Here is a 57,671-nt window from a genome sequence, read left to right as displayed (position 1 = left end):
ACTCGGATGGTCGTCGCACGGGAACCAGGAGGCCGCGCCATTGGGCTGGCTGGCCACGAGCGACCCCTCCGACAGTTCCTCCCAGCCGACCTCGCCCCACGGTCCGCGCACCGGTTTCGGCGCGCCGCCGTATTGCACGACCAGCGCGAGCACGCCGCCCGCCGGAATCCGCTGCTGCGGGGTGACGACGAGTTTGCCGCGCTGATGGGTGTACTTGGCGGCCTTGACGCCGTTGACGAAAACCTTGGACACCGAAAGCGATTGGGACAGGTCGAGCGCGTAGCGCGGGCGCACCTCGGTGGTGACCGCGGTGATCTCGGCGCGGCCGGTGAGCCGGTTGCCCGCCACCTTGTAGACCAGCGTCAATTCGTACCGCGACACCCGGTAGCCCCGGTTGCCGTTCTGCGGAAGGTATTCGTCTATCGGTTTGTCGTAGAACTTGTTCGGCATCAACGGGGCGCTTCCGCCGGACTCGTTCTCGAACCGGCCTCCGATTCCGCGCCTTTCGACAGAGTTCCGGCGCCCTTCGCGGGAGCACCGGCATCTTTCGCTGCCGTATCCGCCCCGTTCCCGGTTCTCGCGACCGTCTCCGCGGTGTCGTCGTTGTCCGTGGTCGCCGCGACCATGGTGGCAGCCGAGATCTTTTCGTTCCACGGCGCGATCGGGTTGCCCCACCAGCGCGTCGACGGCGGCACCACATCGCCGCGCATCACCAGCGAGGCCGGTCCGATGGTCGCGCCGGGGCCGATCACGGCGGCGGGCAGCGCGACGCAATGCGGGCCGAGCGTCGCACCCGCGCCGAGGGTGACGGTATCCATCGCCATGATCCGATCGTGGAAGAGATGGGTCTGCACAACGCATCCGCGTTCCACGGTCGCACCGTCACCGAGCGTCACCAGGTCTGCCTCCGGAAGCCAATAGGACTCGCACCATACCCCGCGCCCGATCCGTGCGCCGAGTCCGCGCAGCCACAGATTCAGTACCGGTGTACCCGTCGCGGCGCGCGCGAACCAAGGCGCGGCGACGGTCTCGACGAAGGTGTCGGCGACCTCGTTGCGCCACACGAACGAACTCCACAGCGGATGTTCGTCGGTCCCGATCCGCCCGACCAGCAACCATTTCGCCGCTACCGCGCTGCCGCAGGCGACCGCGCCCGCGGCGAGCAGCACCACGCCGCTGAGCAGCGCGGCGGGCAGGTGCCCGAGCCGCTGCGCCAGCCAGGCCAGCGTGAACAGCACGCCGAGTCCGATGGCGAAGGTCACAAGGACGGGGATGAGTCGGCAGGTCTCCACGATGCCGCGGGCGATCCGCAGCCGCAGCGGCGGATCGAAGGTGCGCGCGGTGTCGGCGTTCTCCGAGGCGCGCCGCAGCCGCACCGGCGGGCTGCCGAGCCACGACGACCCGGCCTTGGCCTTCGACGGCGCGGCCGACAGCACCGCGACCAGACCGTTCTTGGGCACCCTTCGGCCCGGCGCGGTCATCCCGGAATTGCCGAGGAAGGCGCGTTTGCCGACCTTCGCCTCACCGATGTGCAGCCAGCCGCCGCCGAGTTCGTAACTGGCGACCATGGTGTCGTCGGCCAGGAACGCGCCGTCGGCGACGGTGGTGAACTTGGGCAGCAGCAGCACCGTCGACGCTTCCACCGAACGGCCGACCTTCGCGCCGAGCAGCCGCAGCCAGATCGGGGTGAGCAGGCTCGCGTAGAGGGGGAACAGGAAGGTGCGCGCCCCGTCGAGGAGTCGTTCGGTCGACCAGGCCTGCCAGCCGATCCGGCTGCGGACCGGGTGGTAGCCCTCGCGCAGTCCGATGCTGAACAGCCGGACCGCGATGATCGTGATCGCCGCGTACACGCCGAGGCTGAGCAGGGTCGCGATGGGCAGGACGGTGAACGCGCGGCCGATGCCCTCGGTGAGGGTCGCGGTGTCGCGGATCCGCCAGGCGATGTAGCCGCCGCCCGCCGCGAGCCCCATGATCGGGACCGCCGCGAGCACCATGGAGGTGATGCCGAAGATCAGCACCCAGTGCGCGGCGCGCGCAGGCGTCTCGTCGGGCCAGCGGTGTCTGGCCTTGCCGACCTTCACCGCGGGCGAACCGGCCCACTCCTGATCGCCCTTGATCTTGCCCGAAACGGCCGAACCGGGCGCGATCTCGGCGTTCTTGCCGATCTTGGTGCCGGGCAGCAGGATCGAACGCGACCCGACCACGGCGCCGGACCCGACCACGATGGGGCCGATGTGCACGAGGTCGCCGTCGATCCAATATCCGGACAGGTCGACCTCGGGTTCCACACTGCACCGGTCGCCGAGTTCGAGCATGCCGGTGACCGGCGGCAGCGTGTGCAGGTCGACCCCGCGCCCGATCCGCGCGCCGAGCGCCCGCGCGAACGGCACCATCCACGGTGCGCCCGAGAGGTTCTCGGCGCCGCTGGCCTCCGACAGCCGCACCGCCGTCCACAGCCGCAGGTGCACGTGGCCGCCGCGCGGATAACTGCCCGGCCGCACGTCGTCGAGCAGCAGTCGCGCGCCGAACGCGCACAGCGCCATTCGGCCGGGCGGGCTGATGAACAGCGCGAACGCGATCAGCGCCCACCACCAGGACAGGTGCGGCAGCCACGGCAGCGAGCCGGACCACGCGGCGATATTGCCGACGATGGCGAGCCAGGTCAGCCACTGCAAGCCGGTGAGGGTGGTCAGCGGGATGGTGGCGAGGACCTGGAACAGCTGGGCGGGCAGGGGAGTCGGTCGCACCGTGCGTTCCTCGACGGCCGCGGCGGGCGCGCTCTCGTCGAGGTGGTCGGCGAGCGCGCCGAGTCGAGGATGGTCGTACAGGTCGGCGACCGCGACCCTCGGATAGCGTTCCCGCAGGGCCGCGACGAGTTGCGCGGCGGCGAGCGAACCGCCGCCCACATCGAAGAAGTCGGTGTCGGGACTGGTGACCTCGGCGCCGAGGATCGAATCCCACAGCACAGCGACCCACTGCGCGGTCGGCGTGAGCCCGGCCTCGGCCTCGGCGTCCTTGCGTTTGGGTAGCGGCCACGGCAGGGCGTCGCGGTCGACCTTGCCCGAGGTGCGGGTCGGCAGTTCGGCGACCACCGCGAGGCGCGGCACCATCGGCGCCGGAAGTTGTTCGGCGAGTGTGTCTCTGGCGGCTTTGAGGTCGTAGTCGGGGTCGGGTCCGGTCAAGTAGCCGACAAGGATCTTGTTGCCCGCCTTGGTGGTTCGGATCGCGGTGGCCGCGCCGGTGACGCCGGGCAGGTGTTGCAGCGCGTTGTCGATCTCGCCGAGTTCGATCCGGCGGCCGCCGATCTTGATCTGGTCGTCGGCGCGGCCGAGGAACACCAGGCCCGCTCGGTCGTTGCGCACCAGGTCGCCGCTGCGGTAAGCGCGCTCCCAGCCCAGCGTCGGCAGGGGGGCGTACTTCTCGGCATCCTTGTCCGGGTCGAGGTAGCGGGCCAGCCCGACGCCGCCGATCACCAGCTCACCGGATTCGCCCTCGGCGACCGGGTTGCCCGACGGGTCGACCACCGTCAGATCCCAGCCGTTGAGCGGCAGGCCGATGCGGACCGGGCCGGAACCGTCGAGCAGCGCCGCGCAGGCGACCACGGTGGCCTCGGTGGGCCCATAGGTGTTCCACACCTCGCGATCCGCCGCGCCCGCCAGGCGTTCGGCCAGCTCCGGCGGCACCGCTTCGCCGCCGAAGATGAGCAGGCGGACCGGGTCGAGGGCTTCGGCGGGCCAGGTCGCGGCCAGGGTCGGCACCGTCGACACGACGCTGATCTCCCGCCGGACCAGCCACGGGCCGAGGTCGGCGCCGGTGCGAACGAGGGCGCGTGGCGCGGGCACCAGGCACGCGCCGTGCCGCCACGCCAGCCACATCTCCTCGCAGGAGGCGTCGAAGGCCACCGAAAGGCCCGCGAGCACCCGGTCGCCGGGGCCGATCGGGGCGTCGCGGAGGAAGAGTTCGGCTTCGGCGTCCACGAAGGCGGCGGCATTGCGGTGCGTGACCGCTACGCCCTTCGGGGTGCCGGTGGAACCGGAGGTGAAGATGATCCAGGCGTCGTCGCCCGGTTCCGGGGTCGCGGTCACGCCCGTGGTCTCGGGCGCGGTGGCCGATATCTCGATGCCGTCGCCGGTGACGACCGCGCTGACCTTCGCCTCCCCGAACACCAAGCGGGCGCGCTCGTCGGGGTCGTCGGCGTCGACCGGAACGTAGGCCGCGCCCGCGTGCAGGACGGCGAGGATCGTCACGTAGAGCTCGTGACTGCCCGAGGGCATGCGCACGCCGACCCGGTCGCCTGCCCCGACTCCCGCCACCGCGAGCCGCTCGACCGCGATATCGATCTCGGCCAGCAGTTCGGCGTATCCGAGCACGACTTCGCCGTCATCGATGGCGGGTGCGTCGGGATGGGTCAGCGCCGTTTCGGCGAGGATGTCGACCAGGGTCCGTGGCGGAGCCGCGAGCGCACCGCTCAGCAAGGGGGAGTCGCCGGAGTCGGCGGCAGGCGCCGACGTGATGTCCGTGGACGGGCCTGCCGTGTAGTCGAGAGGCGTCGCGGAGGCCGGGGCGGGGTCGACCGCCGATTCGGTGGCGAGCGAGGCTTCGGTCTCTATCGCGGACGCGGAGTCGTGCTCGGGAGGCTCGGTGTCGGAATCGACGGATGATTCCGGGCCTGGGTGTGCCGCAGTGGCGTGCGCGGACCCGGAACTCGGAGGCGGCGCGTCCACGATGGGTTTCGATCCGGTCTGCGATTCGCCCTTGGACGCCGCGCCGGAGTCGGTGGACGGCGGGGCGGTCGAGGGCGACTCGGTTTCGCGCGGTGGTTCGGAGTCCGCGTCGGGGGACGAGCCGTTCGCGCGGATGCGGCTCGCGGTGGCGGACGGTGCGGACGCGGCTCGCTGTCCGGCATCGGTGGGGTTCCTGACCTGCGGGGATAGGGAGGGGGATGGTTCGGGGGCGGGCGGTGACTGTGTGGAGTCGGATCGCCCTGACGCGTCCGGATCATCGCCCGCCGCAGTGTCGACCTGCGGCTGCATGACGTCCTGCCCACCTCTCATTGACCCGTGTCCAGCCTTCGCATTCGTTGTTCCACATGATGGTTACCGGATGGCAAACACCGAGGTGACCGAGTGTCTACGGTACTCGGGGTATCGCCGAAGTTCCGCGCGTGATTCCCGTGTGGGGAGTGAGAAGGGCCGCAGTGGGGTGGTATGTCCGGATTTTCGCGTCAGTCGGCGAGTGATTCGTCCTCGCCGAGCGCCTTGAGGGCGAGGCGGTGCAGGGTGCGGCGTTCCGCGTCGTCGAGGCGGGCGAATACGCGTGCGGTGACGGCTTCGATGAGCTGATCGGTCCGGCGGCGCTGGGCCCGTCCGGCGCGCGTGATCGAGAGACAGTATTTGCGGCGGTCGTCCGCGTCGCGGGTGCGGACCACGTATCCGGCCTCTTCCAGGCCGTCGATCAGTCGAACCACCTCGCTGCGGTCGATGCCGAGCGCGGTCGAGACCTGTTGCTGGGACAGGTTGTCGAACTCTTCCAGGAATACCAGTACCCAGTGCTCACGCAGGGACGATCCGATCTCGGCGTGCGCGGCCTTGTGGAGTCTGCCGAGAGCGTAGGAGGGGAAGCGGAGCAGTCCCGAGGGGTTGACGGGATGGGTGGGCATGTGGCCCATCGTACCTATTGTTGATTCAACAGATTGTTGATAATCTCCGCAATCTAGGTTGTCCACAAATGGGGAGGAACTCATGTCGGAGACTCGAACCGTGTCAGCGCCACCCGCGATCGACCCCATACCGGCCTCGGTGTGGCGAGTCGCCGGTGTCGTCGTATTCGGCGCGATCATGAGCATGTTGGATACGTCGCTGGTCAATATCGGCCTCGACACCATCGCCGCCGATCTCGGCGCGGGCCTCGACGGCGCGCAGTGGATCGCCAGCGGATACCTGCTCGCCCTCGCGGTGACGCTGCCGCTGTGCGGATGGCTCGGCCGCCGGATCGGGCTGGATCGGGTGTGGGTCGGCGCGTTGATCGGGTTCACCGTCGCCTCCGCGCTGTGCGCGTTCGCCCCGACCATGGGCTGGCTCATCGCCCTCAGGATCGTCCAGGGGCTTGCCGCAGGTTTGCTGACACCGGCGGGTCAGGCCTTGATCGGACAGGTCGCAGGCCCGCATCGGCTCGGCCGGGTCATGAGCGTCACCGGCATCGCGGTGGTCGGCGCGCCCGCGATCGGGCCCACCGTCGGCGGGGTGATGCTGGAGCATCTGCACTGGTCGTGGTTGTTCCTGATCAACATCCCGTTCGGATTGGTCGCCTTCGTGCTCGCCGTGCGGTTCCTGCCGCGCGTGCCCGCGAGCGACACCGCGGCCCGACTCGACATCGTCGGATTCGTGCTCATCGCCGTCGGGCTGTCCGCGCTGGTCTACGGCCTCGGTGAGTTCGGCACCCGAGGCAGCGCCACCGCTCCGACGGTGTGGGTTTCGGTGCTCGTCGGCGTGCTGGCGCTCGGGGTGTTCCTGGTGCGTTCGATCCGCTCCCGCACGGCCACGCTGCTCGATGTCGGACTCTTCCGCAGTCCGGTGTTCGCGGCGGCCAATGTCGCCAACTTCTTCGTCGGCGTCGCACTGTTCGGGTCGATGTTGCTGCTGCCGTTGTACTTTCAGATCCTGCACGGTGAAGGGCTGATCGCCACCGGCTTGCTGCTGCTGTCGTTCGGGCTCGGCGGCGTGATCGCGCTGCCCATCGGCGGACTGCTCACCGACCGGTTCGGCGGCGGCGCGGTCGCGACGGTCGGCGGCGTCGTGCTCATCCTCACCACGCTTCCGTTCGTCTTCGGCGACGCCGACCTGAATCCGGTGCTGATCCAGGTGCTCCTGCTGCTGCGCGGCATGGCGACCGGATTCGCCGCCATGCCGATCGTGAGCTCCGCCTACGCGGCCGTGCGCCCGCACGAACTGCCCGACGCGGCCTCGTTCGTGAACATCGTGCAGCGCATGGGCGGCGCGATCGGGGCGGCGTTGCTCGCGGTGGTCGTCTACCGCGCGTCGGCGGCGGGACTGCCGGTCGAGGTCGGGTTCCAGCGGGCGTTCGGGTGGCTCACCGCCGCCGCCGTGGTGTCGCTCGGCACGTCGATCATCTTGTGGCGGAGGGAATCTCGTTCATCGATGGAGAAGTGAGTCTGCGTCGTCCCCGGCGCTCTCCGTACCGGAGGGCGCCGGCGGACCGCGCATCCGGGCCCGGCGGCGACACGGAATCGAAGCGGTTGACAGGGACGCGTGGCGTCTGCCAATCTCTGATCAGGTCATGAGTACCAGCGCTAAGCCCCGGCTTGCTGGTCGGCAACCCTCCTCCGCGGCGGGGTGCTCCGGGTGACGACCGGGCCGACGCCCGACCGGGCTCGGCAAGCGCGGACTCGACGAATTCATCCGACGAGTCCCTGAACCGACGGGATTACGTGATGACCGCTGTCGCCGACACCACCTGTGCCGCCCTCGCCCGCGTCTCGGGCGACGATCTGCTCGTGCCGCTCGTGCAGGGCGGAACCGCCGCCTACGCGAACTTCGACTACGCCGCGAGCGCGCCCGCGCTCGCCGCGGTCACCGAACGGGTTTCGCAACTGCTGCCGTACTACGCCAGCGTGCACCGCGGCGCGGGCTACGCGTCCCGCATCTCGACCGAATGCTACGAGGCCGCGCGCACCTCGGTGTCGCGCTTCGTCGACGCCGAGGACGACCAGGTCGTCGTCTTCACCCGCAACACCACCGATTCGCTGAATCTGCTCGCGAACTGCGTGCCGGGTGACACCGTCGTGCTCGACACCGAACATCACGCGAACTTCCTGCCGTGGGCCGCGCGGGGGCGTCGAGTGGTGCGGGCCGCCGACACCATCGAGGAGACCATCGGCAGGCTGGTCGCCGAACTGTGCGCCAAACCCGCCGCGCTGCTCGCGGTCACCGGCGCCTCAAATGTCACCGGCGAGGTGCTGCCGCTGGAACGGCTCGCCTACATCGCCCACCAGTGCGGCGCGCGCATTCTGGTCGACGCCGCGCAGCTGGCCCCGCACCGCCGCATCAGCCTGCGCGAATGCGGTATCGACTACCTGGCCTTCTCCGGGCACAAGCTGTACGCGCCGTTCGGCGCAGGCGTGCTGGTCGGGCGCCGCGACTGGCTCGACTCGGCGGACGCCTACCTCGCGGGCGGCGGCGCCGTCGTCGAGGTCGGCATCGACTCGACGCGGTGGGCGCCTGCCCCGCAGCGGCACGAGGCGGGTTCGCCGAACGTACTCGGTGTCGCCGCGCTCGCCGCGGCCTGCGACGCGCTCTCCGCCATCGACGCCGACACCAGGATCGCCCACGAACAGACCCTCGCGGAACGCCTGCGCACCGGCCTGTGCGCGATTCCGGGCGTCGAACTGCTGCGCATCTGGTCCGACAGCCCCGACTCGGTCGGCATCGTCGCTTTCACCCTCGCGGGCTTCGCCCCCGGCCACGTCGCCGCCTACCTCTCCGCCGAATGCGGTATCGGCGTACGCGACGGCCGCTTCTGCGCGCACCCGCTGCTCGCCCGCCTCGGCCTCGACGGCGCCCTGCGCGCCAGCATCGGCCTCGGCACCACATCCACCGACGTGGACCGCCTGGTAGAGGCCATCGCCACCCTGGTGAACAAGGGCCCGTCCTGGTCCTACGCCCCCACCGACGGCCACTGGAACCCCACCCCCGAAACCCGCCCCTTCGCCACCGACCCCACCGGCGCCTCCCCCTGCACCCTCGCCTGAGCCCCACGGTTACCGTGCACGGTAACCGCTACCTCGCCAGGTAAAATGCGGCGAATCGCCGACTAGATCCGAGGTGGGGCCGGATGACCATATTGCCCGCGTGGGCCGCAGATCCCGGTGCGCTCGTGATCACCGAGGCGGCCTACGACGCGCTCCCGGACGAGGTGCGCAGGCAGATAGAAGTGCTCGACGGTCACGTGCAGTTCTGCCGCAGCGGCAGCTTGCAGCACAACAATGTCGCGCGGCGCCTGGCCAACTCTCTCGAAGCCGCGCGCCCCGAGCACCCGTGCATGGGGGTCGTCACCCACTTCGAGATGCACTATGTGAACAGCCGCCCCGGAAGTCCTGGCTTCTCGTTCCGGCGACCCGACGTGGCGCTGCACCACTGCATCGATGATGATCGGAAACTCACGACCGAGGATGTCCTGCTCGTCGCGGAGGTGGTGTCGCCGGGTTCGGAGTACACCGACACTGTCGACAAGCGGGCCGAATACGCCCACGAAGGGATCCCGATCTACCTCGTGGTCCATCTCGATGCCGAGCGCCGGGTGAAGATCGTGCAGGAGTACCGGCTCGAGTGGGCCAGCCGCAGCTATCGGCTCGCCGAGACGCATCAGGGTGTGCTGCGGCTGACCGGGCCATTTCCGGTCGAGATCAAGTTCTCGGCGCTCGACCTGGGCTGACGGGTCGCCATCGCGTCTCAGTCGACGTCGATCGGGAGTCCGGCGGTGATCCGCACCAGCTCGCGAAAAGATGTGCGGAACACGGTGTTCGGGTGACCGCCCGCCGCCCACACCTCCCGGTGCCCGGACAGCGCGTTGTCGACCCAGGTGGGCAGGTTGGTGGGATGGCCGACCGGGGCGACGCCGCCGATCGGCTGCCCGGTGACCTCGCGCACCATGCGCGCGGGCGCGGGGGTCAGCACGCCTTCCATCCGGTCGCCGGTGCGATCCAGGTCGACCTGATGCGCGCCCGACACCAGCAGCAGCACCGGATCGTCGTCGAGCAGGAACACCAGTGATTCGGTGATCGCGCCGACGTCGACGCGCAGTGCGCGCGCCGCGTCCTCGGCGGTGGGGGTCGGCGCGGGCTGGCTGACGATGACGCCGTGATGTCCACGCGCGATCAACGTGTCCGATACCCGGCAGGCGACCGGGGGTAGCGAAGCCCTGCGCATGGCACCAGGGTAGAGCCCGCACCGGCGCCGCGCCGGGTGTTCAGTACTCCGGATATCCCTCGGCCGGGCCGAGCATCCGGTCGATGCGTTCGCGGGTGACCCGCGCCAGTTCGGTGATGGTGCGTCCGGATAGCTGTTCGGCGGGTACGGCGTCGAGGGCGCGGTCGAGGTCGGTCTGCGACAGCGCGAGCAGTTCGAGGTCGGCTTCGGCCAGGAGCTTGTCCCGGTCGGCGTAGGGGCGCGCGTCGACGAGGGTGACCGCCCAGGTGACGTTGCCGCAGCAGGCGAAGAGCGCGTGCACGGCACGCGCGCGCGGCAGTGTGTTGAACCGGTCGAGACCGATTCCGCGGTGGATCAGCATGTGTGCTCTCCGAACCCGGTGACGTAGGGTTTGCTGACTCGCCAATCATCAGGTCGGAGGCGCTGTCGGAGCTACTGCGCCACACCGATTTTGCATGATGTTTATCTGGCCGATTCAGGATTCGCCCGTGCCGGGTTCGCCGGGATCATGGCAGCGCGCGACGCCTTCTCGATACGCTGTACAAATGACTGACTGGCAGGCTTTCACCGTCGAGATCAAGGACCACGTCGCCGCGGTGACATTGATCGGTCCCGGCAAGGGCAATGCGATGGGACCGGATTTCTGGCGGGAGCTGCCGGAGATCTGCGCCGAACTCGACGCCGATCCCGAGGTGCGGGCGATCGTGCTCACGGGTTCCGGCAGGAATTTCTCCTACGGCCTCGATCTGCCCGCGATGTCGGCGACGTTCGGGTCGCTGCTGGCGGATCGGGCTTTCGCCGCGCCGCGCTCGGAGTTCCTGGCCGAGGTGCGCAAGATGCAGGCGTCGGTGACGGCGGTGGCCGATTGCCGCAAGCCGGTGATCGCGGCGGTGTCCGGGTGGTGCATCGGCGGCGGACTGGATCTGATCGCGGCCGCCGATATCCGCCTGGCCAGTGCGGACGCCAAGTTCAGTCTGCGGGAGGCGAAGGTGGCGATCGTGGCCGATATCGGTTCGCTGCACCGGCTGCCCGGCATCATCGGCGAGGGGCACCTGCGCGAGCTCGCGTATACGGGCAAGGATATCGATGCCGCGCGTGCGGAGAAGATCGGCCTGGTCAACGACGTCTACGCGGATCAGGACGCGGTGTTGGACGCGGCGCACGCGCTGGCGCGCGAGATCGCCGCGAATCCGCCGCTGGTGGTGCAGGGCATCAAGGACGTGGTGGAGCAGCGCACCAAGGACACCGTCGCGGCCGGGCTGCGGTATGTCTCGGCGTGGAACGCGGCGTTCCTGCCGTCGGAGGATCTGACGGAGGCCATCACGGCGGTCTTCGAGAAGCGGGAGCCGCGCTTCGAGGGGCGGTAGGGCCGCCATAATCGTTTGCATATCTCGTTAACGCCGCTACATACTTGCGTCACACAACTAATTGTTTGACGCAAGTAAAGGCGGAAGTGTGGAGGCGGAGGATCGGTCGATCGACACGATCGCGGTGCAACTGACCCGGTTGCAGCGGATTCGGGAGCGCACCGCGGCGCACATCCGCACCAAGGACGGTGTGGACCCGGCCGCCTTCGTCGTCCTGTTCCGGCTGGTCCAGGAAGGGCCGATGCGCTCCGGCGCGCTCGCCGAAGCCGTGCACAGCGACGCCTCCACCGTCAGCAGGCAGGTCGCCATGCTCGTCGAGCGCGACCTCGTCGAGCGCACGGCCGACCCCACCGACGGCAGGGCCTCCGTCCTCGCCGTCACCGACCTCGGCCGCGAGGTCGCCGAACGAATCCGGCGCCGCCGCCACGAGAACCTCGCGCGCGTCATGGCGTCGTGGACGCCGCGACAGCGGGCGACGTTCGCCGACCTGCTGCGCCGCTTCACAGACGACTTCGACAGCGCGCGCCCGGACATGGTCGCGTTGCTCCGTGACGACAGTCGCTCGGCCCCGGCAAATCAGGGTCGCTCGGCTCCGCAAAATCAGGGTCGCTCGGCTCCGCGCGATCAGTACGCGAAAACCAGTGAGACGGAGAACGATTCGTGACCACAGCACCGCCGGTGACCGAAGCTCCCGCGAGTTTCAGCCACAGACAGATCCTCACCATCCTCAGCGGCCTCATGCTCGGCATGTTGCTGGCCGCACTCGACCAGACCATCGTGGCGACGGCCATCCGCACCATCGCCGACGACCTCAACGGCTACTCCATGCAGGCGTGGGCAACCACCGCCTATCTGATCACCGCGACCCTCACCACCCCGCTCTACGGCAAGCTGTCGGACATGTACGGCCGCAAGCCGTTCTTCATGGTGGCGATCGTCATCTTCGTGGTCGGCTCGCTGCTGTGCACGCTGGCGCAGACCATGTATCAACTCGCCGCGTTCCGCGCCTTCCAGGGACTCGGCGCGGGCGGGCTCATGTCGTTGGCGCTGGCCATCCTCGGCGATATCGTCAGTCCCCGCGAACGGGCCCGCTACCAGGGGTATTTCCTCGCGGTGTTCGGCACGTCGAGTGTCATCGGGCCGGTGCTCGGCGGCGTGCTCGCCGGACAGGGTTCGCTGCTCGGCGTCAGCGGCTGGCGCTGGGTGTTCCTGGTGAACGTGCCGCTCGGGCTGGTCGCGCTCGCTGTGGTGTCGCGGGTGCTGCGACTGCCGAAGAAACCGCATTCCAGCGACCGGGTCGACTGGCTCGGCGTGCTCGTGCTCGCGGTCGGCATCGTGCCGCTGCTCGTGGTGGCCGAACAGGGCCACGCATGGGGTTGGGGCAGTGCGGCTTCGGTGTCCTGTTGTGTGCTCGGCGTGCTCGGCATCGTCGGATTCGTGCTGGTGGAACGGGGATTGAAGGATGCGGCGCTGATACCGCTGCGGATCTTCGGCAACCGGACCTTCGCGCTCGGCGTCGTCATCTCGTTCGTCTCGGGTGCGGCCATGTTCGGCGGTATCGCGCTGCTGCCGCAATACCTCCAGGTCATCAAGGGTGCGAGCCCGACCGTCGCGGGTCTGGAGATGCTGCCGATGGTGCTCGGCATGATGACCGGATCGGTGATCTCGGGCCAGCTGATCTCGCGCACCGGGCGTTACTGGCGCTACCCGTTCATCGGCGCGGCCACCCTCACCGTCGGCCTGTTCCTGCTGCACTTCCTCGACGCCGACAGCCCGCTGTGGGTGGCGATGCTCTTCATGGCCTGCACCGGATTCGGGCTCGGCAACCTGATGCAGCCGCTCACCCTGGCACTGCAGAACGCGTTGCCCGCCAAGGACATGGGCGTGTCGACGGCCGCCGCGACCTTCTTCCGGCAGATCGGCGGCACCTTCGGCGTCGCGGTCTTCCTCTCGATCCTTTTCGCCCGCATGACCCCGAACATCTCCGGTGAACTGCGTTCCGCGGCAAGCGATCCGGAATTCCAGCGGGCGCTGGCCGACGGCGCGCGCAGTGGCAACCCGGCCGACGTCGCCCTGTCCAACGGGCTACTGGCGCACGACACCTCGGCGGCGGGCAAGGTGCTCGAGGACAGTTCGATCATCCAGCAGTTGAGTCCCGCGCTGGCCCGCCCGTTCCAGGTCGGTTTCGCGAATTCGATGTCGACGGTGTTCCTCGCCGCCATGGCGGTGGCGCTGGTCGGATTCGTGCTCGTGCTGTTCTGGAAGGAACTGCCGCTGCGCATGGTCGCGGGCATGCAGGCGGCCAACGGCGAAGCCGCGGCGAAATCGGCGCTCGACGCCGAGGTGCGCATGGTCGAGCAGACCGGGCTGCCGCTCGCGGGCGGCGAATCGATCAACCCGCCCGACGCCGACGCCGACGGCGCGCAAGCACGGGGAAGCGGTTCCGTCTAGAGCGCAAATACCCTTGGTGAGGTGGGAAAACGCCCCACCAAGGGTGGGGAGGGTGAATCTCCCGAGGGAGGGGTTCGCCCAACCCTTGGGGTGGCTGTTTCGAGGGCTTCGCGTCTTTAACGTGATTCTCGTCGGAAACACAGCGCACTCCACAGGAGCAACGAACATGCGAATCAAATCCATCATCGCGGCCGGTCTTCTCGCCACCGCCGCCGTCGCCGGGGTGTCGACGGCAGCATCGGCCTCCGCCGCGCCGCACTACGACGCCGTCTCCACCGGCTACTACTACGGCACCTACGCCACCGCCGCGGCCTGCCGCGCCGACGGCGAATCGCCCGCCACCGGCGGCTGGTACTGGGAGTGCGTCGAGACCTACAGCGGTTGGGATCTCTACATCTACTACTGATGTGGTGCGAGAGAAGGGGCATCCTGACCACCGGATGCCCCTTCTCGTATGTCGCGGATCAGTGCCCGCCGTTCTCCTGCAGACGCTTCAGCGAAGCCTCGATCTCGGCCTCGGCCTCGGCCCGCCCGACCCACTCCGAACCCTTCACGAACTTGCCCGGCTCGAGGTCCTTGTACCGCTCGAAGAAGTGCTTGATCGCGGCCAGCTCGAATTCCGGAACATCCGCGAGATCCTGGATGTGGTTCCAGCGCGGATCGCCCGCGGGCACGCACAGCACCTTCGCGTCGCCGCCCGCCTCGTCCTCCATCTTGTACATCGCGACGGGACGAGCCTCGACGATCACCCCGGGAAACACCGAATCGGGAAGCAGGACAAGCGCGTCCAGCGGATCGCCGTCCTCGCCGAGGGTGTTCTCGATGAAGCCGTAATCGGCCGGGTAGACCATCGACGTGTAGAGGAAACGGTCGAGGCGAACCCGGCCCGTCTCGTGATCGACCTCGTACTTGTTGCGGGAACCCTTGGGGATCTCGATGGTGACGTCGAACTCCACGCCATCTCCTTCTGTGGTGCACTGATCGGCTACGCGGCGCGCACGCCGACTCGCCATGCTGTACGGGGGAACGGTTGCGGTACGAGGATAGTGTGGTCGGCGGGACCGATACTTTGAAGGGCACGGAAGCGTTCGCGGGTTCGCCCGCGCGCTCGAGCGCCGGGTCGGTGCACGCAGGCGGAGTCAGGGAGACGGCGAGCCAGTGGTTGGTAGTAAACGCAACATCGGTGATCTGGCCGCCAGACGGCGTCGCCGGATGTGGATCGGATTCGTCCTCGCGCTCGTCGTCGTGGTCGGCGCGGGGGCGGCGGGATTGATCGTGGTGAAACCGTGGACGCCGGAATTCCGGCACGGCGGACTCACCGTCGCCGAACCGCCCGCGCCGGTGCGCCCCGCCCCGAAACTCGTACCTGCCCCGCCCACCGCGCCCGCGCCAAGTTCGGCGGGCATCGCCGCGGCGCTCGCGCCCGTGGTCGCCAATCCCGATCTCGGCGCGTTCACCGGCGTGGTCACCGACGCCGACAGCGGCGTCACCCTGTGGGGCGCCGACCCGACCAGGCCGCAGATCCCGTCCTCCACCGCGAAGATTCTCACCACCGCCGCCGCGCTGCTCACCCTGCCCTCGGATCAGCGGGTGGTCACCAAGGTCGTGGCGGGCGCGTCGCCGAACGAGGCGGTCCTCGTCGGCGGCGGCGACCCGACGCTCACCGCGCAGCCCGACGGCGAAGGCTACTACCCGGGCGGTGCGCGGCTGTCCGACCTGGTGGACCAGATCAGGACCTCGGGCAAGCCGATCGACACCGTGGTCGTCGACGTCTCGGCCTTCGCGGGCGCGACCATGGCCAAGGGCTGGGATCCGATCGATATCCCGGAAGGCTCCATCGCGCCCATCGAAGCGGTGATGATCGACGGCGGGCGCCTCGATCCGCTGGTCGAATACTCGCCGCGCACCTCGACTCCCGCGCTGGACGCCGGTCGGCAACTCGCGCGTGCACTCGGACTCGACCCGGGTCGGGTGCGACTCGGGACCGCCGCGGCCGGTGCGGCCGAACTGGCATCGGTGCGTTCGGCGCCGCTGCGCGACCGGCTGCGCGACATGATGGTGCACTCCGACAATGTGCTCGCCGAGACCATCGGGCGCGAGGTCGCCGTCGTCACCGGGCACGAGCCGTCCTTCGAAGGCGCGGTCACCGCCGTCGGCGACACCCTGCGCAAAGCCGGATTCGACCTGACCGGCACGAGCATGTACGACAGCAGCGGCCTGTCGGTCGACGACCGGATACCCGCGCGCGTGCTCGACTCGATCCTCGCCACCGCCGCCCGCGCCGACGGTGACAGTGCGGCCGGGCGCGACGCCGTCGCCACCGCCGCCCGCCCCGAGACCGACCGCCTCACCGCCACCCTTGCGCCGCTACTCGACGATCTGCCGGTCGCGGGCGCCACCGGCTCGCTGACGAGCCGCTACGTGAACGCCAACCGGGGCGCGGCGGGCTGGGTGCGCGCCAAGACCGGAACTCTGACGGTCGCGAGCGCGTTGGTGGGATATGTGCTCGATCGAGACGGTCGGGTGCTGACCTTCGCGCTGATGTCCAACGATCGGCCGCCCGAGGTGAGCAGGCCCGCCTTGGACGCCGTCGCGGGCACGCTGCGCAACTGCGGATGTTCGTGACGGGTGGTTGATGACCATGTTCGAAGGCGCTGACAAATCAGGAGAGACCCTCGCCGCGCAACCCGACGGTGATCAGCGGAAGAGCTCCGGCTTGACCGGCGCGATCGACTGGCGGCTCGCGGCGCGCACCGGCGGCGCGCTCGTTCCGTCCGGTCCGCGCACCTCGCGGCAATCCGCCGAGCAGGCCGTCGAAGAGTTGGCGGCCGCGTCGCTGCGAGCCGAAGGGCCGGTGCGCGAGGTCAGCGGACTGCTCGACGACCGGCCGGTGCCCGCCGCCAGGATCGTCGACCGGCGCGGCTGGATCGAGGCCGCCGCCGACTCCATGGCCGCGCTCACCGGCACCGAGCCCGACGGGTCCGCGCGCGGGCGGCTCACCGGCAAGCCCGCCGGTGTGCAGGCGGGGGCGATGCTCGCGTTCCTTTCCACCGCCATCCTCGGCCAGTACGACCCGTTCACCCGGGGCGGCACGCTGCTGCTCGTCGCGCCGAACATCGTCGCCGTGGAACGGATACTCGGCGTGTCACCCAGCGATTTCCGCTTCTGGGTGTGCCTGCACGAGGTCACCCACCGCGTGCAGTTCTCCTCCGCGCCCTGGTTGGGCGACTACATGAAGGCCAATGTCGACATCCTCGGCGAGGTCGGCGAGGAATCGGCCACCGACATGCTGTCGCGCCTGGTCGAGGAGTTGCGCGAACGCAGGCGCGGCGGCGGCTCCGACGACCCGGCCAATCGCGGCATAGTCGGCCTCCTGCGCGCCACCCAGGCCCCCGCCCAGCGCGAGGCCCTCGACCGGATGCTCATGCTCGGCACCCTGCTCGAAGGCCACGCCGACCACGTCATGGACGCCGTCGGCCCGGCCGTCGTCCCCACCGTCGAACAGATCCGCGCCGCCTTCGACAAACGCCGCACCCGCCCCACCAATCCGCTGCAACGACTGCTGCGCGCGCTGCTCGGGGTCGACGCGAAAGTCGCGCAGTACGTGCGCGGCAAGGCATTCGTGGACCACGTGGTCGGGCGCGTCGGGATGGCGCAGTTCAACGCCATCTGGACCGATGCGGACACGCTGCCGAAGCCGGAGGAGATCGAAGACGGGGATCGCTGGATCGCGCGAGTCCTCGGCTGAGGAAGATCGTCCGCGATTTCGAGGCAGGGCGCGTTACCGCGAATTACGTTCGCGCTCATCGAATCCCGCCGGTGGCTGCTTGGTGACAGACAGGCGTTCTCGCGGTCGGACGCGCCGGTTCGATGGGTCGGCACGGACCGTGATCGCCGCCGGAGCGCGAGCATCGTTGCGGCCGTGGCCTCGGTATTCTCGCCGGTATGGGCCGTGTAGTTGGAGTTCCTCCTCCGATCGAGCCGCGTAGGTTGCCGGAGACGGCGGCGGTGCTCGAGGTGCGGTTGGCGGTGCGCCGGTGGTTGCGTGAGTTCGGTGCGGATGGCGCGGGTGCGGTGGCGGTGGCGTTGTCCGGTGGTGCGGATTCGTTGGCGCTCACGGCCGCGGCGGTGGTCGAGGCGCCGCAGGTGGATGCGCTGATCGTCGATCACGGTCTGCAAGAGGGTTCGGCGGAGGTGGCCGGGGAGGCGGCGCGGGTGGCGTCGGCGCTCGGGTGTCGGTCGGCGCGGGTGCTCGCGGTGTCGGTCGGGTCGGAGGGTGGGATGGAGGCCGCGGCGCGCCGGGCGAGGTATGCGGCGTTGGACGCGGCGCGCGCGGGTGCTCCGGTGTTGCTCGGTCACACTCTGGATGATCAAGCCGAGACGGTGTTGCTCGGGCTCGCGCGCGGGTCGGGTGGGCGGTCCATTCGCGGGATGGCGACCTACACCGAACCGTGGGGTCGCCCGCTGCTGGGCGTGCGCCGGGCGGTGACCAGGGCGTTGTGCGCGGATCTCGCACTGCGGCCGTACGAGGATCCGCACAACAGCGCGCCGGAGTTCACCAGGGTCAGGGTGCGGCACGAGGTGTTGCCGCTGCTCGAGGACGTGCTCGGCGGGGGAGTGGCCGAGGCGCTGGCGCGTACCGCGAGTCACCTGCGTGAGGACGGTGCGGTGCTCGACGCGCTGGCCGAGGAGTTGCTGGATCGTGCGATTCGGAACGGTGCCAGACCTGGCGCCTTCGAGGGCGCTGATTTCGGCGGCGGCGAGGGCGACGGTGATTTCGAGGCCGCCGATTCCGCCGGTCAGGGCGGCGGTGCTTTCGAGGGCGGTCTCCTTGAGAGCGGTGGCGGTGATGAGATCACGCTGTCGGTCGAGATCCTCGCCACCGCGCCCGACGCCCTGCGCCGCAGGGCGATCCGGCTGTGGCTGCTGCGCGGCGGTGCGAAAGCGCTGACCGACAAGCATTTGCGTGCCGTCGACGCCTTGGTGACGGCGTGGCGCGGGCAGGGTGGTGTCGCGGTGGGCGGCGGACCCTCGGGCCGAGCCCGATCCGGCACGAGGTTGGTTGCCGCGCGCGAACATGGCAGGCTGACACTGCGCGGACGCTAGCTCGGCGTCCACGTCGTGACTGATTGCCGGATCGGGTTCGGCCTGCGGGGCCGACGACCACGGAAGGACACCAACCTCGTGTACGAGGACGACATCGCGTCGGTGCTGATCACCCAGGACCAAATCGCCGCCAAAACCCAGGAACTGGCCGAGTTGATCGCCAAACGCTACCCGGTCGGCGCACCCGAGGGTGATCTGCTGCTGGTCGGTGTGCTCAAGGGCGCGATCTTCTTCATGACCGATCTGGCCAAGGCACTGCCGATCCCAACCCAGATGGAGTTCATGGCGGTGTCGTCCTACGGCTCGTCCACCTCGTCCTCGGGTGTGGTGCGCATCATGAAGGACCTGGACAAGGACATCGCGGGCCGCAACGTCCTGATCGTCGAGGACATCATCGACTCCGGCCTCACCCTGTCCTGGCTCAAGCGCAACCTCTCCACCCGCAACCCCGCCTCCCTCGAGGTCGTCACCCTGCTCCGCAAACCCGACGCCCTGCGCACCCCCGTCGAGGTCGCCCACGTCGGCTTCGACATCCCGAACGAATTCGTCGTCGGCTACGGCCTCGACTACGCCGAGCGCTACCGCGACCTCCCCTACATCGGCACCCTCGACCCCAAGGTCTACGGCGGCTGATTTCCCCCCACCACCGGCCTATGCTGAGGTCGGACAGTCGACTTTCCGCCCCGTACCTCGAATCGAGGTGCTGATGCTGGAACGCGGCCGGTATGTCGGGCACAGTGCCGTTATCGGTAACCAGATTCTGACCGTCACCGATCCTTTCGAGATCTCGGTGGCGCCCGCCGCGTTGTCCGAGCTGGGGCGTGGCGAGGTCGGTTAGGTGGGGGTTGGGGCTTGGACTCGTTCGAGGGCGCGTAGGTCGTTTTCCATGGCGAGGAACAGTAGGTAGACGCCTACGAAGGCGATGACACTGGCTATGGCGAGGACGCGGACTTCGATGATGATCTGTTCGAGGTCGGTGGGGGCGAGGAGGGTGGCGCCCGCTACGGCGGTGAGGGGGATGGAGGCGGCGGCTATGAGCCAGATGCCGCTGCGGCGGCGTAGTTTGCGCAGGCGTGCCGCGTCCTCGTCGCTGATCTCGCCGTGGGCGAGGAAGATCGGGTACAGGCAGCGCACCACGTAGAAGTTCACCAGGAAGAACGGGTAGACGAGGGCGATGGCGCCGCAGAGGGCATGCGCGGCCACGAAATGCGTGTAGTCGTAGGCGGTTATCGCGTCGCTGGTGCCGCGGATCACGATCGGGAACGAACTGCCCGCCAGCATCCACATGGCGAAGATCACGATACTGGCGCGGCCGCCGAAGCGGATGGTGTCGGTGCGGGCGCGGCGCAAGGTCTCGGCGGAGTAGGTTCCGCCCCTGCGTAATCCGTACGGAACGAAGATCAAGTGCCGGGCGAACCAGACGAGAACGACGGTGCCGAAACCGAATCCGACCGTGTTGACGACGGCGGTGCCGATTCTGAGTTGCTGCACGGCCTGTTCGGAGAGTTGGCTGCTGATGAGCTGTCGGGTGTAGTCGATGTTGTAGATCGAGGCGAGCATATTCGGTACGAGCACGGCCAGGGTGATCAGCGGAATCCGCCAGCGCCGCAACCGCAGTCGGAGACTGTCGGTCGGCGGGTCGACCAGATCGCGGGCGCGCGGGTCGAGACACAGATCCAACTGCTCGGCCAGGATCGCACCGCTCGACCAGCGCCTGCCCGGCTCGGATTCCAGGCAGGTCGACAGTACGCGGAGCAGCGCGGGCGGGCAGTCGGCGGGCAATCGCCGCAGCGAGTCGGGCGCGATCCCACCTCCCGACTCGAGTGTCACCGGGCGTTCGCCGGTGAGCAGTTCCCACAGCAGGACGCCGAGCGAGTACACGCAGGCCCGCTGATCAGGTGTGTTCGCGGCCCCTCGGTCCTCCGGCGCGCGGTAGGGCAGCCCCCGCACGCCGTCGTCGGCGAATTCGCCGAGTTTGGGTTCGCCCGCCGCGCTGAACAGCACATCGTCGGGGGTGACGACCCGGTAGCGCACCCCGTGCCGGTCCGCGTAGTCGACGGCCTCGGCGAGCCGCCTGCCCACCCGCGCCACGGTTTCCGGCCAGGTGAGCGCCGCGATTTCGGCGCGCACCCGCGAGTCGGCGGACCGGATCTCGCCGCGGCGTTCCATCTCGGCGTCGACCGCGCGCAACAGCAGTGCGCCGCCGTCGGATTCGGGTCCGGTGCGGCGTTGGTCGAGCAGGTCGCGCGCGGTGCCGCCCGGCACGTACTGGGAGTAGACGAGTCTGCCGAACCGCGTGCCCGCGCCCGCGGGCACGATCAGATTCCGCTGGTCGAACACCCGCGCGATATGCGGATGATCCAGCGGCGCGATCCGGTCGCCGCCGCGTCCGGTCGAGAAACGCACCGCGACCAGCCGCTGCATGGACAACTGCCTGGCCAGGAAGGTGCGGCCGAGGTGTCCCGCGCCGAGATCGGTGAGCAGATCGAAGTCGTCGATGCGCTGCCCCGGCGCGATGTCGTCGACGGGGCGGTCGAGGATCAGGGCGTTGTCGTCGGCGCGCTGCGCTTCGTCGGCGAGGCGTTCGCGCACCTCGGTCGCCACATCCGGATAGTCGGTGAGGAATTCCTCCAGCGTGAGCGGCGCGTGCCCGCTGCGCGCCGCGAACTCCTCGCACACCAGGTCGACCAGTACCGGCGGCGACGCGACCTCGGGATATTCCGCGCGGTAGGCGGACACCGGTCGACCGTCGCCCGCCCGTTCCCAGCGGTGCCGCAGATCGATGCGGATCAGGTCGGCGAGTACGGCGACTCGCGCCGCGCCGCCGTCGGGTATGTAGTCGGCGAGTTCCGGCGGTGTGCGGTCGTCGTGCAGCGAACGCCGCCAGTCCGCGGTGAACCGTGCGATGGTGTCGGACCAGTGCATGGTCACCGGGGCGGCTCCGCTCCCGCCCGCACCGCGCGTTCGTCGCTGCCGGGCGCGACCACACGTTCCAGCGCCCGCAGATCCGCTTCGAGCGCACGGAACAACAGATACGACCCGACGAAGGCGATGATGCCGCCCGCGCACAGCACCCGGACCGCGACGATCACCGCGGGGATGTCGCCCGGAGGCAGGAAGGTGACGCCCGCAACGGCGAGCAGCGGCACCGAGGCCGCGATGGCGAGGTAACCGTTGCAGCGCCGGTCCAGGTTGCGCAGCCACACCGCGTCCTCGGCGCTGATCTCGCCGTGCCGAAGGAAGATCGGGTAGATGCAGCGCACGATGTAGAAGGTCGCGAGGAAGAACGGGTACGAGGCCGCGATCGCGCCGCACACCAGCAGCGATGCCAGGAAATGCACGACCGAGCCCATGGTGATCTCACCGGTCGACAGTTGCAGCGCGATCGGGAAGGTGATGCCCGCCATGACCCACAGCGCGAACGGCACCGCCACCGCGCGTTCGCCGAGCAGCAGCGCGTCGGCTCGGGCGCGCCGCAAGGTGGCCGCGTCGTAGCGTCGCCCCTTGCGTAATCCGCGCGGCACCGAGAGCACGTATCTGGACATGTAGACGATGAGCAGCAGCCCGGCCGGGAAGAACACCGTGTTCACGACGCTGGTGATGATGAGGAAGGTGCGTTGCGCGTCCTCGGTCATCCGGTCGACGATCAACTGCTGATTGTGCTGGATGTTGTACAGCGAGGCCAGCACGTTCGGCACGCCGATCGCGAGCAGCAGGATGAGCACGATCCACCGGCGCAACCGCAGCCGCCAACTGCCCGGCTTGGGGTCGACCAGTTCCCGCGCGCGCGGATCGAGGCACAGTTCGAGCTGTTTGGCGAGGACTTCGCCGCTCGCCCACCGGTCGGCCCGGTCGGGTTCGAGGCAGGTCAGCAGGACGCGGCGCAGCGCGGCCGGGCAGTCCGGCGGCACCCGTTGCAGCGCGGGCTCCTCGACGCCCGCGCTGCGGCGCTCGAGCATCGCCTCGAGGGTGGTGTCGTCGCCGTGGGTGCTCGCGCCCGCGGTGGAGTCGTCGAAGGGTTTCGCGCCGGTCAGCAGTTCCCACAGCACCACGCCGAGTGAGTAGATGTCGGCGCGGGTGTCGAGGTCGGCGGCGCTGCGGTGCCTGCCGGGGTGGCATGCCTCCAACTGTTCCGGCGACATGTACGCCAGCGAGCCGCCGAAATAGGCGACCGGGCTCGTGCCTTCCACATTGCGGCTGAAACTGATGTTGAAGTCGGCGAGTTTCGGCACGCCCTCGGCGGTGAGCAGCACGTTGGCCGGTTTCACGTCGCGGTGCAGCACACCGTGGTCGGAGGCGTATTCGAGGGCTTCGGCGAGTCTGCGCCCGAGCCAGGCCACGGTTTCCGGCCAGCTCAGCGACGCGAGTTCGGCGCGCACGCTGGAATCGGTCGGGCGGATCTCGCCCTTCTCCTCCATGGCGGCGTCCACCGCGTCGAGCAACAGTTGCCCGCTGCGTTCGGCCTGCGGGGTGGCCCGTACCCAGCGCAGCACGCCGAGCAGGGTGCCGCCGGGCAGGAACTGCATGTAGAGCAGCCGTAGTCGCCGCGACTCGCCCGCGAGTTCGTCGCCGGTCTCGAGCAGCCGCTGGTCGAAGACGCGCACGATGTAGTCGTGGTCGAGTTGGGCGAGGGTCTGCGGTTCGGTGCCGTGGTCGGCGGAGATCTTCACCGCGACCAGCCGCTGCAGTGACCGCTGCCTGGCCAGGAACACCCGCGCGAACGCGCCGCTGCCGAGACCGGTCAGCAGGTCGAAGTCATCGATGCGCTGACCGATCTGGATGCGGTCGAGCACATGGAAAAGTCCCGGCTCCTGGCCCGCGGTCGTCGCGACAGCGGTGGCGGTTCCGCTGAGATCCGCCTGCGCGGTCGAATCCGCCGTGCCCGTCCGGTTCATGGCCGCCGTCGCGGTGGCCTCCGCCGTTCGATTCACATCGGTATCACGAGATGGGGTGTCGGTTCGGTTCAAATCCGGTGCGGGCACTCGCGCGGTGCGGGTGAGATCGTCGTCGGGCGCGACCGGAGCCGTCGGCGGGGCGGCGGCTCGGGTGGAGTCCTCGAATGCCGCCCTGCGGGTGCTCTGGTCGATGTCGTCGGTGTTCAGCAGGTCGCGCAGTTCGTCGGCTTGGCGCGGGTATTCGCGCAGGCATTCGCGCGGGTCGACCCGTTCGCCGCTGTGGCGCCGGACCACGAATTCCTCGTACACGAGTCCGGCGGGGATGGCGTCGCGGTCGAGTTCGGGGAATTCGGCGCAGTAGTCGTCGAGTCGTTTGCGTCGGGCGGCCTCGGGTGCGGGGCGGTTGTCGGGCGCGGGGCGGCGCAGCCAGCGGTGATACAGGTCGACGCGGATCAGTTCGACCAGCGCCTCCCTGCGCAAGGTCATGGCGTCGGGCAGGTACGCCGCGATCTCGGGCAGATCGGGCACGGGTTGACCGGCCGCGGCGGCGCGGGCCGCGGCGTCCCAGGCTGCGGCGAACGCGTCGACCGCGTTGGCTTCGGCTGTCGACGACGAACGTCGGCCACCGGCTCCTCCGTTGGAACCCGTGTCCTGACCGGGATATCTATCGGACTCGGCACTCATTCTGGGACCTAGTGGCTCGGGGGACGACGGCGCGTCCACGGCTGATCGGTCGGTAGTTGCGCCGGAGAAATTCCGCCACACCCGATGTCATCATCCCCCGAGCAGTATTCGGAATGATAACTTGCGGCTCAACAGCGGATCACCCGATTTCGACGACGACGCGACGGGGGCGAATCAGCATGTACGACATTGTGGCGCGCGCACAGGGCTCGGAGGCGGTAGCCGAGTCGATTCACGAAGGCGATGTACCCGGTCGTAGCCCCGGAAGCGATCCCGCGGCGACCGAAGTCCGATCGGTAGCGGATGGCGACTTCGCGGATGAGGGATCTCCCCGTCCGAGCGAGCCGCTCCCGGTCATCGAAGCACAAGTACCCGGTCAGGAGGAAATCGCCGAGGCGAGTCCGGCGGGCGACCGCACTCCCGGCGCCCCAACCTCGATGATTGCCGGAAATCAGCCGGAGTCGAGCGCAGCCTCGACGGACGGCCTCGACGGCGCGGTTCACGAGGAAATAGCCGAGATCGAGACCTCCGTGCCGCCGCCCGCGCCGGAGCCCGTCGGTGTGATCTACGCCGCGCCGAGACCGACATTCCCGGACACGCCGATGGCGCACCAGGCTGCCTCGGGGCATACCGCCGGCGAATTCTCGCCGGTCGTACCCGCGCCGGCAGACGGTGCACGCCCAGTGGCTGAGTCGGGTTCGGTGGGTGTGTCGGGTTCGGTGGGTGAGTCGGGTTCGGCGGTTGAGTCGGGCTCGGTGGATGTGTCGCGCTCGGTGGATGTTTCGGGCTCGGCGGATGGCTCGGTGGCGGTGGCGCGTCCGGCGGGCGGTGTGCCGGGCCCCGATGACCCGGCCCGAGCGGGTGCGCCGACCGTCGTTGCGACACGGGCGAATCGAGGCGGCGCCGTCGGTGAATCGCGGGGTTCCTTCGGCGGTCTCGTGCGCGATCGCACGGCGATCGCGACGGTCGCGGCGGTGCACGAGGGCCTGCGCACGCCGACCGAGATCGTGGCGGAAGCGTTGGTGCGGATGGTCGAGCGCGATCGGAAGATCAACGCGTTCACCGTTGTTCGCGAGGAACGCGCTCGTCGCGACGCGGTCGCGCTGGAGCAGCGGTCGGATCTGGATGTGCTGCCCATGGCCGGGGTTCCGGTGGCGGTCGAGCGCAGTCTGGCGGTGGCGGGTGAGGCGGTGCCGCGCGGGTCGGGGGTGGCGGAGTCGGATCATCCCGCGGTGACGCGGCTGCGCGCGGCGGGCGCGGTGGTGACCGGCTTGACCGGCACTTCCGAATTCGGGCTGTGGCCGCTGTCGGACGACACCGAACCGCTCACCCGCAATCCGTGGAACCGGGTGCGCGGCAGTGCCGCGGCGGCCGCGGCGGTGGCGGCGGGCGCGGTGCCGGTCGCCACCGCCGCGGACGGTGTGGGCGCGGTACGGGTCGGCGCGGCCTGTGCCGGTGTGTTCGGCATCAAACCGGGCAGGTATGTGGCGCCCGCGCTGATCGGGCTCGACAGTTGGGGCGGGCTGGCCGAGAACGGCGTGCTCGCGACGTCGGTCGCGGACGCGGCGCTCGCGCTCTCGGTACTGGCCGCGCGTCCTGATCTGGCCGATCTCGACCCGCCGGACCGACTACGGATCGGTGTGGCCGTCGACCCGCCGCACCGGATGTTCCGGGTGGACCGGCAGTGGACCGCCGCGGCGATGGAAGCCGCCGAGCTGGCGGCGGCCGATGGCCACACCGTCGAACCCGTCGTACTACCGCAAGGTCCCGCCGCACTGGCCGCGCTATTACGGTGGTACACCGCCGAACTACCCCGCGAAGACCTACCCGAGCAGCCCGAACGACTACAGCCGAGAACTCGCCGCCATCTCGCCGTCGGCAGAGCGATCCACCGACTAGGCCTGGTGCGACCCGCGCAGATCGACCGGATCGAATCACGATTACTGGAACTGTTCGAGCACTACGACGTCGTGATCACTCCGACGTTGGCCGCCCCGCCGCCCCGCGCCCGCAACAACGGCGCCAGAGGCAGGCTCGCGGATCTTCTCGCCCTCGCGCGATTCACGCCTTTCACCCCGATATGGAATCTGGTCGGTTGGCCCGCTGCGTCCGTTCCGATGGGGACCCACACTCGTTCGCGGACTCCGGTCGCGGCCCAGTTGGCCGGGCCGCCCGGCGCGGAATCCACGTTGCTGCGCTTGGCGGCGCGGTTGGAGGCGCGCAAACCGTGGCGACGCCTCGTTCGGTGAGCGCCGCCACGGACTCGCTCAGTTCGGCGAGGTGGCGCTGAATCCGCCGTCGACGGCGCGGCCCGCGAATTCGAGGATGGTCGGGCGGGAGTCGTCGGCCCGCCAGGCCACCGCGAGTTCGCAGGGCGGCAGCCCGGCGACCGGGCGCGCCGTCAGCCCGGGCCACCGGTACATCGGCACATTGTTCTCGGCGAGCAGGCAGACGCCGAGCCCGAGGCTGACGGCCTCCAGTTTGTCCTCGGGGGTGGCCGCTTCGGCGCCGATCCTGGGCGCGCGGCCGTTGCGTCCGTCATTGCCTAGCCAGAAGTCGCGCACCGCGCCCGCTTCCGAGGGCAGCGCGATGAACGGTTCGTCGAGCAGGTCGCCGAACTCGATGGCTTCCTGGTCGGCGAGCGCGTGGTTCTCCGGCAGCAGCACCCAACGCGGTTCGGTGCGTAAGACCTGCCATCGATAGCGGTTCGGATCGGGTAACGGTAACCAGACCAGGGCGAGGTCGGCTTGTCGACCGGCGAGTCCGCTTGACGGGTCGGTCCACGACGCCGCGTGCAGGGCGAGTCGGTGTCCGCTCGCGCTTTCCAGGTCGTTGAGCAGCCCTCGGCCGAGCGCGGATTGGATGCCGACGCGCAGCACCTCACCCGCTTCCTGGAGCGAGACGTTGGTGACTTCCCAGAGCTCCAGGATCTTGCGTGCGCCTTCGAGCAGTTCCTTACCGGCGACGGTCAGCGCGACACTGCGCTGGTTGCGGTCGAACAGGACCACGTCGAGCTGACGTTCCAGCTGGCGAATCTGACGCGACAGAGTCGGTTGTGCGATGTGCAGCCGCTGAGCGGCGTTGGTGAAATGCAGTTCCTCAGCGACGGCGACGAAATACCGCAGGTCGCGCAAATGCGGGTCCATAGCCTCTTGCTATCAGAATTGGTCGGGAATTTCCAGCCTTATCAAGCCGGAAAGTTCGGATACGGGTCCAGAAACCGTCATCGGGTTTGTTAGACACAGCATATTGCTTAGAACGGTCCAATGCACTGCGTACTGGGCTAATCTTCGGCAGTCGCGCGATCGTCCATAATGTCCGACCAGGAATGGACACTTGACCAGCTCAAACGGGTGAGGTTTCGGGTCGGCGTACCGCCGTTTCGGTGACGTCTCATGCGTCGGTGACCATCCAGGAAATCGGTCGAGTGTCCAGTAGGTGATCCTGAACACAAGATATGTGATTTCAGTCACAAAAAAGTTTGCGTGTCTGTGACGGCGGCGATTCAGCCGAGTTCGGCACCCGTCGGTATCGCCGATCGGGAAGACCGCGCGGCGTAGTCCTCAGGCCGATGACGCGCGCCCGCCACCGATGACGACAACCTCGTCGGGGCCGCGCTCATCCCCGGTGCCCGGTCGACTTCAGCAGCGCGGGCAGATCGACCCGGCGCAGTCCGCGCGCACCCGCGGCTCGCATCGCCCCGAGCGCGATCAACAGATTCGACGGCTTCACCGGATACCAGAACAGCTCCTTGCGCTGCGTCGGCAGAATCGGCTTGGTGATGGCCTGCTGGCGGCAGTATTTGCGGACACCGCTCGCGCCGCCCCAGCGCGCGCCGACCCCGGACTGACCCCAGCCACCCATGGGCAGCGCGTAGGAGAACAGGTTGGCGAACACGTCGTTGATATTGACCGCGCCCGCGTTCAACCGCCGCGCGATGCGCTCGCCGCGGTCCTTGTCCCCGGTCCACACCGACGCCGAGAGCCCGTAGACGGAATCGTTGGCCAACCGGACGGCCTCGTCCTCGTCGGCCACCCGCAGCACCGGCAGGGTCGGGCCGAAGGTCTCCTCGGCCACGCACGACATGCCTTGGTGCACGTCGACCAGCACGGTCGGTTCGAAGAAGGTGCCTTCTCCGGTGCGTTTGCCGCCGGTCAACACCCTGGCGCCCGCGGCGACGGCCTCGTCCACGTGCCGCTGCACGATTCGGACCTGGTTCTCGTTGGCGAGCGCGCCCACGTCGTGGTTCAGGCCGCGCCCGTCGATGCCTTGGCGCAGCGCCTTCACGTTCTCGGTCAACTTCGCGACGAACTCGTCGTAGACGGGAGCTTCCACGTAGACGCGCTCCACCGAGATGCACACCTGTCCGGCGTTGAACATGCCGCCGAAGGCGATGCCGTGCGCGGCGCGGTCGATGTCGGCGTCGGCGAGCACGATGGCCGGATCCTTGCCGCCGAGTTCGAGGCTGTACGGGACGAGTCGCTCGACGCAGGCCGCCGCGATCCGCCGACCCGTCGCGGTCGACCCGGTGAACTGGATGTAGTCGGCGTTGTCGACCACGGCCGCACCCGTGGCGCCGCCGCCGGTGAGCACCGCGAAGACCGGCGGCGCGCCGATCTCGGCCCAGCCGCGCGCGAGTTCGAGCGCCGAGAGCGGGGTCACCTCGGAGGGTTTGAGCACCACCGCGGCGCCCGCCGCGAGCGCCGGGATCACGTCCATGATCGGCATGGCGAGCGGGAAGTTCCACGGGGTGATCACGCCGACCACCGGATACGGTCGGTAGGCGGTGGTCAGTTTCTTGACCCTGGCCAGCGGGCTGTGCGGCGACGGGTGGTCGTCGGCGAGGAATTTCGCGGCGCGGCGGGCGTAGTAGCCGGTGACGTCGGCGCCGAAGGTCGGGTCGATGAGCGCGTCGGCGCGCGGTTTCGAGGTCTCGGACTGGAGTACGTCCGCCAGGTGTTCGGTGTTGTCGAGCAGCCAGTCCTGGAGTTTCAGCAGCCATTGCTTGCGGCCGTCGGCGCCGATGGCCTCCCATTCCGGTTGGAAGAGCCGCAATTCGCGCACGGCGGCCGCGACGTCGTCGGCGGTGTGGTCGGTCACGGCGCCGACGATCGCGCCGGTTCCGGGATTGCGCACCTCGATGACGGCCGCTTCGGCGGCGCGCACCCGCTCGGTATCGGTCACTGCTCGTTCTCCCACGTGTGAATCAGCTCACTATTCTATGATCGTGGCACAATCGTCGAGGAGTTTCTTGGCCCGTTATGTCAATGAAACTCGATGAATTTGTGTTCGGGATACAAAGCATGTCGCCGCGCGCGACCGGCAGGCGAGGGAAAGGGTTATCGGCGATGGCGGTGGCACCGGAGCGCGTCGGACCCGAAAGCGACGAGGTGCGGGACTGGCTCACCGACTACGCCTACGAGACCATGCGCGCCGAAACCCTCGACCGCGTCGTGGCCCGCATCGACGGCGCCATCGTGGCCCGCGTACCCGAACTCGCCGACCGCGACATGCGCCGCGACCTCGCCGCGAGCACCCGCTCACAGGGCCGCGCCATGCTCGGCGTCCTGACCTCGGACACATTCGAATTCGTCCTGCCCGAGGATGCGCACACCCTGGCGCGCACCATCGCGCGACGTGGCTACGAACTGCGGGTGCTGCTGCGGACCTACCACGCGGGCATGGACGCGGTCCTCGAGTACATGACCGACGCCGTGGACGAGCGCAGGCCGCCGCCGGAACTCGAGCGCGCGATCATGCTCCGGCTGTTCGATCGCGCCACCAAATGGGTGAGCATGTCGGTGGAGCGGCTCACCGACACCTACATGGCCGAGCGTGAACGCGTGCTGCGCGCCGCGCTGAACCGCCGCACCGAGACCGTGCACGCGATCCTCGCGGGCGACGACCTCGATATCGAGCAGGCGTCGACGCGCCTGGGCTACCGGCTGTCCCAACACCACCTGGCCTGCGTGCTGTGGGCCAACGAACCCGGCCAGGACGGGGAGATGCTCGGCCTGCTCGAACGCACCGCGACCAGGTTGGCCGGTGCGCTCGGCAGCGCGCGGGTGCTGACCCTGCCGTCGGGTTCCGGCGGCATGTGGGTATGGATCGGTTTCGACGACGCGGTGCTAGCCGCCGACCTGACCGCCGCGGCCGCGGTGCAACGGCTCGCGTTCGGCGCGGTCGAGGCGCCGGTGCGGGTCGCATTCGGGGTGCCCGCCGCGCAGGTCGCGGGGTTTCGGGACAGTCATCGGGAGGCGATGGCGGCGCGTCAGGTGGCCGAGCGCGGGCCTGCGCGGGAATCGAGGGTGACCGCGTACCGCGCGGTCGAGATCGCCTATCTGGCGGGTTCCGACGAGGCGGCCATGCGCGGACTCGTCACCAGGGAATTGCGCGCGCTCGCGGGCCGTGACGCCAATGCGGCGCGGCTGCGCGAGACGCTACACGCTTATCTGTCGGCACATCGCAGTCCCGAGGGCGCCGCGAAAATGCTCGGAGTTCACAAGAACACGGTGCGCTACCGGATTCAGCGCATCGAGGAGCTGCTCGGGCATTCGATCGAACAGCGCGGTCTGCCCCTGGAAATTGCGTTGGCCTGTGTGGATGCCTACGGACTCGACGCGCTGCCGTGAGAAAGTCGGCGCGGCGTCGGGAATGTCGCCCCGGAAAATCCGGGGTCCTGAATGCGCTGTCGGAATACCGCTAGTCGGAGCCGGTGCGCAGCGGGGAATCCGCGGCCGATGGCGTCGGGTGGCTCGGCAGGTCCGCGAGTAGTTGGGTTGTGGCCGCCGCGATCGCGGTGACCGCCTTGTCGACGGCGGCCTTGGTCGCGGTGCTCAGGCCGGAGACACCACCGACCGTCCGCACGTACTGTAGTGCGGCGGCGTAGATTTCCTGCTCGGTAGCGGCAGGTTCCAGACCACGCAGAAGGGTGATGTTGTCACGCATGGGTGCAGATTAGTCCTCGAATATGCGATACGGCAGGACAAGTTTGCGACTGTATGAAAATTCCGCGCCGAAATCGGCGCATCCGCGACAACCGTGACCCGGGACGGGTAGATGGGGAACAATCGATGCCATGCCAGCCCGCGGTGTACCCCCGTTGACCACCTTCCCCTACGAAGAGCTGGACAAGAGGGAAGAAGACCATTGGTCGGGAGCGGCGATATCCGACGACGAATTGCGCTCGCTCGCCCTCGGTGGTTTCTACTCCACTCGCTGGGACGCCTTCCACGACGCCCTGCTGCTCGGGCCCGAACGCGAACACCCGCTCGGCGACCGGCGTGAACTCGCCATCGATACCCTCACCGGCGCCTGGGGCATCACCGACGGCACCGAGGCGCAGGCTTCGATGGAACAGCTGCTCGAGGGCATGCACGCGCCCCTGTACGCGCTGGTGCATCCCCTGGTGATGGCCTCCATCAACGCCAGCGAACGCGACCGCTTCGGCGAGCGCGCCGACCGGCACCGCGCGTTCCTGCGGCAGGTCGGCTCCTTCCGCGGCATGGACAATCCCGAGGCGCTGGTCCGCGACTACGACATCTGGTCCCAAGCCATCAAGATCGGATTCACCGAACACCTGGCACGCCCGCTGCCCAGCGACATCCACGCCTGGGATCTGGCCCGTGTGGTCGCGGTGGCGCGGATGGCGTTCACCGCGGGCTACCTCGAATCCGACGCCGCGTGGAGCTACCTGATGCGGGCGCTGCCGCTCGCGCAGCGCAAGTACCGCAACTGGCGTCAGTTCGGCGACGCCTACCTGGCGGGCTGGACCTACTGGCAGGCGTGCGAGGACCTCGCCGAACTCAAGAACGGTGGCGTCGACCGCCGTATGGAGTTGCTGCGGCTGTGGCTGCGCCCGACGAGCCCGTGGAGGCGGGTCGCTCTCAACGACGCCTGAACGGGTCGCGGTGGCGGCGGTTCGTCCGCCGCCACCGGCTCATCCGCCGTCGGGCAGCGACCGCAGGATGCCGCGGCCGTAACGCTGGAACTGCGCGTCGTCGACCATGCCGAGCGAATGCCGCTCGACCAGCAGTTCCCACTCCGAATACAGTTGCGCCACACCGGGATCGGCCGGTCCGGCGGCGCCGTCGGCGGAATCGCGGCGCACCGCGAAATTCACCGCGCAGGTGACCCTGTCGATATCGGCGCGTTCGGCCCCCGAGAAATGCAGGGTGATGTTGCCGTCGTGCACGTCCATGCCGGATTGGCCACGCGCGCCGACCTCGCCCGGCGCCGACGGCGCACCCTCGGTGGTCCGCGCCCACAGCACCGCCGGGATCGGCAGTTCGTGGGCGAAGGGGTCGTCGGGGTCGAGGGAGATGAACAGCAGCCGCTCGGTGGTCGCGGCGAGCAGACCGAGTCCGCCGCCGACCGGCGAATGCGCGATGGCGACCGCGGTCTCCAGCACGTATTCCTCGGCGGTGACGTAGCGGTTCAGCGCGGTGACCGCGCCGCCGGTGTCACGCCGCTGCGACATCCGCTGCGCCGCACGCTCGACGTCGGCGCGGGTCGGCCCGGACTCGGCCCAGGTCGGTGCGGGCGGATTCAGGTCGGGAGCGGTCACGTCGATGCGCTGACCGGCCAGGATCTGGCTGTTGATCCGCTCGACGATCTCCGCTGCCGCAGGCACGTCGTGCTCGGCGATGAGCACAGGCAGCGGGGTGCGGTCGGCGGGCACGCCGGTCAGGACCGGGGTGGGGTAGCGCAGGTAGATCTCGATCACGACCGCGTCGTCGGCGCGCCTGCTCAACCTGACCTTCAGCAGATCGGTCACCGGCACATCGAGCACGCGCTCGCCTTCGCTGCCCGGACGCAGGACGATCAAACGCCCTCGGCCGTGCCGCACTATCGCTGTGGGTGTCCGTAGCTCGACTATGTCCATACCCCCTGCGCTCTTGTCTGATGCGGAGTTCGCCGGGTGTGCGATACCGCCTTGGTACCCGCGCGTGGCGGGATTACTCGCTACCTTGTCGTCGCCGCACTCGGACGCCCGTCCCGGTCCGTCATGGCCGTTTCGTGACCGCCGCGTGGGATACCGCTGACCTCCTCGTGGCCGCTGCCCGTCGTGTCGTGGCCGCTGCCTTTCGTGCCGCCGTCCGGGTTGTCACCCGCGGCGAGATGTTGTGTCGTCGCTCACGATAGGCCGAACATGCCATGATTGTGACGACTCGGGGTAAACCGGAGCGAGGATCTCGGGAACCACCGTCGTTCCCCGGCCGTTTACCTGTCGAACTGCACCAACTGCCGAACTGCGCGATGTATCGAGTAGACCGTACGCGGTAACGTGGCATGTCCGCATCCGAAACTCACCCGCACGCGGGGGAGCGAGGGTGTGGGAAAGCGCAGCGCTAGGCAGCACCGGAGACACCGGAAAGGACTGGCCACCCGGCCGACGCTCTATGAACCGCAAGACTGTGTTTCGCACCCTGGCCATAATCGCGGGCATCCTGCTCGTGGTCTATGCGTTCAGCTATTTCGGCAACGACACGCGCGGCTGGAAGAACGTCGACACGTCGGTGGCGCTGAGCCAGCTCGACGACAAGCAGAACGTCAAGAAGGTTCAGATCGACGACCGCGAGCAGCAGCTGCGGATCGAGCTGAACAACGGCAACGACGCCACCGGCGGCCAGACCAAGATCATCACGAAGTATCCGGGCGGCAGCGAGACCTCGAGCCAGATCTTCCAGGCCGTGCAGAAGTCCGGCGCGCCGTACGACACGGCCGTCAAGCAGGACAGCTGGTTCACCCAGATCCTGCTGCTCGTGCTGCCCATGGTGATCCTGCTCGGCCTGTTCATCTTCGTGATGGCCCGCATGCAGGGCGGTGGTCGCGGCGGCATGATGGGCTTCGGCAAGTCGAAGGCCAAACAGTTGTCCAAGGACATGCCGAAGACCACGTTCGCGGATGTGGCGGGCGCCGACGAGGCGGTCGAGGAGCTCTACGAGATCAAGGACTTCCTCCAGAATCCGGTGCGCTACCAGGCCCTCGGCGCGAAGATCCCTAAGGGCGTGCTGCTCTACGGCCCGCCGGGCACCGGTAAGACGCTGCTGGCGCGCGCGGTCGCGGGCGAAGCCGGTGTGCCGTTCTTCACGATCTCCGGCTCGGACTTCGTCGAGATGTTCGTCGGTGTCGGCGCCTCGCGTGTGCGCGACCTGTTCGAACAGGCCAAGCAGAACAGTCCGTGCATCATCTTCGTCGACGAGATCGACGCGGTCGGCCGCCAGCGCGGCGCCGGACTCGGCGGCGGCCACGACGAGCGCGAGCAGACCCTCAACCAGCTGCTGGTCGAGATGGACGGCTTCGGCGACCGCACCGGCATCATCCTGATCGCCGCCACCAACCGCCCCGACATCCTGGACCCCGCGCTGCTTCGCCCCGGCCGCTTCGACCGGCAGATCCCGGTCGGCAATCCCGACCTGGCGGGCCGCCGGGCGATCCTGCGCGTGCATTCCCAAGGCAAGCCGATCTCGACCGACGCCGACCTGGACGGTCTCGCCAAGCGCACGGTCGGCATGTCCGGTGCGGATCTGGCCAATGTCATCAACGAGGCGGCGCTGCTCACCGCGCGCGAGAACGGCGCGGTCATCACCGGCGACGCGCTGGAGGAGTCGGTCGATCGCGTGATCGGCGGTCCGCGCCGCAAGAGCCGCATCATCAGCGAGCACGAGAAGAAGATCACCGCCTACCACGAGGGCGGACACACCCTCGCGGCCTGGGCCATGCCGGATATCGAGCCGGTCTACAAGGTCACCATCCTGGCGCGCGGGCGCACCGGCGGTCACGCGATGACGGTGCCCGAGGACGACAAGGGCCTGATGACGCGCTCGGAGATGATCGCGCGGCTGGTCATGGCGATGGGCGGGCGCGCCGCCGAGGAGCTGGTGTTCCACGAGCCGACCACCGGCGCGTCCTCCGATATCGACCAGGCCACCAAGATCGCCCGCGCCATGGTCACCGAATACGGCATGAGTTCGCGTCTCGGCGCTGTGCGCTACGGCCAGGAGCAGGGCGATCCGTTCCTCGGCCGCTCGATGGGCGTGAGTTCGGACTACTCGCACGAGGTCGCGGGCGCCATCGACGAGGAGGTGCGCAACCTGATCGAGGCCGCGCACACCGAGGCATGGGCCATCCTCAACGAATACCGCGACGTGCTCGACGTGCTGGCAACGGCGCTGCTGGAGAAGGAGACCCTGCACCGCAAGGAGCTCGAGGAGCTGCTCGCCGCGGTGCAGAAGCGCCCGAGGATCACCGCGTTCAACGATTTCGGCGACCGCGTGCCTTCGGACAAGCCGCCGGTGAAGACGCCGGGCGAGCTGGCCGCGGAGCGCGGCGAGACCTGGCCGCCGGAGCCGGTGGCGCTGCCCGCCGCCGCGGCGGCCACCGCGCCGGGCAACGGTTATCCGCCCGAGGGGTATCAGGGGCAGCCGTCCTACGGTCGCCCGGTGCCGCCTCCGCCCGGTGGCGGATATCCGCTGCCGCAGCCCGCCCCGGCGTATCCGCGTCAGGGTGGGACGCACGGATCGCGTCCTGATTACGGCGCTCCCGCCGGTTGGTCGGCGCCGGGCTGGCCGCCGCGCGAGGACACGCCGCAGCCGTCCGGGCAGCCGGGCTACGGCGGCGGTTGGCAGGGCGAGCAGAACGGCGGCAACCAGTCGTGGGGCCATCGGGCTGCGGGCGGCGACGGCGCCGGTTATGGCGACGGTCCGGGTTACGGTGACGGCTACGGCGAACAGGGCAGGCACGGCGAATCGGGTCGGCACGGGGACTCGGGTAAGCACGGCGAGGCCGATACCCGCGAATGGGAAGGCCCGAACGGTAGGCACTGAATTCCGCAGGACTTCTGGACAGTCTGCGTCGAATTCGTGACGACCCCGTGTGACCGATCACGCGAGGGTCCCACAACAAACGTGGTCGAGTGGCGATTACCCTCGATCAGCGGGGTGCCGATCGATTGCCTGCACCCGTGATTTTGGAGGTGTCCTCGATTGTCGGCCAAGCATGACATCGTCGGTCAAGCGCGAAATGGTTCGGAGGGAGCCGGGCAGAACGGCTCCGCCGCACCCGGACTGGTCGCACTCGATACCGGCAGACCTTTCGACCAGCCGCGCGCCGAGGCGGCGATCCGCGAACTGTTGATCGCCGTCGGCGAGGACCCGGACCGACCCGGCCTGCTCGACACACCGAGCCGGGTGGCGCGGGCGTATCGCGAGATGTTCGCGGGCCTCTACGAAGAACCGGACAGTGTCCTGAACACCACCTTCGACGAAGGTCATCAGGAACTGGTGCTGGTCCGCGATATCCCGATGTACTCCACCTGCGAACACCACCTGGTCTCGTTCCACGGCGTCGCGCACGTCGGATACATCCCCGGTCCTCACGGGCGGGTCACCGGACTGTCCAAACTGGCCAGACTGGTCGACCTGTACGCCAAGCGCCCGCAGGTCCAGGAACGGCTGACCAGCCAGATCGCCGACGCGGTGATGCGCAAACTCGATCCGCGCGGCGCGATCGTCGTGGTCGAGGCCGAACACCTGTGCATGGCGATGCGCGGCATCCGCAAACCGGGAGCCAGCACCACCACCTCGGCCGTCCGCGGCCTACTACAGTCGAATGCCGCCTCGCGCTCCGAGGCGCTCGATCTCATCCTGCGAAAGTGAGGGCGGTGTCACAGCCGAGAATCAGCCCGATGTCGCTGCCGCGGGCGGTGTCGCGGCAGCGGAGGGATTCCGTGCGGGTGTCGAGGTGACCGGGGTCGGGACGGTGGGTCCGCGCGCGGGGCGCGGATGTGTCGTGATGGGCGTGGTGAACGTGACCAGCGACTCCTTTTCCGACGGCGGGCGCTACCTCGACGCCGGTCGCGCCGTCGCGCACGGCGTCGAACTGCACGCGCTCGGCGCGGACATCATCGACGTGGGCGGCGAGTCGACGCGGCCCGGCGCGGTGCGCGTCGACCCGGTCACCGAGACGGCGCGTGTGGTCCCGGTGATCCGCGGACTGGTCGAGGCCGGTGTGCCGACAAGTGTCGACACCATGCGAGCCGAGGTCGCCGAGGCGGCCATCGGGGCGGGCGTCTCGGCCGTGAACGACGTGTCAGGCGGGCGCGCCGACCCGAATATGGTGAAGGTGGTCGCGGCCTCCGACGTGCCGTGGATTCTCATGCACTGGCGCGCCGGCGCGGATTACCGCCACACCGGGCCGGCCGATCACTACGACGACGTGGTCGCCGAGGTGCGCGCGGAATTGCGGGCGCAGGTGGATATCGCCGTCGCGGCGGGCGTGGATCCGGCGCGGCTGATCCTCGATCCCGGATTGGGTTTCGCCAAGAACGCCGAGCACAACTGGGCGTTGCTCGCGGCCTTGCCGACCCTCGCGGCCGACGGGTTCCCGCTGCTGATCGGCGCTTCGCGCAAGCGGTTCCTCGGCGCGCTGCTCGCGGACGCGTCGGGTCCTCGGCCGACGGCGGGCCGGGAGACCGCGACCGCTACGGTTTCGGCGCTGGCCGCCTGGCATGGCGCGTGGGGTGTGCGCGTGCACGACGTGCGCGCCTCGCTGGACGCCATCGCCGTCACCGAGGCGTGGGGTCGCGCGGTGGCCGAGGGCAGGCGATGACCCCGCCTCCCGCCGGATCCCGATCACGAAACCCCGTTTCGGGGCCCGCAGTGAGGATGGTGCCCCAGTGACCGACGAACGCGACAGCCGCGAATTCGATCGCATCGAGTTGCGCGGTCTGCGGATCTTCGGCAGGCACGGCGTCTTCGAGCACGAGCGCCGTGACGGCCAGGAGTTCGTGGTCGATCTCACGGTGTGGGTCGATTTCGCGGACGCCGCGGCCTCCGACGATCTGGCCGCGACCGTCGACTACGGCGCGCTGGCCGAGCGCGCGGTGCGTATCGTCGGCGGTGCGCCGCGGAATCTGATCGAGACAGTGGTCTCGGAGATCGCCGACGACGTGATGACCGATCCCCGAATCCATGCCGCCGAGGTCGTCGTGCACAAACCCGCCGCCCCCATTCCGCACACCTTCGCCGATGTCCGCGTCGTGACCAGGCGCACCAGGCGCACCAGGCGCACCGGGCGGGATGTGCGATGAGCCGTGCGGTGCTGTCGATCGGATCCAATCTCGGTGATCGGCTCGGATATCTGCGCGGTGTCGTCGACGGGTTCGGCGACCGGGTGCTCGCGGTGTCCTCGGTGTACACCACCGCGCCGTGGGGCGGGGTCGACCAGGACGACTACCTGAACGCCGTGCTGCTGGTCGAGGATCCGGCCTTCGGCTGCCGCGACTGGCTGGCCGCGGGGCAGGACCTGGAACGGGCCGCCGATCGGGTGCGCACGGTGCGCTGGGGCGCGCGGACCCTCGATGTCGACGTGATCGCCTGCGCCGACGAGCGCGGTGAGGTGCGCAGCGACGATCCCGAGTTGACCGTGCCGCATCCGCGCGCGCACGAACGGGCTTTCGTGCTGGTTCCGTGGCTCGAGGTGGAGCCTGCGGCGGTGCTGGAGGCGGATGGTGTCACGCGCGCGCTGGCCGACTGGATCGCCGCGCTGCCCGCCGACGAACGCGCCGAGGTGCGCCGAACGGAGTTGGCACTAGTGGGGGAGCGGTCGTGAAACTCAAGCCGACCCGGGTACTCGACCTGGTCGCGAATGTCCTGGTGGCCGCGCTCGCGGCCTGGATCGCCACCAGGGTCGCCTACGACAGTTTTCCGCCGATCTCGATCTACGCGGGCACCTCGCTGTATCCGGTGGCCGCCATCGAGGTCGCGCTCGCGTTCGTGATCCGCGCCAGGGTCAACGATCGGCAGGTCGGCGGGGACAGACATCAGTTGCATCCGATCACCGCGGCGCGCGCGGTGGCGTTGGCCAAGGCGTCGTTGCAGGTCGGCTCGATCGCGGCCGGTGTCTGGCTGGGGTTCCTGTGTTGGGTGCTGCCGCAGCGGGGCACGCTGCGTGCGGCGGCGGCGGACTCGCCGGGTGCGATCGTCGGGATGTTCGCCGGTGTCGCGCTGGTCGCGGCGGCATTGTGGCTCGAGTATTGCTGTCGCGCGCCCGACGACCCTTCCGATGATCCAGCAACTACATAGTTACATTTCTGAGTCCGTCGGGTGAACGACTTTGTGGGCGCGCCGCGTCGCACAGGCTACCCTGGCGTGCATGGTTTCACCCTCCCGTAGCAGCACTTCCCGTGGACGACGGGACAAGGCGGGAAAACTGTTCGTGGGCGGGTTGGTTCTACTCGGACTGGTTGCCAGCGTTTTTCTGGTTTTCAGCAATAGCCTGCAATTCGTAAGGATCGGCCTGGTAGCGGCGCTGTGGGCAGCGGCGATCGGCGCGTTGGCAGCCACGAAATTCCGGAAAGAAGCCTCGGTGGACAAGGCCAAGGTGCGCGATCTGCAAACCGTGTACGAGTTGCAGTTGGAACGCGAGGTCACCGCGCGCCGGGAGTACGAACTCGGCGTCGAGGCGAGGGTGCGCCATGAAGTCGGCGCCGACGCCGCCGAAATGGCCGCTCTGCGCGCCGAGCTGACGGTTCTCCGCCAGAATCTGCAGCGCCTCTTCGACGGCGATCTGCCCATGGATCGGCCCGCGTTGCACGCCGACGCCACCCGGATCCAGGAATTGGAGAGCGGTCGCGGCGAGTCGGCGAACAATAGCTCTGGGAATGCCGAGGCGATGTGGGGCCCGCATCTGCCCAATCCGTCCACCCACAGCATGACGCCCGCCTTCAGCATGACGCCGGTCTTCGTCCCCGATCACCCGGAACCGCCTCAGTTCGCGAGCCCGTTCGACGAACCGGTCACCGCGGAGACCTCGGTGGTGACCGATCGCGACGAGGGCGACACCGCGGGAAGGAAGACCGACGCCCGCAGCGCGCGCACATCCGACAAGAAGTCGGATTTCGGGAACAGGTCCGCATTCGGGAACGGGGCTGATTTCAGGGGTCGGGATTTCGGGAGCGGCGCCGAATCCGGGAGCCGGGCTGATTTCGGTGGTGGCGCCGAGTCCGGCGGCCGGGCCGCTTCCAGGGATGGGGCCGATTTCGAGAGCGACGAGATCGGCGACTATGAGGCCGATCGCGCGATCGCCAAACGGCTGCGCGGCGCGTACGGCACGGACTCCGACGGCTACGACACGGTGGACGACTACATCTCCGACCGATACGACATCAGCCGCATCACGGGCGTCGATCGAGGTGGAGATCGCGCGAACGGCGGTGATCGCGGTGCGCATCGAGATCGCGCGGACGCCGATGATCGCCGGGATCACGCAGCGCGCGGCGATCTCGGCCACAGTGGTGACCTCGGCCACAACAACCGTCGCGACGGTGAAAACGGTTCGCGCGCCGATCGCGAAGCGGTGGACACCGAACCCGGCAGCGAATACGACACCGATTCGCTGCGTCCGCCCGCGGGCTGGGCGGACGCGTTCACCGAATCCGAGACCGAGGCCGTCGCACCCGAATCGGAACCGCGGCCGGAACAGCAACCCGAGGCGGAACAGCGGAAGTCCGAATCGCAGACCGAACCGGAATCGAGGACCGACTCGGAACCGCAGTCCGAACCGCTGCCCGTGCCGCCGCGACTGCCGCCGCTGGACGGCACGTCGGTGCCGACCCGCACTCCGCTGCCGCGTCCGACCACCGTGCCCGCGAGCCCGCAAGTCGGCACTGCCGGTTCGCGCCGCCGTCGCCGCGACGACGACGATTCCGAATCGGGCGGCGGCTCGCGCAAACTCTCGGTCGCGGAGATCATGGCCAATCTGCAATCGGAGAGCGGCCGGGGGTAGCGCAAATCACGCCGGGGGTCCGTGGCACGAGCAAACTCCCGGCCGATATCCTCGACGCGTACGTCCGGTACCCGCACGGCGGGACTGGAACGATATCGAGAGGACAACGTTGACCTCGAGAAGTGCGACTTCCGACGGCCTGCCCGAGGACGGTGACAACCGATCCGCGGGCGATGACAACTCCCACGGCGACAACTCCCACGGAGCCGATCTGCGGGGCACGGGATTCGACCCCGCCCCCGCTCGGCTGACTGTCGGCATCGTCTCGGCGGGCCGGGTCGGTTCGGCGCTCGGCGCTGCCCTCGAACGCGCTGGACACGTGGTGTTCGGCGTCTCGGCCATCTCCGACGCGTCGGTGCACCGCGCGCGGACCCGGCTGCCGGAATCGGAGATCCTCCCGGTCGAGGAGGTGGCCCGGCGCAGTGAACTGATGCTGCTCGCGGTGCCCGACGCCGAACTCGCGGGTCTCGTGCGCGGGCTCGCGGGCGCGAACGTGGTGCGGTCCGGCACGATCGTCGCCCACACCTCGGGCGCGAACGGCGTCGCGGTGCTCGGCCCGCTCGCCGCGACGGGTGTGCTGCCGCTGGCCATCCATCCCGCGATGACCTTCACCGGCCACGACGAGGATCTGGCCCGGCTCGGCAACGCCTGCTTCGGCGTCACCGCCGCCGACGACATCGGCTACGCGATAGCGCAGTCGCTGGTGATCGAGATGGGTGGCGAACCGGTGCGGGTCGCCGAGGAGAACCGCCGCCTCTATCACGCGGCGCTCGCGCACGGCAGCAACCACCTGGTGACGCTGATCGTCGACGCGGTGGCCGCGCTGCGCGAGGCGCTGTCGGGTCCGGGGTTGCTCGGTCAGCAGATCGTGGACGGGCAGCCCAACGGTCTGGCCGAACGCCTGCTCGCCCCGCTGGCCTCGGCCGCGCTCGACAACGCGCTGCGGCGCGGGCCGTCGGCGCTGACCGGCCCGGTGGCGCGCGGTGATGTAGCTGCGGTCGCCGCGCACCTCGAGGCGCTGGACGCGGTCGATCCGAGGATCGCCGACGGCTATCGCGCGCTGTCGCTGCGCACCGCCCGGTTGGCCGATACCAATCCGGAGTTGATCGAATTGCTGGAGGAACGTCGATGACACGTCAACAGCGGTACCGTCCGGGCGAATCGACCGTGTACCACGATCCAGCGGCGTTGAGCGCGGTGGCCAAGGCTCTGCGGTCGGTGGGCCGCACCATCGGCCTCGTCCCGACCATGGGCGCCTTGCACGAGGGCCACCTGGAGATCGTGCGGCGGGCCAAGCGCACCAATCAGGTCGTGATCGTCTCGATTTTCGTGAACCCGCTGCAATTCGCCGCGAACGAGGATCTGGACAAGTATCCGCGCACCCTCGAAGCCGATGTGGCGCTGCTGCGCGCCGAAGGTGTCGACCTGGTTTTCGCGCCGAGCGTCGCCGACATGTATCCGGATGGCCCGCGCACCACGGTGCATCCGGGTCCGCTCGGCGCCGAACTCGAGGGCGCCAGCCGTCCGACGCATTTCGCGGGCATGTTGACGGTGGTCGCGAAGCTGTTGCAGATCGCGCACCCGAGCGAGGCGTTCTTCGGCGAGAAGGACTATCAGCAGCTGACCCTGATCCGGCAGCTGGTGCGCGACCTGAATTTCGACGTGAAGATCGTGCCGCTGCCGACGGTGCGTGAGTCCGACGGCCTCGCGCTGTCCTCTCGCAACCGCTATCTCGACCCGGCCCAGCGGGAGTCGGCGCTCGCGCTGTCGGCCGCGTTGGCGGCGGGCAGGCACGCGGGCGGACTCGGCGCGGACGCCGTGCTGGACGCGGCGCGCATGGTTCTGGACGCCACGCCCGGTGTCGAACTCGACTATCTCGAATTGCGGTCGGCGAATCTCGACGCGGCGCCCGCCGCGGGCAATGCCCGACTGCTGGTCGCCGCGAAGGTCGGCGCCACCAGGCTGATCGACAATGTGGCCGTCACCCTCGGCGCCACCATCGACGGCCACCCCACCGTGTCCGATACCCGCGATGGCGGGAACGGAACCAAGTCAACCAAGGCCGCTGTCTAGAAAGGCGACGAAGATGTTGCGCACCATGATGAAGTCCAAGATCCACCGGGCCACCGTCACCCACGCCGACCTGCACTACGTCGGTTCGGTGACCGTCGACCAGGATCTGCTCGACGCCGCCGATCTGCTCGAGGGCGAGCAGGTCTGCATCGTCGACATCGACAACGGCGCCCGCCTCGAAACCTATGTGATCGCGGGCGAACGCGGTTCGGGTGTCATCGGAATCAACGGCGCCGCAGCGCATCTGGTGCATCCTGGCGACCTCGTCATCCTGATCGCCTACGGCATGATGGACGCGGCGGAGGTCGCGGCGTACGACCCGAAGGTGGTCTTCGTCGACGAGCGCAACCGGCCCGTCGAACTCGGCTCCGATCCCGCGCACGCGCCGCAGGGGTCGGGCCTGACCTCGCCGCGCTCCCTGTCCATCGCCTGAGTGCCACGAACCGAGCACGGGACCGCCTCGACCAATGCTGCTGACCATCGACGTTCGTAATACCAGCATCGAGCTGGGCCTTTTCTCCGGGAGCGGTGCGCACGCGAAGCTCGCGCGGCACTGGCGCATGCACACCAATCCGCTGCTGACCGCCGACGAATTCGCCATGCAGGTGCGCGGCCTGGTCGGCGACGATCTCGAACAGGTGATCGGGGTGGCCGCATTGTCCACGGTGCCGCCGGTGTTGCGGGAATTGCGGGTGATGCTGGAACGGTACTGGGACCACGTTCCGCACGTGGTCGTCGAGCCCGGGGTGCGCACCGGAATTCCGTTGCTGGTCGACAATCCGAAGGAGATCGGCGCCGACCGTATCGTGAATACCCTTGCCGCACATAACCGTTTCGGTTCCGCGGCAATCGTGGTCGATTTCGGCACGGCCACCATGGTCGATCTGGTTTCGGCCAAGGGGGAATTTCTCGGCGGTGTGGTCGCGCCGGGCGTGGAGATCTCCAGCGAGGCGCTGATCGAACGCGCGGCGCTGCGTCGGGTGGAATTGGCGCGACCGCGTTCGGTGGTCGGAAAGAATACCGTCGAGGCGATTCAATCCGGCGCTGTATTCGGTTTCGCGGGCTTGGTCGACGGACTTATCGATCGTATTCGCGACGAGTTCGACGCATTCGCAGGCGACGATGTCGCGGTGGTCGCCACCGGATTCTGCGCGCCGTTGATCGTCCCGGAGTCCGAGACGATCGAGCATCACGAACCGCATCTCACGCTGACGGGTTTGCGGCTGGTTTTCGAGCGCAATCAGCAGCGTCGCAGATGACCCAGATCACTTCGCGGCGCTCTGTCACCGGGCGTCGCGGCGCTGCTATGCTGCCTTCCGTGTACCGCGTGACCAACCGGGAGTGTTGTCGAGGCCGATAAGCGCCTCGACCGTTCGAGGCCGTCTGAAGCCCTCGACCGTCGACACATCCTGGAGATGCGCTCATGCGTTCTTCCGTCCTTTCCCTCACGTCCGGACGTAACCCCCTCTCGGCCACCCCGCCGCTGGATCGTGCCGTCGCCCCCGCCCTGCCGACCCGGCTGCGGCCCGCCGACCTGCTGCGATTGACCGACGAGGGCGCCGAGGACGTGCTCGCGGGCCGCTACGACCATCTGCTGCCCGCGGGCGGCGTCTGGCCCGCCGAGGAGCGCTGGGCGACCCGCCTGCTCACCGACGACGAGGTCGACGTCTGGCTCATCAGCTGGACCCCGGACAAGTCCACCGAACTGCACGACCACGCGGGTTCGCTCGGCGCGCTCACCGTACTCAGCGGCGCGTTATCGGAATTCCGTTGGAACGGAACGGAATTACGCGCGCGCACCTTGGTCGCGGGCGATCAGGCCTCGTTCCCGATCGGCTGGGTCCACGATGTGATGCGCGCACCGTCGGCTGCGGACTTCGGGTCGGCGGTGTCCACCGGTCCGCTCGACCCGACCCTGAGCGTGCACGCGTATTCGCCGCCGCTCACCGCCATGTCGTACTACGAGGTGACCGGCCACGGCACCCTGCGACGCACCCGAACCGTTCTCACCGACCAGCCCGAAGGTGATATGTGATGAGCCGCCTGACGATCGATCAGATGCTCGACAACGCCCGCGCCCGCCTGAACCGCGTCTACGCCTTCGAGGTGCCGCAGGCGCTGGCCCGCGGCGCGAAGCTGGTCGACATCCGTCCGCAGGCGCAGCGCGACCGTGAGGGCACGCTGCCCGGCGCGCTGGTGATCGAACGCAACGTATTGGAATGGCGCCTCGACCCGACCAGTTCGGCTCGCCTCGCGACAGCCACCGACCACGACGTGGAATGGATCATCCTGTGCTCGGAGGGCTACACCTCCAGTCTGGCCGCGGCATCGCTGCAGGAACTCGGATTGCATCGGGCCACCGATCTGGTCGGCGGATATCAGGCGTTGAAGGCGGCGGGCCTGCTGACGGTGGGAATCCGCGCCGCGCACTTCACCCGCGAAGTGACCTCGCTGGCGTCGCTGTAATAGCGGCGGGCCCATACCTGTCGGCTACCGGTCAGCACCGTGCGGGCGGCGCGCAAAACGATTTCCGATGCCCGCTAGGCTAGTTGGGTGAGTGAGCGTAGCGAGCGATCCACGTCCGGCGCCGAGCAGAACTCGGCCACGAACTCTGCCACGGACGTCGAGCAAACCCGTGTCGACCCGATGGGCGACGAAGTTCCCGAGCAGATGCGTATTCGCCGGGACAAGCGTGATCGGCTGCTCGCCTCCGGTGTCGAGGCGTATCCCGTCACGGTGCCGCGCACGCACTCGCTCGCCGAAATTCGCGCCGCCCATCCCGATCTCCCGGCCGATACCAACACCGGTGAGATCGTCGGGGTGGTCGGGCGCGTGATATTCCTGCGCAATACCGGCAAGTTGTGTTTCGCCACCTTGCAGGAGGGCGACGGAACGAAACTCCAGGCGATGATCAGCCTGAACGGCGTCGGCGCCGACGCGCTCGCGTCCTGGAAGGGCGATGTCGACCTCGGCGATTTCGTCTTCGTGCACGGCGAGGTGATCGCTTCGCGCAGTGGTGAATTGAGTGTCATGGCCGATTCCTGGTCGATGTCGGCGAAGGCTCTGCGGCCGCTGCCAGTCGCGCACAAGGAGATGAACGAGGAGTCGCGGGTCCGGCAGCGCTATGTCGACCTGATCGTGCGTCCCGAGGCCAGGCAGACCGCGCGCACGCGGATCGCGGTGCTGCGCGCGCTGCGCGCCGCGCTGGAGCGGCGCGGCTTCCTCGAGGTCGAGACGCCGATGCTGCAGACGCTGCACGGCGGCGCGGCGGCCCGTCCTTTCGTCACCAGGTCCAATGCCCTCGACATTGATCTCTACCTGCGTATCGCACCGGAGTTGTTCCTGAAGCGGTGTGTGGTCGGCGGGCTGGAGAAGGTGTTCGAGGTCAATCGGAACTTCCGCAACGAAGGGGCCGACTCCACGCATTCGCCGGAGTTCGCCATGCTCGAAACGTATGAGGCATACGGCACCTACGACGACTCGGCGCGCATGATCCGCGAATTGGTGCAGGAAGTCGCGCAGGAGGTGTTCGGCACCCTGGTGGTGACCCTCGCCGACGGCACCGAATACGATCTCGGCGGCGAGTGGAACACGGTGGAGATGTACCCTTCGCTGTCGGACGCGTTGGGTGTCGAGGTCACCCCGGAAACGACGGTCGCGGAATTGCACGCACTCGCGGATCGGGTGGGCCTGGAAATTCCCGAAGGCAAGGGCTACGGCCACGGCAAACTGGTAGAGGAACTCTGGGAGCATCAGTACGGAGACAAGTTGTATGCCCCGACTTTCGTTCGGGACTTCCCGGTCGAGACTTCTCCGCTCACTCGGCAGCATCGCAGCAAGCACGGAGTTACCGAGAAGTGGGATCTCTACGTTCGCGGCTTCGAGTTGGCAACAGGCTATTCGGAGTTGGTCGATCCGGTGATCCAACGGGAGCGGTTCGTGGATCAGGCCCGGCTCGCCGCGGCCGGTGACGACGAGGCCATGGTGCTGGACGAGGACTTCCTCGCCGCGATGGAGCACGGGATGCCGCCGACTACCGGAACGGGTATGGGAATCGATCGGTTGTTGATGGCGCTGACGGGTTTGGGAATCCGGGAAACGATACTGTTCCCAATTGTGCGACCGGTCACTCGCTGAGTGCTGGATTGCATAGCAGAACTCCCGTCTTGGAATTTCTAGAATTCGAGGTATTCTTGCCTCGGGTAATCGGCCTAGTATGCGGGTCGCACGATTTCGAGAGGACGTTCATCTCATGGCAAAGAAGGTCACCGTTAGCCTGATCGACGATGTCGACGGTGAGTCCATCGCGGACGAGACCATCGAGTTCGCGATCGATGGTGTTTCGTACGAGATCGACCTGTCGACGGCGAATGCGTCGAAGCTGCGTGACGAGCTGGAACAGTGGGTTTCGAGTGCGCGTCGGGTCAGCGGCCGTCGTCGTGTCAAGGCTGCCGCAGGCGCCGCGACCAGCCCGAAGAGCCGGGTTTCGATCGACCGGGAACAAAGCGCCGCAATTCGGGAGTGGGCTCGCCGGAATGGGCACAAGGTATCCGCGCGGGGCCGTATCTCCGCCGACATCACCGATGCTTACAACAAGGCTGCGAAGAGCTGACGCTATTTCGGACTGCCGTCCGGGCGAATCGTGCGACGCCCGGGCGGCAGTCTTGTTCGTACGGGACGGCGGCGGCACGCGGGAGGTGACGCCCGCGCGGGCGATGACCTGCCCCGGCGAACTCTCGCAGGCCGGATGTTCGCGGGCGGCGATCGCCGCGGCGGTGATATCCGCGGGAAGCGTGCCGGATGGTTTGGCGCGGCGCGGCTCGCGGTGAGATGGTGTCGGGGGCATCGAGGTGGTCTCGGCCCGTGCGGCCCGATCTTGCCCGCAGTATCCCGAGGCGGCACCATGGACACTGTGGGATGGGCGTCACTGGCGATATGGAGAGATGAGGTATCGGCACAGTGACAGGATTCGTCGGATCATTCCTGCGGTTCACCGATGACAACGGTCGGCAGCAGGAGTTCATGCTCACCCCCGACCGGCAGCGCGTCACCATCGGCCGCTCGCCGCAAGCCGATCTGAGCCTCGGCTGGGACGCCGAGGTCTCCCGCCTGCACGCCGCCGTCGAATATCTCGGCGCGCACTGGACCATCGTCGACGACGGCCTGTCCCGCAACGGGACCTTCGTCAACGGTGAGCGCCTGGTCGGGCGGCACCGGCTGATGGCGGGCGACGCCATCCGCGTCGGCACGTCGCTGGTTTCCTTCCACGATTTCGGCGGCGCCGCCGAGGACGTCACCCGTGCGGCCACCGGGTCGATACCCACCATGCGCTCGCTCACCGAAACCCAGCGTTCGGTGCTGATCGCGTTGTGCAGGCCGTACAAGAACGGCGCCGGTTTCGCGACGCCCGCGTCGAATCAGCAGATCGCCGAGGAATTGTTCCTCAGCGTCGACGCGATCAAAACGCATCTGCGCGCGTTGTTCGCCAAGTTCGGCGTCGAGAGTCTCCCGCAGAACCAGAAGCGGGTGCGTTTGGCGTTCCTCGCCATGCAGAGCGGCATCATCTCCGACCGCGATCTGTGAACCGAATCGTTCGCCCGTGCCGGGCGGACGTATTCTCCGCCGCCATTTCCGTGCTGTCTTCGGCCCGCTGTGTTCGGCCTGCCATGACTCGCGCGTGGACGCCGCCGTAGGTTGTCGAGCGTCTCGACTATGTGGCCTCGGGACGGAAAACGGTTGACTCGATGTCATCGAGCGGGACCGGATCACCGGACCCTTCCGAGGCAGGAGAGAACCATGCTCGCGCTCCGTATCACCGCACTCGTTGCGGCCACCATGGCGACCGGTCTGGTCGCGGGCGTCTTCTACGCGTACGCGATGTCGGTCATGCCCGCGCTGGCGCGCACCGAGGACCGCACGTTGATCGAGGTGATGCAGAAGGTCAACGTCGTCATCGTGAATCCGTGGTTCATGACCGGATTTCTCGGCGCCGTGCTGTTCGGGATCGCGGCGGCGGTTCTGCACCTCGGCGCCGAGCAGCGCGCGACGCTGGTGTGGATCGGGATCGGCTTGGCGCTCAACGTGATCGCGTTCGCGGTCACGGTCGCGCTGAACGTCCCGTTGAACGATCAACTGGCCGCGGCGGGCGATGTGTCCGGCATCGCCGACCAGGCCGCCGTGCGTGCGGACTACGAATCCGCTTGGGTGCGTTGGAACATCGTCCGCGCGGTGCTGCACACGCTGGCCTTCCTCGTGCTGTGCGGCGCCCTGTTCGCCGCGGGCGTACAGCATGGGCGCGGCGAGGCGACGGGGCAGGCCGCGCGGATCGGATCCGCGAGCGCGCCCGCGGACGGCTACGCGCGCACCGGTGCGTCGCACGTCGGATTCGCCGGACAGGGGTGAGGACGGAGAAATATCCCACACGCCGAATTCCGGCCGGTGCGCGATCGTGGAGCCGGGGAATCGCCGCAGGTGGTCGTCGCGTCGGGGAATCAGCGCGGCGACCACGGTGTTTTTCGCCGAGTGCGGGGGTAATCGGTCTGCAAGGGCCGCCGCGCGGGCCGGTACGGGGTTGTTCGCTGTAGGCAAAACCCGGACGGAAACGAAACCTGCGGCGGTCACGTTATGAGTGAATGACCGTGCCGCCGCGATTACCAATAGGGTGGACTCGAGGCGGCCCGAACCCTCGCCAACTAGAGTGGAGGCGGGGGCCGCAAACCCCCGGGCTTCATGGCAGGCTGACGACCACAGGTTGGACACCGGCACTGAGTTGGACACAGCACTGAAGCGTCGGACGCCAGAAGGCTTGAGCAGGAGAGTGAGGGAGCGATGTTCGAGAGGTTCACCGACCGCGCGAGGCGTGTCGTTGTCCTGGCCCAAGAAGAGGCCCGGATGCTCAACCACAACTACATCGGCACCGAGCACATCCTGCTTGGGTTGATTCACGAGGGCGAGGGTGTCGCGGCCAAGTCGCTGGAATCCCTCGGCATCTCGCTGGAGGGCGTGCGCAGCCAGGTCGAGGAGATCATCGGCCAGGGTCAGCAGGCCCCCTCCGGCCACATTCCGTTCACCCCGCGCGCCAAGAAGGTGCTCGAGTTGAGCCTGCGCGAGGCGCTGCAACTCGGCCACAACTACATCGGCACCGAGCACATCCTGCTCGGGCTGATCCGCGAGGGCGAGGGCGTCGCGGCCCAGGTGCTGGTCAAGCTGGGCGCCGACCTCAACCGGGTGCGTCAGCAGGTCATCCAGCTGCTGTCCGGGTACCAGGGCAAGGAGCCGGTCGAGTCCGGTTCCCGCGGTGAGGCGGGCACCCCGTCCACCTCGCTGGTGCTCGACCAGTTCGGCCGCAACCTCACCCAGGCCGCCCTCGAGGGCAAGCTGGACCCGGTCATCGGCCGCTCGAAGGAGATCGAGCGCGTCATGCAGGTCCTGAGCCGCCGCACCAAGAACAACCCGGTGCTGATCGGCGAGCCCGGCGTCGGCAAGACCGCCGTGGTCGAGGGCCTCGCGCAGGCCATCGTCAACGGCGAGGTCCCCGAGACGCTAAAGGACAAGCAGCTCTACACCCTCGACCTGGGTTCGCTGGTCGCGGGCAGCCGCTACCGCGGTGATTTCGAGGAGCGCCTGAAGAAGGTGCTCAAGGAGATCAACACCCGCGGCGACATCATCCTGTTCATCGACGAGCTGCACACGCTGGTCGGTGCGGGCGCGGCCGAGGGCGCCATCGACGCGGCCTCCATCCTGAAGCCCAAGCTGGCCCGCGGCGAGCTGCAGACCATCGGCGCAACCACCCTCGACGAGTACCGCAAGTACATCGAGAAGGACGCCGCCCTCGAGCGCCGCTTCCAGCCGGTGCAGGTCGGCGAGCCCACCGTCGAGCACACCATCAACATCCTCAAGGGTCTGCGCGACCGCTACGAGGCGCACCACCGGGTCTCCATCACCGACGGCGCGCTGGTCGCGGCCGCCACCCTCGCCGACCGCTACATCAACGACCGGTTCCTGCCGGACAAGGCGATCGACCTCATCGACGAGGCGGGCGCGCGCATGCGCATCCGCCGCATGACGGCTCCGCCGGACCTGCGCGAATTCGACGACAAGATCGCCGACGCGCGCCGGGAGAAGGAGTCCGCGATCGACGCGCAGGACTTCGAGAAGGCCGCGCGGCTGCGCGACAAGGAGAAGCAGCTCGTCGCCAAGCGGGCCGAGCGCGAGAAGCAGTGGCGTTCAGGTGATCTCGACGTCGTGGCCGAGGTCGACGACGAGCAGATCGCCGAGGTGCTCGCCAACTGGACCGGCATCCCCGTCTTCAAGCTCACCGAGGAGGAGACCACCCGTCTGCTCCGCATGGAGGACGAGCTGCACAAGCGGATCATCGGCCAGGAAGACGCCGTCAAGGCCGTCTCGAAGGCGATCCGCCGCACCCGCGCGGGCCTGAAGGATCCGAAGCGTCCGTCCGGTTCGTTCATCTTCGCGGGCCCGTCCGGCGTCGGTAAGACCGAGCTGTCCAAGGCGCTCGCCAACTTCCTGTTCGGCGACGACGACGCGCTCATCCAGATCGACATGGGCGAGTTCCACGACCGCTTCACCGCCTCGCGCCTGTTCGGAGCCCCTCCCGGCTACGTCGGCTACGAGGAGGGCGGCCAGCTCACCGAGAAGGTGCGCCGCAAGCCGTTCTCGGTCGTGCTGTTCGACGAGATCGAGAAGGCCCACCAGGAGATCTACAACACCCTGTTGCAGGTGCTCGAGGACGGTCGCCTCACCGACGGCCAGGGCCGCACCGTCGACTTCAAGAACACGGTGCTGATCTTCACCTCGAACCTCGGCACCTCGGATATCTCGAAGGCTGTCGGGCTCGGCTTCGCGCAGTCCAACAGCGAGGGCTCGAACTACGAGCGGATGAAGCTCAAGGTCAACGACGAGCTGAAGAAGCACTTCCGCCCCGAGTTCCTCAACCGCATCGACGACGTCATCGTCTTCCACCAGCTCACCACCGAGCAGATCGTCCAGATGGTGGATCTGATGATCGCCCGCGTCGAGAAGCAGCTGAAGAACAAGGACATGGCGCTCGAACTGTCCGAACAGGGCAAGGCGCTGCTGGCCAAGCGCGGATTCGATCCGGTGCTCGGCGCGCGGCCGCTGCGTCGCACGATCCAGCGCGAGATCGAGGATCAGCTGTCGGAGAAGATCCTCTTCGGCGAGATCGGTCCCGGACAGACGGTGTACGTCGATGTCGAGGGCTGGGACGGCGAGGGTTCCGGCGAGGACGCGAAGTTCGTCTTCAAGGGCAAGACCAAGCTGACCAAGACCGACACCGAGGACAAGCCCGAGGTCGTGCTCACCGGCGCGAGCGAAGGTTCGGCCGAGGCCGCGTCCGGCGAGTAGCCCTTCCGGCCGAATGGCCCGCCCCCTGCTAGGGGCGGGCCATTCGCCGTATCCGGCGGGTCTCGGAGTCTCTGGGACTCAGCCCAAGGTCATAAGCGCGGCCCGCTGCTTCGCGGCCGTGCCGAGGAAGAAACTGCGCAGGTCACGGTAGTAGTTCAGCAGATAGTCGAGCGCCCAATCGCTTTCCCAGATCTCCGGGTACACGTCGGCTGCGTTCATCCGCGCCGGGTCGTACCACCCCCGCAGATCCGCGAACGGCACCGTCTCCAAAGCCACGGCCGCCTCCGCGACCTCGTCGACACTCCACACCGAAAGCCAGTCGCCGTCGTCGAGCAAGGTCCCGTCCTCCAGCAGATCGACACCGACCCCACCGGCTCGCATCAGATACCGCAGCCCGTCCCACGCCTTGTCCAGATACACCTGCCCGAACCCGTGCCGCTCCCGCGCCAACTCCCACGCCGTCTCCCGATCCACAACCGCCACCGCCATCTCCTCCGCCGTGATCGCGGTGAAGCCCATGACCATACCCATGCGCGGGACGCTATCAGTGCGAGGTGACAGGGGGCGGTGGCGTTTCGGTCGCGCGGGCCGCGGCGGCGTAGCGGCGGGCGAGGTGGGTGCAGGCTTCGCGGAGTTCCGTGGGGCCGATCACTTCGATGTCGGTGTCGTATCGGCCGAGCATCGCGGCAAGGCCGCCCCAGGACCAGGAGCCGAGGACGACGCGGCAGCGGTTTTCGTCCAGTTCTTCGACCAGGGCGTCGCGGGTGTAGGCGGAGACGATGGCGGCGGAGCGGTGGATGATCGCTTCGCCCTCGCACGGCCAGGTTTCGGGGCCTCGGAACCTTCCGGCGACATAGGTCGCGACGTCGCCGCCCGGCAGGTCGCGCGGGGTGAAGCGAGGGCCGGTTGGGATGCGGGGGGTGATGCGGTCGGCGCGGAAGGTGCGCCAGTCGGCGCGGTCGAGGTCCCAGGCGACCAGGTACCAGCGGCCGCCCCAGGTGACCAGGTGGTGCGGTTCCGCGCGGCGCGGCGGGGCGTCGGTGCTCGCGCCGGGGGCCGCGTAGTCGAAGCGCAGGATCTCGCGGGCGTGTGCGGCGGCGCCGATCGCGGTGAGGACGCCGCTGTCCACCGTCGGCGCGCCTCGGTTCGCCGGAATCACCGGCGTGACCTGGAGTGCGTCGATGCGGTGGCGTAAGCGCGCAGGCATGACCTGGCGGACGGTGTTGAGCGCGCGCATCGCGGCCTCCTCGATGCCCGCGCCCGCGGTGGTGGCAAGGCGCAGGGCGACCGCGAGCGCGACGGCCTGTTCGTCGTCGAACAGCAGCGGCGGCAGATCCGCGCCCGCGTCGAGGCGGTAACCGCCGTCAGGGCCTTTCACCGCCACGATCGGATAACCGAGGTCACGTAGGCGGTCCACGTCGCGGCGCACCGTGCGGGAGCTGATGTCGAGCCGTTCGGCGAGCAGTGTGCCCGGCCAGTCCCGGCGCGACTGGAGCAGTGACAGCAGGGTGAGCAGGCGCGCGGAAGTTTTCTGCATGAATTCGATTCTGCCGAAAGTAGCGGACACATCCTGTCCGCTATCCCTGCGATTGTTGTCTCGTACCGAAGGACAGAGCCACCGAAAGGGAATCGACCATGACCGCGGTCACCGCCTCCGTTTCCGCCATCGACACCGAGCGCACCGAACTCCTCGCCGAACTCGCCGAGGCCCGCCGGGCCCTGCTCCACACCGTCCGCGACCTCACCGACGCGCAGCTCGGCGAACGCCCGACGGTCAGCGCGCTGTGCCTCGGCGGTCTCGTCAAGCACGTCGCCGCCACCGAGGAGGGCTGGTTGCGCTTCGTGGTCGATGGCCCGTCGGGTCTGAGTTTCGCCCTGCCCGACGGCGTCACCTGGGAAGAATTCATGAACGGCACCGCCCGCGAATACCCGCAGTGGGCAATCGACCGCCAGAACGATTTCCAGATGCTGCCCGACGACACCCTCACCGCCATCCTCGCCCGCTACGAGCGTATCGCCGCCGAAACCGAACGCGTGATCGCCGAGGTTCCCGACCTCTCCGCCACCCACCCTCTCCCCGAAGCCCCCTGGAGCGAACCCGGCGCCGTCCGTAGCATCCGCCGAGTCCTCATCCACGTCATCGCGGAAACCGCCCAACACGCGGGCCACGCCGACATCCTCCGCGAAACCCTCGACGGCCGAACCGCAACCTAGATCCCCGAAATCGGGCGGATCGGATCGGCGCGCAGTTGTCCACATGCCTTGGGGACGGGTGTGGACGAGTCATGACTCCGGAATGCGGTGGACGAATTCATGCACAGCCGTGCACAGGAGTCTGTGGTTCGGTGTGGATAGATCCGCCGAGCGGTGTGTGGACAACGCGCGGTCGTATTCGTACACGAGCGACCCACGGGAGCTGTGGTTCGGTGTGGACAAAGGTTCGCCGGGGCGAGCGGCGGATCTTGTCCCGGCGGTTTCGGGCCGGTGCCCGGTCGGGGTGGGCGCGTACGGTGGAGAGGGTTCCTTCGACCCACTAGCCGGGGGTTTTTCGTGACGAATCCGGATCTCACATTGCTTGCCGTATTGCTGGACCGATCGGGGTCGATGCAGTCGATCAAATCCGATACCGAGGGTGGGTTCGACGCCTATATCGAGGAGCAGCGGAAGGTGCCGAAGACCATTCAGGTCACTTTGGCGCAATTCGACACCGAGTACGAGTGCGTGTACGCCAACAAGCCGATCGGGGAGGTGCCGCCGCTGGAACTGCGGCCGCGCGGGCAGACGGCGCTCTACGACGCGGTCGGGCGGCTGGTGACGGATGTGGGGGCGGATCTGGCGGCGCGGGCGGAGGGGGAGCGGCCGGGGACGGTGATCGTGGTTGTCCTCACCGACGGGCACGAGAATTCCAGTCGGGAATGGACCCACGAGGCGGTGCGGTCGCTCATCACGCAGCAGCAGGATGTGTATTCGTGGGATTTCCTGTTCCTCGGCGCGAATATGGACGCCGTGCAGATCGGGGCACAGATGGGATTCGACCCGCGTCGTTCCATCACCTACACGGCCGCCCCGGCGGGTGTCGCGGGTGCGTTCCGCGCGGGGGCGGCGTATTCGGCGCGTAGACAGAGCGCCCCGGCCGCCGCCTGGGACGGCGGTTTCTCCGACTCCGAGCGCGCGGGCGCCCAGCCCGGCACCCCGCGTCCGCCGGAGCGGGCCTAGTCGCCCGGCCGGCGGAGCGGGCACAGTCCGGGCACCCGGCGGAGCGGGCATGGTCGGGCCAGCCGGTGTCCGCCGTAGCGGGCGTAATTCCCGGAATTGTGCGGGGAATTCGAGACGGTGAAAATAGTCATACGGCAAGGCTGCTGGAATTACCGGGGCGTACATCTGCCGTGCGGCGCCGCCCGCCCGCGTAACCCGTCGATGGCGGCGGATTACGAGGGTCGCGGAAGATTCGCCGAAGATCGGCAGGCGATGGTAGCTCGGTGTTGGCTGCGGCTGTAGCCGCGCACCAAGGCCTGATCGTCGGCGACGCGGGCGATCAGGCCCGATCCACCCCGGCCGCCGCCGTATCCGCGTCGGCCTCGACCGGTTCGGGCGGCTCCGGGCTCTGCAACCGGTTCGGCAGCCGCGCCGCGACCCGGAAACCGCCGCTCGGCCGCGGGCCCGCCGTCAACTGACCGCCGAGGGCGTGCGCGCGTTCCCGCATGCCGATGATGCCGTTGCGTCCGCCCGGCCCCGTGGTCGACCGGCCGGTCGGGCGGGTGTTGTCGATGGTCAGGTCCACCGACTCGGGCGTGTACCGGACGGTGACGGTGGCGCAGGCGCCCGGTGCGTGCCGTACCACGTTCGTCAGCGATTCCTGGATGATGCGGACCGCCGCCGCGTCCAGCACGCTCGGCAGCGGCTCCCGCGTGCCGATGACCTTGGTATCCACGGTGAGCCCGGCCGTGCGCGGACGTTGCAGCAGGTTATCGAGATCCTCGATGCTGGGGGTCGGCGGGCGCGGGGCGGGTGCGGGTTGCGGGGTGTGGCCGTTGCTGCTCGCGCCGTCGGGTTCAGGTTCGAGATCGGCGCGCGGCGCGATCTCCTCGGGCGCTGAACCCGGGCGGATCTTCTCGAGCATGGTCTGCGCCCGCGCCAACGCCTCCTTGCTCGCCGAATTGATAGTCGTGAGTGCGGAAACCGCCTGTGCGGGTTTCTCCTCGAACAGCTCCAGTGCCACCGACGACTGCAAGTCGATGAGCGAAAGGCTTTGTGCCAGAACGTCATGTAGTTCGCGAGCGATGGCGAGACGCTCTTCGCTCGCGCGCAGCTCCCGCTGGGCTTCCTCGTCACGACGGGCCGCTTCGGCTCGTTGGGCGCGTGCCTCGATCACGGTGCGGCGCTGGCGGATACCCTCGGCAGTCGCGAGGAGTACGGTCAGCCATCCCGCGGCGGCGAACTGTTGCCACGGGGTGGTCGGATGATCGAGCAGGGCGGGCAGTGGCCACACCGTGAGCAAGTAGGCGAGTGGGAGCAAAGGGTAAGTCCACCAGCGTGATCCGACTACCGCGGCGGTCAGGAAGGCTACGGCCACCGAGAGGAAGATAGGGCCGTAGCCGTAGCCGGATATAAGGTACGCGGCCGCTGCTGACAGTGTCAGGGCCAGTACTGGGAACGGTGATTGGCGGCGCAGTACGAGTGCGGCGGGACCTGCGAGCAGCAGTATGTAGGCAGGCCAGGCCAGTGCGTGCACGTCGTGCTGTTCGAGGTTGGCCGCGCGGGCGCCCGCGAGCTGTACCAGCGCGATTACCAGCGCGAGGGCGCCGTCCCATAGCAGCGAGCCGCGATCGGTTATGCCAGGCACTTTCACACATGTGAGACTAGCTCTGTTTATTTGGCGGCGACTGCGTCGCCGCGGGTTCGCGGCCCTTTATGTCTCGCGTCCCAGCGTTCGATACTTGCTCCTTCGTCGCGTTGTCTCGAACGCTGGGACGCGAGAC

At 68.5% G+C, this 57,671-nt stretch carries 49 protein-coding genes, 1 pseudogene and 1 riboswitch (1 of these 51 running past the window's edge); of the genes and pseudogenes, 35 read left to right on the top strand and 15 right to left on the bottom strand.

From position 1 onward, the window contains the following. The 3 genes and pseudogenes from IT779_RS34110 to IT779_RS34100 form a co-directional block, all read right to left on the bottom strand. A protein-coding gene (locus IT779_RS34110; protein WP_196153601.1) for a M1 family metallopeptidase crosses the window boundary here: on the bottom strand, window positions 1–450 show its 5' end (the start). The gene continues 897 nt to the left of window position 1, outside the view; the window shows 450 of its 1,347 coding nt (coding positions 1–450); it begins with the start codon at window positions 448–450; its stop codon lies off the left edge, out of view. A gap of 194 nt (window positions 451–644) precedes the next feature. Then, window positions 645–5,033 (bottom strand): annotated as a pseudogene (locus IT779_RS34105) (Pls/PosA family non-ribosomal peptide synthetase); the annotation flags it as partial. A gap of 191 nt (window positions 5,034–5,224) precedes the next feature. Then, window positions 5,225–5,659 (bottom strand): MarR family winged helix-turn-helix transcriptional regulator, encoded by a 435-nt coding sequence (locus tag IT779_RS34100; RefSeq protein WP_196153600.1) that lies wholly within the window; start codon window positions 5,657–5,659, stop codon window positions 5,225–5,227. Window positions 5,660–5,759: 100 nt separating this feature from the next. On the opposite strand from IT779_RS34100, the gene IT779_RS34095 reads away from it, so the two are divergent. The 3 genes from IT779_RS34095 (at window position 5,760) to IT779_RS34085 (ending at window position 9,450) form a co-directional block, all read left to right on the top strand. Next, the gene (locus tag IT779_RS34095; RefSeq protein WP_332839088.1) at window positions 5,760–7,169 is read left to right on the top strand and encodes a DHA2 family efflux MFS transporter permease subunit; all 1,410 of its coding nucleotides are present in this window, start codon (window positions 5,760–5,762) and stop codon (window positions 7,167–7,169) included. A 123-nt stretch (window positions 7,170–7,292) separates the two neighbouring features. Further along, a riboswitch (SAM riboswitch) is annotated at window positions 7,293–7,406 on the top strand. Window positions 7,407–7,450: 44 nt separating this feature from the next. Next, complete coding sequence (locus IT779_RS34090; RefSeq protein WP_196153598.1) at window positions 7,451–8,767, top strand: aminotransferase class V-fold PLP-dependent enzyme; 1,317 nt, start codon at window positions 7,451–7,453, stop codon at window positions 8,765–8,767. 83 nt (window positions 8,768–8,850) lie between these two features. Next, the gene (locus IT779_RS34085) at window positions 8,851–9,450 is read left to right on the top strand and encodes a Uma2 family endonuclease (protein ID WP_196153597.1); all 600 of its coding nucleotides are present in this window, start codon (window positions 8,851–8,853) and stop codon (window positions 9,448–9,450) included. 17 nt (window positions 9,451–9,467) lie between these two features. Here the strand turns inward: IT779_RS34085 and IT779_RS34080 are convergent, their stop codons facing one another. Then, window positions 9,468–9,944, bottom strand: coding sequence for a YbaK/EbsC family protein (locus tag IT779_RS34080; RefSeq protein WP_196153596.1), 477 nt, complete (start codon window positions 9,942–9,944; stop codon window positions 9,468–9,470). A 40-nt stretch (window positions 9,945–9,984) separates the two neighbouring features. Further along, entirely contained in the window at window positions 9,985–10,305 is a 321-nt protein-coding gene (locus IT779_RS34075; RefSeq protein WP_196153595.1) for a 2-oxo-4-hydroxy-4-carboxy-5-ureidoimidazoline decarboxylase, read from the bottom strand. 184 nt (window positions 10,306–10,489) lie between these two features. On the opposite strand from IT779_RS34075, the gene IT779_RS34070 reads away from it, so the two are divergent. From IT779_RS34070 to IT779_RS34055, 4 genes are all read left to right on the top strand, one after another. Further along, window positions 10,490–11,311: a crotonase/enoyl-CoA hydratase family protein gene (locus IT779_RS34070; protein ID WP_196153594.1), complete on the top strand. Its 822-nt coding sequence runs from the start codon at window positions 10,490–10,492 to the stop codon at window positions 11,309–11,311. Window positions 11,312–11,399: 88 nt separating this feature from the next. After that, the gene (locus IT779_RS34065) at window positions 11,400–11,975 is read left to right on the top strand and encodes a MarR family winged helix-turn-helix transcriptional regulator (protein WP_196153593.1); all 576 of its coding nucleotides are present in this window, start codon (window positions 11,400–11,402) and stop codon (window positions 11,973–11,975) included. Further along, window positions 11,972–13,762, top strand: coding sequence for an MDR family MFS transporter (locus tag IT779_RS34060; RefSeq protein ID WP_332839087.1), 1,791 nt, complete (start codon window positions 11,972–11,974; stop codon window positions 13,760–13,762). Before IT779_RS34065 ends, IT779_RS34060 begins: the two co-directional genes overlap by 4 nt. A gap of 166 nt (window positions 13,763–13,928) precedes the next feature. Then, window positions 13,929–14,168, top strand: coding sequence for a hypothetical protein (locus IT779_RS34055; protein ID WP_196153592.1), 240 nt, complete (start codon window positions 13,929–13,931; stop codon window positions 14,166–14,168). Between the two features lie 58 nt (window positions 14,169–14,226). Here the strand turns inward: IT779_RS34055 and IT779_RS34050 are convergent, their stop codons facing one another. Next, window positions 14,227–14,718, bottom strand: a complete 492-nt coding sequence (locus IT779_RS34050; RefSeq protein ID WP_196153591.1) for an inorganic diphosphatase — start codon at window positions 14,716–14,718, stop codon at window positions 14,227–14,229. A 256-nt stretch (window positions 14,719–14,974) separates the two neighbouring features. Between IT779_RS34050 and dacB the strand changes: the two genes are divergently transcribed. The 5 genes from dacB (at window position 14,975) to IT779_RS38650 (ending at window position 19,706) form a co-directional block, all read left to right on the top strand. Further along, window positions 14,975–16,387 (top strand): D-alanyl-D-alanine carboxypeptidase/D-alanyl-D-alanine endopeptidase, encoded by a 1,413-nt coding sequence (gene dacB, locus IT779_RS34045; RefSeq protein WP_196153652.1) that lies wholly within the window; start codon window positions 14,975–14,977, stop codon window positions 16,385–16,387. Window positions 16,388–16,403: 16 nt separating this feature from the next. Further along, window positions 16,404–17,510, top strand: coding sequence for a zinc-dependent metalloprotease (locus IT779_RS34040; RefSeq protein ID WP_196153651.1), 1,107 nt, complete (start codon window positions 16,404–16,406; stop codon window positions 17,508–17,510). Between the two features lie 197 nt (window positions 17,511–17,707). Continuing rightward, on the top strand, window positions 17,708–18,868 hold the full coding sequence (gene tilS / locus IT779_RS34035; protein WP_196153590.1) for a tRNA lysidine(34) synthetase TilS: 1,161 nt from the start codon (window positions 17,708–17,710) through the stop codon (window positions 18,866–18,868). 78 nt (window positions 18,869–18,946) lie between these two features. Further along, window positions 18,947–19,501 carry a hypoxanthine phosphoribosyltransferase gene (gene hpt / locus IT779_RS34030; RefSeq protein ID WP_054816740.1) on the top strand — a complete coding sequence of 185 codons (555 nt, stop codon included), beginning with the start codon at window positions 18,947–18,949 and terminating at the stop codon, window positions 19,499–19,501. Window positions 19,502–19,574: 73 nt separating this feature from the next. Next, window positions 19,575–19,706 (top strand): hypothetical protein, encoded by a 132-nt coding sequence (locus IT779_RS38650; RefSeq protein ID WP_269781695.1) that lies wholly within the window; start codon window positions 19,575–19,577, stop codon window positions 19,704–19,706. On the opposite strand, the gene IT779_RS34025 is transcribed toward IT779_RS38650, so the two are convergent. Together IT779_RS34025 and IT779_RS34020 are read right to left on the bottom strand one after the other, a co-directional pair. Further along, window positions 19,703–21,793: a serine/threonine protein kinase gene (locus tag IT779_RS34025; protein WP_196153650.1), complete on the bottom strand. Its 2,091-nt coding sequence runs from the start codon at window positions 21,791–21,793 to the stop codon at window positions 19,703–19,705. The genes IT779_RS38650 and IT779_RS34025 overlap by 4 nt on opposite strands. 2 nt (window positions 21,794–21,795) lie before the next feature. Continuing rightward, complete coding sequence (locus tag IT779_RS34020; RefSeq protein WP_196153589.1) at window positions 21,796–24,447, bottom strand: serine/threonine-protein kinase; 2,652 nt, start codon at window positions 24,445–24,447, stop codon at window positions 21,796–21,798. A gap of 683 nt (window positions 24,448–25,130) precedes the next feature. Here IT779_RS34020 and IT779_RS34015 point away from each other — a divergent pair. Beyond that, the gene (locus IT779_RS34015) at window positions 25,131–26,696 is read left to right on the top strand and encodes an amidase (protein ID WP_332839086.1); all 1,566 of its coding nucleotides are present in this window, start codon (window positions 25,131–25,133) and stop codon (window positions 26,694–26,696) included. Between the two features lie 18 nt (window positions 26,697–26,714). Here IT779_RS34015 and IT779_RS34010 read toward each other — a convergent pair whose 3' ends face one another. Both IT779_RS34010 and IT779_RS34005 read right to left on the bottom strand, forming a co-directional pair. Beyond that, the gene (locus IT779_RS34010; protein ID WP_196153588.1) at window positions 26,715–27,593 is read right to left on the bottom strand and encodes a LysR family transcriptional regulator; all 879 of its coding nucleotides are present in this window, start codon (window positions 27,591–27,593) and stop codon (window positions 26,715–26,717) included. Between the two features lie 472 nt (window positions 27,594–28,065). After that, window positions 28,066–29,631 (bottom strand): aldehyde dehydrogenase family protein, encoded by a 1,566-nt coding sequence (locus IT779_RS34005; RefSeq protein WP_196153587.1) that lies wholly within the window; start codon window positions 29,629–29,631, stop codon window positions 28,066–28,068. A 164-nt stretch (window positions 29,632–29,795) separates the two neighbouring features. Here IT779_RS34005 and IT779_RS34000 point away from each other — a divergent pair, with 164 nt between their 5' ends. Beyond that, the gene (locus IT779_RS34000; RefSeq protein ID WP_196153586.1) at window positions 29,796–31,079 is read left to right on the top strand and encodes a PucR family transcriptional regulator; all 1,284 of its coding nucleotides are present in this window, start codon (window positions 29,796–29,798) and stop codon (window positions 31,077–31,079) included. 70 nt (window positions 31,080–31,149) lie between these two features. Here the strand turns inward: IT779_RS34000 and IT779_RS33995 are convergent, their stop codons facing one another. Next, window positions 31,150–31,395, bottom strand: a complete 246-nt coding sequence (locus tag IT779_RS33995) for a DUF2277 domain-containing protein (RefSeq protein WP_196153585.1) — start codon at window positions 31,393–31,395, stop codon at window positions 31,150–31,152. Between the two features lie 130 nt (window positions 31,396–31,525). Here IT779_RS33995 and IT779_RS33990 point away from each other — a divergent pair, with 130 nt between their 5' ends. Next, the gene (locus tag IT779_RS33990; protein WP_196153584.1) at window positions 31,526–32,347 is read left to right on the top strand and encodes a DUF1266 domain-containing protein; all 822 of its coding nucleotides are present in this window, start codon (window positions 31,526–31,528) and stop codon (window positions 32,345–32,347) included. Between the two features lie 39 nt (window positions 32,348–32,386). On the opposite strand, the gene IT779_RS33985 is transcribed toward IT779_RS33990, so the two are convergent. Then, window positions 32,387–33,238: a hypothetical protein gene (locus IT779_RS33985; RefSeq protein ID WP_332839085.1), complete on the bottom strand. Its 852-nt coding sequence runs from the start codon at window positions 33,236–33,238 to the stop codon at window positions 32,387–32,389. Between the two features lie 610 nt (window positions 33,239–33,848). Here IT779_RS33985 and ftsH point away from each other — a divergent pair. The 18 genes from ftsH to IT779_RS33895 all read left to right on the top strand — a co-directional run bounded on the left by ftsH (window position 33,849) and on the right by IT779_RS33895 (window position 52,692). After that, on the top strand, window positions 33,849–36,275 hold the full coding sequence (gene ftsH, locus IT779_RS33980) for an ATP-dependent zinc metalloprotease FtsH (RefSeq protein WP_196153582.1): 2,427 nt from the start codon (window positions 33,849–33,851) through the stop codon (window positions 36,273–36,275). A 177-nt stretch (window positions 36,276–36,452) separates the two neighbouring features. After that, window positions 36,453–37,106: a GTP cyclohydrolase I FolE gene (folE, locus tag IT779_RS33975; protein WP_408637822.1), complete on the top strand. Its 654-nt coding sequence runs from the start codon at window positions 36,453–36,455 to the stop codon at window positions 37,104–37,106. 136 nt (window positions 37,107–37,242) lie between these two features. Beyond that, complete coding sequence (folP, locus tag IT779_RS33970) at window positions 37,243–38,058, top strand: dihydropteroate synthase (protein WP_196153647.1); 816 nt, start codon at window positions 37,243–37,245, stop codon at window positions 38,056–38,058. Between the two features lie 67 nt (window positions 38,059–38,125). Then, window positions 38,126–38,539 carry a dihydroneopterin aldolase gene (gene folB / locus IT779_RS33965; protein ID WP_196153581.1) on the top strand — a complete coding sequence of 138 codons (414 nt, stop codon included), beginning with the start codon at window positions 38,126–38,128 and terminating at the stop codon, window positions 38,537–38,539. Beyond that, on the top strand, window positions 38,536–39,060 hold the full coding sequence (folK, locus tag IT779_RS33960) for a 2-amino-4-hydroxy-6-hydroxymethyldihydropteridine diphosphokinase (protein ID WP_196153580.1): 525 nt from the start codon (window positions 38,536–38,538) through the stop codon (window positions 39,058–39,060). The genes folB and folK overlap by 4 nt, the downstream gene beginning before the upstream one ends. Continuing rightward, a complete protein-coding gene (locus IT779_RS33955) occupies window positions 39,057–39,533 on the top strand; it encodes a DUF3180 domain-containing protein (protein WP_196153579.1) in 477 nt (158 codons plus the stop codon). The genes folK and IT779_RS33955 overlap by 4 nt, the downstream gene beginning before the upstream one ends. A 70-nt stretch (window positions 39,534–39,603) precedes the next feature. Then, window positions 39,604–41,235: a DUF6779 domain-containing protein gene (locus IT779_RS38330; RefSeq protein WP_232542361.1), complete on the top strand. Its 1,632-nt coding sequence runs from the start codon at window positions 39,604–39,606 to the stop codon at window positions 41,233–41,235. 211 nt (window positions 41,236–41,446) lie between these two features. Beyond that, entirely contained in the window at window positions 41,447–42,367 is a 921-nt protein-coding gene (locus IT779_RS38325; protein ID WP_232542365.1) for a Rossmann-like and DUF2520 domain-containing protein, read from the top strand. Continuing rightward, window positions 42,364–43,308, top strand: coding sequence for a pantoate--beta-alanine ligase (gene panC / locus IT779_RS33940; RefSeq protein ID WP_196153577.1), 945 nt, complete (start codon window positions 42,364–42,366; stop codon window positions 43,306–43,308). The genes IT779_RS38325 and panC overlap by 4 nt, the downstream gene beginning before the upstream one ends. A gap of 13 nt (window positions 43,309–43,321) precedes the next feature. After that, complete coding sequence (gene panD / locus IT779_RS33935) at window positions 43,322–43,741, top strand: aspartate 1-decarboxylase (protein WP_196153576.1); 420 nt, start codon at window positions 43,322–43,324, stop codon at window positions 43,739–43,741. 34 nt (window positions 43,742–43,775) lie between these two features. Then, the gene (locus IT779_RS33930; protein WP_196153575.1) at window positions 43,776–44,567 is read left to right on the top strand and encodes a type III pantothenate kinase; all 792 of its coding nucleotides are present in this window, start codon (window positions 43,776–43,778) and stop codon (window positions 44,565–44,567) included. Window positions 44,568–44,731: 164 nt separating this feature from the next. Then, entirely contained in the window at window positions 44,732–45,343 is a 612-nt protein-coding gene (locus tag IT779_RS33925; RefSeq protein ID WP_196153574.1) for a cysteine dioxygenase, read from the top strand. Further along, a complete protein-coding gene (locus IT779_RS33920) occupies window positions 45,343–45,774 on the top strand; it encodes a rhodanese-like domain-containing protein (protein WP_196153573.1) in 432 nt (143 codons plus the stop codon). The genes IT779_RS33925 and IT779_RS33920 overlap by 1 nt, the downstream gene beginning before the upstream one ends. A 180-nt stretch (window positions 45,775–45,954) precedes the next feature. After that, complete coding sequence (lysS, locus tag IT779_RS33915) at window positions 45,955–47,445, top strand: lysine--tRNA ligase (RefSeq protein WP_196153645.1); 1,491 nt, start codon at window positions 45,955–45,957, stop codon at window positions 47,443–47,445. A gap of 115 nt (window positions 47,446–47,560) precedes the next feature. Then, window positions 47,561–47,920 carry a histone-like nucleoid-structuring protein Lsr2 gene (locus tag IT779_RS33910; RefSeq protein WP_196153572.1) on the top strand — a complete coding sequence of 120 codons (360 nt, stop codon included), beginning with the start codon at window positions 47,561–47,563 and terminating at the stop codon, window positions 47,918–47,920. A 410-nt stretch (window positions 47,921–48,330) separates the two neighbouring features. Further along, window positions 48,331–48,891, top strand: coding sequence for an FHA domain-containing protein (locus IT779_RS33905; RefSeq protein ID WP_196153644.1), 561 nt, complete (start codon window positions 48,331–48,333; stop codon window positions 48,889–48,891). Window positions 48,892–49,104: 213 nt separating this feature from the next. Continuing rightward, on the top strand, window positions 49,105–49,710 hold the full coding sequence (locus IT779_RS33900) for an anthrone oxygenase family protein (protein WP_196153571.1): 606 nt from the start codon (window positions 49,105–49,107) through the stop codon (window positions 49,708–49,710). A 426-nt stretch (window positions 49,711–50,136) separates the two neighbouring features. After that, window positions 50,137–52,692: an ATP-dependent Clp protease ATP-binding subunit gene (locus tag IT779_RS33895; protein WP_196153570.1), complete on the top strand. Its 2,556-nt coding sequence runs from the start codon at window positions 50,137–50,139 to the stop codon at window positions 52,690–52,692. A 78-nt stretch (window positions 52,693–52,770) separates the two neighbouring features. On the opposite strand, the gene IT779_RS33890 is transcribed toward IT779_RS33895, so the two are convergent. Further along, window positions 52,771–53,223, bottom strand: a complete 453-nt coding sequence (locus tag IT779_RS33890) for a DUF1877 family protein (protein ID WP_196153569.1) — start codon at window positions 53,221–53,223, stop codon at window positions 52,771–52,773. A 13-nt stretch (window positions 53,224–53,236) separates the two neighbouring features. Beyond that, window positions 53,237–54,229 (bottom strand): helix-turn-helix transcriptional regulator, encoded by a 993-nt coding sequence (locus tag IT779_RS33885; RefSeq protein WP_196153568.1) that lies wholly within the window; start codon window positions 54,227–54,229, stop codon window positions 53,237–53,239. Between the two features lie 98 nt (window positions 54,230–54,327). Between IT779_RS33885 and IT779_RS33880 the strand changes: the two genes are divergently transcribed. Together IT779_RS33880 and IT779_RS33875 are read left to right on the top strand one after the other, a co-directional pair. Continuing rightward, complete coding sequence (locus tag IT779_RS33880; RefSeq protein ID WP_196153567.1) at window positions 54,328–54,906, top strand: DinB family protein; 579 nt, start codon at window positions 54,328–54,330, stop codon at window positions 54,904–54,906. A 336-nt stretch (window positions 54,907–55,242) separates the two neighbouring features. Next, a complete protein-coding gene (locus tag IT779_RS33875) occupies window positions 55,243–55,908 on the top strand; it encodes a VWA domain-containing protein (protein ID WP_196153566.1) in 666 nt (221 codons plus the stop codon). 319 nt (window positions 55,909–56,227) lie between these two features. Here the strand turns inward: IT779_RS33875 and IT779_RS33870 are convergent, their stop codons facing one another. After that, entirely contained in the window at window positions 56,228–57,541 is a 1,314-nt protein-coding gene (locus IT779_RS33870) for a sensor histidine kinase (RefSeq protein WP_332839084.1), read from the bottom strand. Window positions 57,542–57,671: the final 130 nt, after the last annotated feature.

The sequence above is a fragment of the Nocardia bovistercoris genome (assembly GCF_015674855.1).
GTDB lineage: Bacteria > Actinomycetota > Actinomycetes > Mycobacteriales > Mycobacteriaceae > Nocardia > Nocardia bovistercoris.
This window is presented reverse-complemented; position numbering and strand designations above follow the sequence as displayed.

Bases quoted from the DNA above. Each gene is read 5' to 3' on its own strand.
- IT779_RS34090 (WP_196153598.1), top strand. From the start codon at position 7,451: ATGACCGCTGTCGCCGACACCACCTGTGCCGCCCTCGCCCGCGTCTCG.
- tilS (WP_196153590.1), top strand. From the start codon at position 17,708: ATGGGCCGTGTAGTTGGAGTTCCTCCTCCGATCGAGCCGCGTAGGTTG.
- IT779_RS34085 (WP_196153597.1), top strand. From the start codon at position 8,851: ATGACCATATTGCCCGCGTGGGCCGCAGATCCCGGTGCGCTCGTGATC.
- panD (WP_196153576.1), top strand. From the start codon at position 43,322: ATGTTGCGCACCATGATGAAGTCCAAGATCCACCGGGCCACCGTCACC.
- IT779_RS34080 (WP_196153596.1), bottom strand. From the start codon at position 9,944: ATGCGCAGGGCTTCGCTACCCCCGGTCGCCTGCCGGGTATCGGACACG.
- IT779_RS34010 (WP_196153588.1), bottom strand. From the start codon at position 27,593: ATGGACCCGCATTTGCGCGACCTGCGGTATTTCGTCGCCGTCGCTGAG.
- IT779_RS33920 (WP_196153573.1), top strand. From the start codon at position 45,343: ATGAGCCGCCTGACGATCGATCAGATGCTCGACAACGCCCGCGCCCGC.
- panC (WP_196153577.1), top strand. From the start codon at position 42,364: ATGACACGTCAACAGCGGTACCGTCCGGGCGAATCGACCGTGTACCAC.
- ftsH (WP_196153582.1), top strand. From the start codon at position 33,849: ATGAACCGCAAGACTGTGTTTCGCACCCTGGCCATAATCGCGGGCATC.
- IT779_RS34100 (WP_196153600.1), bottom strand. From the start codon at position 5,659: ATGCCCACCCATCCCGTCAACCCCTCGGGACTGCTCCGCTTCCCCTCC.
- IT779_RS38330 (WP_232542361.1), top strand. From the start codon at position 39,604: ATGGTTTCACCCTCCCGTAGCAGCACTTCCCGTGGACGACGGGACAAG.
- IT779_RS33990 (WP_196153584.1), top strand. From the start codon at position 31,526: ATGCCAGCCCGCGGTGTACCCCCGTTGACCACCTTCCCCTACGAAGAG.
- IT779_RS33905 (WP_196153644.1), top strand. From the start codon at position 48,331: ATGCTCACCCCCGACCGGCAGCGCGTCACCATCGGCCGCTCGCCGCAA.
- dacB (WP_196153652.1), top strand. From the start codon at position 14,975: ATGTGGATCGGATTCGTCCTCGCGCTCGTCGTCGTGGTCGGCGCGGGG.
- IT779_RS33900 (WP_196153571.1), top strand. From the start codon at position 49,105: ATGCTCGCGCTCCGTATCACCGCACTCGTTGCGGCCACCATGGCGACC.
- IT779_RS33890 (WP_196153569.1), bottom strand. From the start codon at position 53,223: ATGGGTATGGTCATGGGCTTCACCGCGATCACGGCGGAGGAGATGGCG.
- IT779_RS33995 (WP_196153585.1), bottom strand. From the start codon at position 31,395: ATGCGTGACAACATCACCCTTCTGCGTGGTCTGGAACCTGCCGCTACC.
- IT779_RS34070 (WP_196153594.1), top strand. From the start codon at position 10,490: ATGACTGACTGGCAGGCTTTCACCGTCGAGATCAAGGACCACGTCGCC.
- folK (WP_196153580.1), top strand. From the start codon at position 38,536: ATGAGCCGTGCGGTGCTGTCGATCGGATCCAATCTCGGTGATCGGCTC.
- lysS (WP_196153645.1), top strand. From the start codon at position 45,955: ATGGGCGACGAAGTTCCCGAGCAGATGCGTATTCGCCGGGACAAGCGT.
- IT779_RS34055 (WP_196153592.1), top strand. From the start codon at position 13,929: ATGCGAATCAAATCCATCATCGCGGCCGGTCTTCTCGCCACCGCCGCC.
- IT779_RS33925 (WP_196153574.1), top strand. From the start codon at position 44,732: ATGCGTTCTTCCGTCCTTTCCCTCACGTCCGGACGTAACCCCCTCTCG.
- IT779_RS33880 (WP_196153567.1), top strand. From the start codon at position 54,328: ATGACCGCGGTCACCGCCTCCGTTTCCGCCATCGACACCGAGCGCACC.
- IT779_RS33910 (WP_196153572.1), top strand. From the start codon at position 47,561: ATGGCAAAGAAGGTCACCGTTAGCCTGATCGACGATGTCGACGGTGAG.
- IT779_RS34075 (WP_196153595.1), bottom strand. From the start codon at position 10,305: ATGCTGATCCACCGCGGAATCGGTCTCGACCGGTTCAACACACTGCCG.
- IT779_RS33885 (WP_196153568.1), bottom strand. From the start codon at position 54,229: ATGCAGAAAACTTCCGCGCGCCTGCTCACCCTGCTGTCACTGCTCCAG.
- IT779_RS34000 (WP_196153586.1), top strand. From the start codon at position 29,796: ATGGCGGTGGCACCGGAGCGCGTCGGACCCGAAAGCGACGAGGTGCGG.
- IT779_RS34020 (WP_196153589.1), bottom strand. From the start codon at position 24,447: ATGAGTGCCGAGTCCGATAGATATCCCGGTCAGGACACGGGTTCCAAC.
- IT779_RS33895 (WP_196153570.1), top strand. From the start codon at position 50,137: ATGTTCGAGAGGTTCACCGACCGCGCGAGGCGTGTCGTTGTCCTGGCC.
- IT779_RS38650 (WP_269781695.1), top strand. From the start codon at position 19,575: ATGCTGGAACGCGGCCGGTATGTCGGGCACAGTGCCGTTATCGGTAAC.
- IT779_RS34025 (WP_196153650.1), bottom strand. From the start codon at position 21,793: ATGCACTGGTCCGACACCATCGCACGGTTCACCGCGGACTGGCGGCGT.
- folP (WP_196153647.1), top strand. From the start codon at position 37,243: ATGGGCGTGGTGAACGTGACCAGCGACTCCTTTTCCGACGGCGGGCGC.
- IT779_RS33930 (WP_196153575.1), top strand. From the start codon at position 43,776: ATGCTGCTGACCATCGACGTTCGTAATACCAGCATCGAGCTGGGCCTT.
- IT779_RS34040 (WP_196153651.1), top strand. From the start codon at position 16,404: ATGTTCGAAGGCGCTGACAAATCAGGAGAGACCCTCGCCGCGCAACCC.